47 protein-coding genes (1 of these 47 cut by a window edge) are annotated in these 45,484 nt (G+C 67.1%); 17 read left to right on the top strand and 30 right to left on the bottom strand.

Annotated features, from left to right (window positions below; all coding sequences use genetic code 11):
• Positions 1 to 87: 87 nt before the first annotated feature.
• The 3 genes from IEY07_RS20000 to IEY07_RS19990 form a co-directional block, all read right to left on the bottom strand.
• The gene (locus IEY07_RS20000) at positions 88 to 972 is read right to left on the bottom strand and encodes a phytanoyl-CoA dioxygenase family protein (protein ID WP_188897159.1); all 885 of its coding nucleotides are present in this window, start codon (positions 970 to 972) and stop codon (positions 88 to 90) included.
• A gap of 160 nt (positions 973 to 1,132) precedes the next feature.
• On the bottom strand, positions 1,133 to 1,528 hold the full coding sequence (locus tag IEY07_RS19995) for a SecDF P1 head subdomain-containing protein (RefSeq protein WP_188897158.1): 396 nt from the start codon (positions 1,526 to 1,528) through the stop codon (positions 1,133 to 1,135).
• Between the two features lie 303 nt (positions 1,529 to 1,831).
• A complete protein-coding gene (locus IEY07_RS19990) occupies positions 1,832 to 3,418 on the bottom strand; it encodes an ATP-dependent DNA ligase (RefSeq protein WP_229670391.1) in 1,587 nt (528 codons plus the stop codon).
• A gap of 225 nt (positions 3,419 to 3,643) precedes the next feature.
• Here IEY07_RS19990 and IEY07_RS19985 point away from each other — a divergent pair, with 225 nt between their 5' ends.
• The 6 genes from IEY07_RS19985 (at position 3,644) to IEY07_RS19960 (ending at position 10,679) form a co-directional block, all read left to right on the top strand.
• Positions 3,644 to 5,542 (top strand): ABC transporter substrate-binding protein, encoded by a 1,899-nt coding sequence (locus tag IEY07_RS19985; protein WP_229670390.1) that lies wholly within the window; start codon positions 3,644 to 3,646, stop codon positions 5,540 to 5,542.
• 49 nt (positions 5,543 to 5,591) lie between these two features.
• Positions 5,592 to 6,602, top strand: coding sequence for an ABC transporter permease (locus tag IEY07_RS19980; RefSeq protein ID WP_188897157.1), 1,011 nt, complete (start codon positions 5,592 to 5,594; stop codon positions 6,600 to 6,602).
• 9 nt (positions 6,603 to 6,611) lie between these two features.
• Entirely contained in the window at positions 6,612 to 7,544 is a 933-nt protein-coding gene (locus tag IEY07_RS19975) for an ABC transporter permease (protein ID WP_188897156.1), read from the top strand.
• Positions 7,541 to 8,677: an ABC transporter ATP-binding protein gene (locus IEY07_RS19970; protein ID WP_188897155.1), complete on the top strand. Its 1,137-nt coding sequence runs from the start codon at positions 7,541 to 7,543 to the stop codon at positions 8,675 to 8,677. Before IEY07_RS19975 ends, IEY07_RS19970 begins: the two co-directional genes overlap by 4 nt.
• Positions 8,674 to 9,456, top strand: coding sequence for an ABC transporter ATP-binding protein (locus IEY07_RS19965; protein WP_188897154.1), 783 nt, complete (start codon positions 8,674 to 8,676; stop codon positions 9,454 to 9,456). Before IEY07_RS19970 ends, IEY07_RS19965 begins: the two co-directional genes overlap by 4 nt.
• A gap of 122 nt (positions 9,457 to 9,578) precedes the next feature.
• On the top strand, positions 9,579 to 10,679 hold the full coding sequence (locus tag IEY07_RS19960; protein WP_229670389.1) for a sulfite oxidase: 1,101 nt from the start codon (positions 9,579 to 9,581) through the stop codon (positions 10,677 to 10,679).
• Here the strand turns inward: IEY07_RS19960 and pdxR are convergent, their stop codons facing one another.
• Positions 10,680 to 12,071, bottom strand: a complete 1,392-nt coding sequence (gene pdxR / locus IEY07_RS19955; protein ID WP_188897153.1) for a MocR-like pyridoxine biosynthesis transcription factor PdxR — start codon at positions 12,069 to 12,071, stop codon at positions 10,680 to 10,682.
• Between the two features lie 79 nt (positions 12,072 to 12,150).
• Between pdxR and IEY07_RS19950 the strand changes: the two genes are divergently transcribed.
• The gene (locus tag IEY07_RS19950; protein ID WP_188897152.1) at positions 12,151 to 13,194 is read left to right on the top strand and encodes an aldo/keto reductase; all 1,044 of its coding nucleotides are present in this window, start codon (positions 12,151 to 12,153) and stop codon (positions 13,192 to 13,194) included.
• 36 nt (positions 13,195 to 13,230) lie between these two features.
• Here IEY07_RS19950 and IEY07_RS19945 read toward each other — a convergent pair whose 3' ends face one another.
• Positions 13,231 to 14,472: a citrate/2-methylcitrate synthase gene (locus IEY07_RS19945; protein WP_229670388.1), complete on the bottom strand. Its 1,242-nt coding sequence runs from the start codon at positions 14,470 to 14,472 to the stop codon at positions 13,231 to 13,233.
• A gap of 136 nt (positions 14,473 to 14,608) precedes the next feature.
• Between IEY07_RS19945 and IEY07_RS19940 the strand changes: the two genes are divergently transcribed.
• The 3 genes from IEY07_RS19940 (at position 14,609) to IEY07_RS19930 (ending at position 18,353) form a co-directional block, all read left to right on the top strand.
• The gene (locus tag IEY07_RS19940) at positions 14,609 to 15,766 is read left to right on the top strand and encodes a citrate synthase/methylcitrate synthase (RefSeq protein WP_229670387.1); all 1,158 of its coding nucleotides are present in this window, start codon (positions 14,609 to 14,611) and stop codon (positions 15,764 to 15,766) included.
• A gap of 212 nt (positions 15,767 to 15,978) precedes the next feature.
• Positions 15,979 to 17,301 (top strand): hemolysin family protein, encoded by a 1,323-nt coding sequence (locus tag IEY07_RS19935; RefSeq protein ID WP_229670386.1) that lies wholly within the window; start codon positions 15,979 to 15,981, stop codon positions 17,299 to 17,301.
• Positions 17,298 to 18,353 (top strand): hemolysin family protein, encoded by a 1,056-nt coding sequence (locus IEY07_RS19930; protein WP_188897150.1) that lies wholly within the window; start codon positions 17,298 to 17,300, stop codon positions 18,351 to 18,353. Before IEY07_RS19935 ends, IEY07_RS19930 begins: the two co-directional genes overlap by 4 nt.
• Positions 18,354 to 18,412: 59 nt before the next feature.
• Here the strand turns inward: IEY07_RS19930 and rplQ are convergent, their stop codons facing one another.
• The 7 genes from rplQ to infA form a co-directional block, all read right to left on the bottom strand.
• Complete coding sequence (gene rplQ, locus IEY07_RS19925) at positions 18,413 to 18,997, bottom strand: 50S ribosomal protein L17 (protein ID WP_188897149.1); 585 nt, start codon at positions 18,995 to 18,997, stop codon at positions 18,413 to 18,415.
• 47 nt (positions 18,998 to 19,044) lie between these two features.
• A complete protein-coding gene (locus IEY07_RS19920; protein WP_188897148.1) occupies positions 19,045 to 20,082 on the bottom strand; it encodes a DNA-directed RNA polymerase subunit alpha in 1,038 nt (345 codons plus the stop codon).
• A gap of 96 nt (positions 20,083 to 20,178) precedes the next feature.
• Entirely contained in the window at positions 20,179 to 20,787 is a 609-nt protein-coding gene (gene rpsD, locus IEY07_RS19915; RefSeq protein WP_188897147.1) for a 30S ribosomal protein S4, read from the bottom strand.
• Positions 20,788 to 20,820: 33 nt separating this feature from the next.
• The gene (rpsK, locus tag IEY07_RS19910; protein WP_188897146.1) at positions 20,821 to 21,228 is read right to left on the bottom strand and encodes a 30S ribosomal protein S11; all 408 of its coding nucleotides are present in this window, start codon (positions 21,226 to 21,228) and stop codon (positions 20,821 to 20,823) included.
• 35 nt (positions 21,229 to 21,263) lie between these two features.
• Positions 21,264 to 21,638, bottom strand: coding sequence for a 30S ribosomal protein S13 (gene rpsM / locus IEY07_RS19905; RefSeq protein WP_188897145.1), 375 nt, complete (start codon positions 21,636 to 21,638; stop codon positions 21,264 to 21,266).
• A gap of 226 nt (positions 21,639 to 21,864) precedes the next feature.
• Entirely contained in the window at positions 21,865 to 21,981 is a 117-nt protein-coding gene (gene rpmJ, locus IEY07_RS19900; protein WP_188897144.1) for a 50S ribosomal protein L36, read from the bottom strand.
• 51 nt (positions 21,982 to 22,032) lie between these two features.
• Positions 22,033 to 22,254, bottom strand: a complete 222-nt coding sequence (infA, locus tag IEY07_RS19895) for a translation initiation factor IF-1 (RefSeq protein WP_154689757.1) — start codon at positions 22,252 to 22,254, stop codon at positions 22,033 to 22,035.
• A gap of 242 nt (positions 22,255 to 22,496) precedes the next feature.
• Here infA and IEY07_RS19890 point away from each other — a divergent pair, with 242 nt between their 5' ends.
• On the top strand, positions 22,497 to 23,084 hold the full coding sequence (locus tag IEY07_RS19890; RefSeq protein WP_188897143.1) for a cysteine hydrolase family protein: 588 nt from the start codon (positions 22,497 to 22,499) through the stop codon (positions 23,082 to 23,084).
• Between the two features lie 30 nt (positions 23,085 to 23,114).
• Positions 23,115 to 23,477 carry a hypothetical protein gene (locus IEY07_RS19885; protein ID WP_188897142.1) on the top strand — a complete coding sequence of 121 codons (363 nt, stop codon included), beginning with the start codon at positions 23,115 to 23,117 and terminating at the stop codon, positions 23,475 to 23,477.
• 9 nt (positions 23,478 to 23,486) lie between these two features.
• Here the strand turns inward: IEY07_RS19885 and IEY07_RS19880 are convergent, their stop codons facing one another.
• From IEY07_RS19880 to IEY07_RS19855, 6 genes are all read right to left on the bottom strand, one after another.
• On the bottom strand, positions 23,487 to 24,605 hold the full coding sequence (locus IEY07_RS19880) for a DNA glycosylase AlkZ-like family protein (protein WP_229670384.1): 1,119 nt from the start codon (positions 24,603 to 24,605) through the stop codon (positions 23,487 to 23,489).
• Between the two features lie 39 nt (positions 24,606 to 24,644).
• Positions 24,645 to 25,901, bottom strand: coding sequence for an exo-beta-N-acetylmuramidase NamZ family protein (locus tag IEY07_RS19875; protein WP_229670383.1), 1,257 nt, complete (start codon positions 25,899 to 25,901; stop codon positions 24,645 to 24,647).
• A gap of 15 nt (positions 25,902 to 25,916) precedes the next feature.
• Complete coding sequence (locus IEY07_RS19870; protein ID WP_188897141.1) at positions 25,917 to 26,813, bottom strand: GTP-binding protein LepA; 897 nt, start codon at positions 26,811 to 26,813, stop codon at positions 25,917 to 25,919.
• Positions 26,814 to 26,908: 95 nt separating this feature from the next.
• Positions 26,909 to 29,056, bottom strand: a complete 2,148-nt coding sequence (locus IEY07_RS19865) for an acetate--CoA ligase family protein (protein ID WP_188897140.1) — start codon at positions 29,054 to 29,056, stop codon at positions 26,909 to 26,911.
• On the bottom strand, positions 29,050 to 29,763 hold the full coding sequence (locus tag IEY07_RS19860; RefSeq protein WP_188897139.1) for a GNAT family N-acetyltransferase: 714 nt from the start codon (positions 29,761 to 29,763) through the stop codon (positions 29,050 to 29,052). The genes IEY07_RS19865 and IEY07_RS19860 overlap by 7 nt, the downstream gene beginning before the upstream one ends.
• Positions 29,764 to 29,857: 94 nt before the next feature.
• Positions 29,858 to 30,226: a DUF1707 SHOCT-like domain-containing protein gene (locus tag IEY07_RS19855; RefSeq protein WP_188897138.1), complete on the bottom strand. Its 369-nt coding sequence runs from the start codon at positions 30,224 to 30,226 to the stop codon at positions 29,858 to 29,860.
• Between the two features lie 51 nt (positions 30,227 to 30,277).
• On the opposite strand from IEY07_RS19855, the gene IEY07_RS19850 reads away from it, so the two are divergent.
• Positions 30,278 to 31,174, top strand: a complete 897-nt coding sequence (locus IEY07_RS19850; protein WP_188897137.1) for an ABC transporter substrate-binding protein — start codon at positions 30,278 to 30,280, stop codon at positions 31,172 to 31,174.
• Between the two features lie 6 nt (positions 31,175 to 31,180).
• On the opposite strand, the gene IEY07_RS19845 is transcribed toward IEY07_RS19850, so the two are convergent.
• Entirely contained in the window at positions 31,181 to 31,579 is a 399-nt protein-coding gene (locus IEY07_RS19845) for a DUF2255 family protein (protein WP_188897136.1), read from the bottom strand.
• Positions 31,580 to 31,693: 114 nt separating this feature from the next.
• On the opposite strand from IEY07_RS19845, the gene IEY07_RS19840 reads away from it, so the two are divergent.
• Together IEY07_RS19840 and IEY07_RS19835 are read left to right on the top strand one after the other, a co-directional pair.
• Positions 31,694 to 32,689, top strand: a complete 996-nt coding sequence (locus IEY07_RS19840; RefSeq protein ID WP_188897135.1) for an RNA polymerase subunit sigma-70 — start codon at positions 31,694 to 31,696, stop codon at positions 32,687 to 32,689.
• A 45-nt stretch (positions 32,690 to 32,734) separates the two neighbouring features.
• Positions 32,735 to 33,277, top strand: coding sequence for a dihydrofolate reductase family protein (locus tag IEY07_RS19835; protein ID WP_188897134.1), 543 nt, complete (start codon positions 32,735 to 32,737; stop codon positions 33,275 to 33,277).
• A 12-nt stretch (positions 33,278 to 33,289) separates the two neighbouring features.
• On the opposite strand, the gene IEY07_RS19830 is transcribed toward IEY07_RS19835, so the two are convergent.
• Positions 33,290 to 33,760, bottom strand: coding sequence for a hypothetical protein (locus IEY07_RS19830; protein ID WP_188897133.1), 471 nt, complete (start codon positions 33,758 to 33,760; stop codon positions 33,290 to 33,292).
• A gap of 123 nt (positions 33,761 to 33,883) precedes the next feature.
• Between IEY07_RS19830 and IEY07_RS19825 the strand changes: the two genes are divergently transcribed.
• On the top strand, positions 33,884 to 34,558 hold the full coding sequence (locus IEY07_RS19825; RefSeq protein ID WP_229670382.1) for a response regulator transcription factor: 675 nt from the start codon (positions 33,884 to 33,886) through the stop codon (positions 34,556 to 34,558).
• A complete protein-coding gene (locus tag IEY07_RS19820) occupies positions 34,555 to 35,940 on the top strand; it encodes a HAMP domain-containing sensor histidine kinase (protein ID WP_229670381.1) in 1,386 nt (461 codons plus the stop codon). The genes IEY07_RS19825 and IEY07_RS19820 overlap by 4 nt, the downstream gene beginning before the upstream one ends.
• 9 nt (positions 35,941 to 35,949) lie before the next feature.
• On the opposite strand, the gene IEY07_RS19815 is transcribed toward IEY07_RS19820, so the two are convergent.
• From IEY07_RS19815 to secY, 10 genes are all read right to left on the bottom strand, one after another.
• The gene (locus IEY07_RS19815) at positions 35,950 to 36,177 is read right to left on the bottom strand and encodes a type II toxin-antitoxin system VapC family toxin (protein WP_188897131.1); all 228 of its coding nucleotides are present in this window, start codon (positions 36,175 to 36,177) and stop codon (positions 35,950 to 35,952) included.
• 555 nt (positions 36,178 to 36,732) lie between these two features.
• Positions 36,733 to 38,838 carry a prolyl oligopeptidase family serine peptidase gene (locus tag IEY07_RS19810; protein ID WP_229670380.1) on the bottom strand — a complete coding sequence of 702 codons (2,106 nt, stop codon included), beginning with the start codon at positions 38,836 to 38,838 and terminating at the stop codon, positions 36,733 to 36,735.
• Between the two features lie 46 nt (positions 38,839 to 38,884).
• Entirely contained in the window at positions 38,885 to 39,730 is an 846-nt protein-coding gene (locus IEY07_RS19805) for a phosphotransferase family protein (protein WP_188897129.1), read from the bottom strand.
• 1 nt (position 39,731) lies between these two features.
• On the bottom strand, positions 39,732 to 40,526 hold the full coding sequence (locus IEY07_RS19800) for an ABC transporter permease (RefSeq protein ID WP_188897128.1): 795 nt from the start codon (positions 40,524 to 40,526) through the stop codon (positions 39,732 to 39,734).
• Positions 40,527 to 40,528: 2 nt separating this feature from the next.
• On the bottom strand, positions 40,529 to 41,371 hold the full coding sequence (locus IEY07_RS19795) for an ABC transporter permease (protein ID WP_188897127.1): 843 nt from the start codon (positions 41,369 to 41,371) through the stop codon (positions 40,529 to 40,531).
• The gene (locus tag IEY07_RS19790) at positions 41,368 to 42,405 is read right to left on the bottom strand and encodes an ABC transporter ATP-binding protein (protein WP_188897126.1); all 1,038 of its coding nucleotides are present in this window, start codon (positions 42,403 to 42,405) and stop codon (positions 41,368 to 41,370) included. The genes IEY07_RS19795 and IEY07_RS19790 overlap by 4 nt, the downstream gene beginning before the upstream one ends.
• Before the next feature lie 68 nt (positions 42,406 to 42,473).
• Positions 42,474 to 43,328: a type I methionyl aminopeptidase gene (gene map, locus IEY07_RS19785; protein ID WP_188897125.1), complete on the bottom strand. Its 855-nt coding sequence runs from the start codon at positions 43,326 to 43,328 to the stop codon at positions 42,474 to 42,476.
• 19 nt (positions 43,329 to 43,347) lie between these two features.
• Positions 43,348 to 44,178, bottom strand: a complete 831-nt coding sequence (locus tag IEY07_RS19780) for a class I SAM-dependent methyltransferase (protein WP_188897124.1) — start codon at positions 44,176 to 44,178, stop codon at positions 43,348 to 43,350.
• A 73-nt stretch (positions 44,179 to 44,251) separates the two neighbouring features.
• Positions 44,252 to 44,827 (bottom strand): adenylate kinase, encoded by a 576-nt coding sequence (locus IEY07_RS19775; protein ID WP_188897123.1) that lies wholly within the window; start codon positions 44,825 to 44,827, stop codon positions 44,252 to 44,254.
• A protein-coding gene (gene secY, locus IEY07_RS19770) for a preprotein translocase subunit SecY (RefSeq protein ID WP_188897122.1) crosses the window boundary here: on the bottom strand, positions 44,827 to 45,484 show its 3' portion. 656 nt of this gene lie beyond the right edge of the window; 658 of the gene's 1,314 nt are visible here — the last part of the coding sequence; its start codon lies off the right edge, out of view; it ends in the stop codon at positions 44,827 to 44,829. Before secY ends, IEY07_RS19775 begins: the two co-directional genes overlap by 1 nt.

Raw genomic sequence — 45,484 nt, 5'->3', positions numbered from 1 at the left:
CACCCACCACCAACTGCGAGCCGCACCCTGCACACACGGTGCGGCTCGCAGCATCTGGTGCGGCTACGACCGGAGTCTCGAACCGACTCAGGAGGCGGCGAGCCGAGCCTCCTCGGCAGCCTTCATGGCCTGCTGCCGACGGACCCGCTCGGGAATGAGCTGCTCCCTCGACGCGGTCGGACGGAATTCGTACCGGTCGACCCCCAGACCCCGCAGCACGGCCTGCTCGACGAGGGAATGGTCGTCCGGATCCTCGCGGTCGAAGCGCATCGGCTCCCGCAGATGGATCGGCGGATTGGTGATCAGCCTCGGCAGACGGAGCACATTCTGCGCTTTGGCATGAAGGATGTAGGGATGCAGCAGGAAGACGTCCCCGACGCGCCCGGTGGCCTCGTCGAACCGGCTGCACTCGGCAATCAGATCGGAGAAGCCGCTGGGAAGCAGGCCTTCGGGATGATCGGCGAGCCTGCGAGCGACCGGACCGACCGAGTCCGAGGCGACGAAGGTCGCGCCGCCCTGGTGCTGCACGTCGGACCACAACACCAGCGTCAGCAGCCCCTGCTCGGGCGAGTCCAGGAAGTGCCGGAAGAAGTCGCCGTCCTTGTGCCAACCTGGGGCTTGCGGTGACGCGTCGGACCACGGCCTCTCCGCGCCCTCCCAGAGGTTGACGATGAAGGCGTCGGACCAGTTGTACGGGCCGGCCACCCGATCCGCACCGCCGACCAGGTCGCAGGCGGCCTGCCAGGCCCTGGGGGCGAAGCTCGCGACGTCGATCGTCCGGTGCCCCGGCATATGGATCGAGGACTCGGCCCACGTCGTCTTGTCATTCGGGTCGTAACCGAGCCGGGTCCACACGGAGTCGGTGTATTCCGCGGCCGCCTCCGGAGAGAAGCAGTCGTGAACGACAACCCATCCGTTGTCCAGGAAGTGCTGGGCGTCTGCCTCGGTCAGCGCCTGAAATGCCGTTGCCATCGGGAATCCTTACAGTCGGTTCGGTGCGTGCCGGGTGGTCGCCAGACTTTGCCAGGCCGCAGCCCGCGACCCGCTCGGACCGTGCCGATCGGTGGGCCGACTGTGGCTGCACACTGACAGCTTGCCACTCGGCGGACGGAGAGCTGCACCGGTTGCCCCGTCAATGACCGGCCAACTGGTCTGCAACCTTCCGGGCCCGCGCTTCGTCAAATCCCGCCAGGATCAGCTGGATCGAGTCGCCCTTGACGGCGCTCATGACCGCGGGCGCGGCGATCAACTGTCCGTTGGACGGATCCCCGATCATGATCGCCAGATCGTTCCGCGGCGCCGAGAGGCCAGCCAGACGAGTGGTGAGTTCAGCGACGGTGCGGCCGTCCGCAGCATTGAAGGTCAGGTCGATGATCGGCGAGTCGTCCGACGGGAGTTGATAGCTCACCGCTTTCAGCCGGCGGACGGTCAGGCCACTCGGGCCGACGACGAGACAATCAGAGAAGCTCGAGTCCTCGATCGTGTTGGAGGTGCCCGCGTGGCAGACACCGGGCTGGATCGATTTCACGGGGCGGAGCTCCAGCGGAGTGGACAACCGTCTCGTCGCCACGACGCCCGAGGTCGGCCGAGGCGAGGAAGGAAGCGACGAGGGCGGCTCGGACGCGGGCGACGCCGAAGAGGTTGCCGGAGCTGTGGAAGCCGGCGGCCGGCCTCCGACCTGGTGGGCGACGCCGCAGCCGGCCAGTGCGATCGATGCCAGCAGCATTGCCGCCGCGGCGGAGAAGGAAGAGCCGCCACGTCGTTCCGCGGCCCGTCGGCGCGTTCCTTCCTTCACAGCTCCCGAGTCTGTCACCCGAAGGGGTCGAGGCGGTCAGGACCGGCTGACCGGCAACAGCTTCTTGACCGTCGACAGGGTGTCCGCCTCAGCGGCCGACTTGTCCTCGCGGTAACGCAGCACCCGGGCGAAGCGCAATGCCACTCCTCCGGGATAGCGCGTCGAGGTCTGCAGGCCGTCGACGGCGATCTCCGCGACGACCTCGGGACGCAGGTGGACGGTGCCCTGGGTCCGCCGCACCTCGAGCTCCAGGAAGCGTTTCGTCTGCCATTCGAGCATCTCGTCGGTCAGTCCCTTGAAGGTCTTCCCGAGCATGATCAAGTCGTCGGAGTCGTCGGCGCGCGCCGCGAGATGCAGGTTGGAGAGCCAACCCTGTCGGCGGCCGTGTCCCCACTCCGCTGCGATGATCACCAGGTCGAAGGTGTGCCGCGGTTTGACCTTGATCCAGCCGGAGTCCCTGCGGCCGGCGGCGTACGGCGCCTGCGGATTCTTGATCACGACGCCCTCGAACCCGCGCCGCACGACGTCCTCATAGAGATCAACCGCCGGGCCGACCTCCGTGGCCACCAGCCGAGGGACCAACAGCTCGTCCGGCAGCTCGCGTTCCATGATCGCCGAGCGCTCCTGGAGCGGGTGATCAAGCAGGTCCTGATCGTCGATCCGCAGCAGGTCGAAAAAGTACGGTCGCAGCGGCAATCGTTCGCGCCCCGAAAGATCAACCCGGTCGAGGTCCGATCGGGTGGCGGCGCTGGAGGCGATCTGCTGAAAGGTCTCCGGGCTGCCGTCCGGTCGCAATGCGAGCGCCTCGCCATCGAGTACGAGTTGATCTTGTGGCAGGGCCGCGACCATCGACGTCACCAAAGGCAGCCGATCGGTGATCTCGTCCAGGCTCCGGGTGAAGACCCGGACCCGATCGCCGGACTTGTGGACCTGGACCCGGATCCCGTCCAGCTTCGCGTCGACGACGGCCGGCAACCCGGTCTTGGCGAGTGCCTGCGCGACGTCGGGAGCGCTGGCCGCCAGCATCGGCTGGACAGCGATGCCGACCTGCAGGCTGACCCGCTCCAAGGCTGGCAACCCGCCCCGGATCAGCGCACCGGCGGCGGCCGCCGTCGATCCGAGCAGCATCGCTGCCCGCCGGACCGCTTCCTTCGGTACCTCGTACGCAGCGGCCAGTCCGTCCTGGACCGCCGACTCAAGCGCACCTTGTCGCAGCTCACCGAAGACCAGCCCGCTGAGCAGTTGCTGCTCGCCCTCGGTGGCCCGCCCGAAAAGTTCGGCCAGCGCCTGCTGTCGCAGGCCGGCCGACCCCGGACCCGACAGCGCCGCCATCAATTCCATTGAATAGTCAACTTCCTGGGCCGTCAGAACCGGCTCGGCCGCCGGCGCCGGCAACTCCTGCAGCGAACGCCACCCGATCCCCGTCCGCCGCTGCCGCAGCGACCCCGAGAGATAGCTGACGACGATGTCCACGTCGGCGGCAGGAGTCTCTTGCAACACCGTGGCGATGATGTCGCGTTTGACATTGCGGGAGCGGGTCGCGCCGAGATCGCGCCAGGCCCGGACCAGACGATCCAGCGACATCGGTGCCGGGCCCGGTCCGGCCGGCGTTTCTGCGGTCATGCGGAGATTGTCACTGCTGTCGGTGACAGTCGCCACAATTTGATAGCGTGCAGCGATCTTGGTAACAAATCGGCCTTGCAAGTTGACAACCGAACCGCTTAAGCAAAGATGGGGCGCACAGGAACCCATTCGGAGCGGGTCCCTGGGGTGGGGTTTGCGCACGTAACCATCAACATGTCATGGGGTTCGGCCGTTGACCGGCCGTGTTCAAGGAGGAACACAACGATGACGTTTCCGCAGCATCCGAGCACGCCCGATCCGGGCCTCGGAGCGATACCCGATGAGTCCGTTCGGCCGGTCTCGGCCTTCGGGACCGACAATTCGATCAGCACCTTCTCGACCAACCGGCGCAGGTTCCTGTCCTGGGGTGGCCTGGCTGCCGGCGCCGTCATGGTCGGTGGTGTCGCCAGCGCCTGTGGCACCGCACAGACAGGACGCAGCAGTGGCGGCGGCGGTGGGAGCAAGAAGAGCGGCGGCCAGTCGGGGCGCACCGGAGCGACCGCAGACACGGTCTTCATCGCGGGCCTGCAGTGGGATCCGCCCAAGTCGTTCAACCCGCTCGCGGCGTCGACCACCTGGCCGGCCGGGCAGAACCAGCAGCAGTTGATCTTCGAGACCCTGCTGCGCTTCAACCTGGTCAGCGGCGAGCTGGAGCCGGGCCTGGGCAAGGATCCGAAGGACGTCGACAAGCGCACCTACCAGGTCACGCTGCAGGACGGCACCAAGTGGCAGGACGGCCAGGACCTGACCACCGACGACGTGATCTTCACCTTCGAGCTGGCGAAGAAGGCGGCGGTCAGCTACTCCAACGTCTGGGACTATCTGCAGGAGATCAAGGCGGTCGACGACCGCACCCTGCAGTTCATCGCCAAGTCCAAGCCGTTGAACATGATCACGATCAAGAACACGATCGCCGGCACCTACATCCTGCCCAAGCACATCTACGAGCCGTGGGTCAACAACAAGACGGTGACCAGCCAGGCGAATCTGAAGAATCCGGTCGGCAGTGGTCCCTTCCAGGTCCAGCTCGCCGACCAGACCCAGGTCGTGCTCAAGCGCTACGACGACTACTGGGGCAACTCGGTCTTCGGCAAGCCGGCGATGACCAACATCACCCATCCGATCTTCAAGAGCAACAGCGACGGCGACCTCAAGCTGCAATCCGGCGACATCGACGTCAGCCAGCAGTTCACAGCCCAGATCTGGAAGATGTGGGAGGACAAGGGCGCCTCGGTCGGCACCTATCTCAAGGACAAGCCGTACTACATTCCGGGCAACATCCCGCTGCTGCAGATCAACGTCACCAAGAAGGGCCTGGACAACCCGAAGGTCCGGCTGGCGATGGCGTACGCGATCGACTACGCCACCATCGTCGCCACGGCCATGTCGTCCTACTCCGACGTGCCGCAGGCCAGCCTGATCCTGCCGACCGGCTTCGAGAAGACCTACTTCGACCAGGCCGCCGTCGAGTCCCAGGGCTGGAAGTACGACCAGGCCAAGGCCAAGTCGATCCTGGAGGACGAGCTCGGCGCGAAGAAGGGCAGCGACGGGGTCTACAAGCTGAAGGACGGCACCCGCCTCGGCCCGTGGAAGCTGATCACTCCGACCGGGTGGACCGACTGGAACAGTGCCTGCGAGATCGCGGCCAAGAGCCTCAAGGCCGTCGGCTTCGACGTCAGCACTCAGTTCCCCGAGGCCGGCAACGTCACCACCGACGTCCAGAACGGCAACTTCGACCTGGTCTGCTGGAGTGCCTCCGGTGTGAGCCCGGCCAGCCCGTGGAGCCGTTTCCACGACATCCTTGACGACCGGCTCGGCGCACCGATCGGCAAGACCGCCTTCGCCAACTACACCCGCTTCAAGGATTCCCGGATCCCGGCTCTGCTGGATGCGGCCTCCGAGGCGACCACCGACGACGAGCGGAAGACCGCCTACGGCAAGGTCGATGCGATCTACCGCGAGACCGTTCCAGTGATCCCGCTGATGTACCGGCCGCTGGAGTTCTTCGAGTTCAACACCGCGACCTGGACGAACTGGCCGACCGAGTCCAACCCGTACGGGCCGCCCGGTTTCGGCGGCGCGGGCATCGACTGGGTCTTCAAGGTCAAGAAGGCCGGCAGCTAGTCTCGCCCGGCTTGCTCTACCAGCTATCGAAGGGGATACAGGTCGGAGTATGGACTTCGCGAAGTACTTGGGTCGCAAGGCGATCTGGTACGTGATTGCGCTGTTCGTCGCCCTGCTGCTCAACTTCCTGCTCCCCCGCCTGATCCCGGGCAATCCGGTTGACACCATCGTCAGCCAGATGGCCCGGGGTGGCGGGGCGAGCGGTGAGCAGATGAAGGCGATCTATGCGCACTACATGCAGCAGTTCGGGTTGGACAAGCCGATGTGGGAGCAGTTCCTGGTCTACCTCGGCCACCTGGCCCACGGAAATCTCGGCACCTCGTTCTCGCAGTATCCGACCAGCGTCAACTCGCTGGTCGCCCAGGCCTTGCCCTGGAGTATCGCCATCCAGTTGCCCGCGATCTTGATCGGCTGGGTCGTGGGCAACCTGATCGGTGCGGTGGCGGCCTATCGCGGCGGCTGGTTCGACAAGGGCGCGTTCGTCGGCTCGCTGTTCGCGTCGTCGATGCCCTATTACTGTCTGGCGATCGTGTTGTTGTTCGTGGTCGGCGTGCACTTCGGCTTCCTGCCGATCGGTGGCGGCTATTCGTTGGGCCTGACACCGAACCTGTCGCCGTCGTTCTTCGGCGACGCGATCACCTACTGGTGGCTGCCGTTCTGGTCGCTGGTGATCATCTTCGTCGGCGGGCAGGCAGTCGGCATGCGGTCGATGGCGATCTACGAACTGGGCTCGGACTACGTCAACTACGGACGCGGTCTCGGCCTGGGCGACGGCCGGATCGTCCGCTACATCTTCCGCAACGCGATGCTGCCGCAGATCACCGGTCTGGCGCTGTCGATCGGCGGCATGATCGGCGGCGCGCTGGTGACCGAGTTGGTCTTCTCCTATCCGGGGATCGGCACGCTGCTGTTCAGTGCGATCAGCACCAACGACTACCCGCTGTTCTCGTCGATCACCTTGTTGATCACCCTGGCCGTGCTGGCCGCGAACTTCTGTGTGGAGATCGCGTACGGCATCATCGATCCGCGGATCCGCGCGGCCCATAGCGGCGAGCGTTAGGAGGCCACCATGAGATCCATCCATCTGACCCCGCGATTCTGGGTCGCGGCATCGCTGGTGATCTTCACCCTTCTGGTCGGTCTGCTCGGACCGCTGATCATCCATGTCGATCCGCATGCCACCATCGGCGGCCTCTACGACAAGCCCAGCGGCAGGTCGATCGGCATGTGGCTCGGCACCGACAACGCCGGCCAGAGCGTGATCTCCAACCTGGTCAACGGGGTCCGGACCAGTCTCTTCATCGGCCTGGTCGCTGGTGCGATCAGCACCGTGATCGGCCTGGTCTTCGGCCTGGTGGCCGGCTTTCAGGGCGGCATACTCGACGACATCCTGATGGGCGTCACCAATATCGGACTGGCGATCCCGTCCATCGTCGTGGTGATCCTGCTGGCCGACGCCCTCAACGGCAGTACATCCTTCACGCTGGCGATGGTCATCGGCATCACCGGCTGGCCCTGGACGGCACGCGCCGTACGCGCTCAGGCGACCAGTATCCGCAACCGGGAGCACATCGACGTGGCCCGGCTGTCCGGTGCCCGTTGGGTCAGCATCCTGCTGTGGGATGTGTTGCCCTACCTGCTCAGCTACGTCGTGATGGCGTTCGTGTTGCAGATGTCGGGCGCGATCCTGGCCGAGGCGGCGATCTCGATGCTCGGCCTCGGCGCATCCGGTTCGGTCAGTCTCGGCATCATGCTCTACTGGTCTCTGGCCTGGGGCTCGGTACGGACCGGCGCCTGGTGGGCGTTCCTGCCGCCGACGCTGATGTTGACCCTGATCGCCTTCTCGCTGCTGTTGCTGCAGTCCAGCCTGGACGAGGTATTCAACCCGCGACTTCGGCGTGGCCGGTCCCGGCGCCGGCTGGCGGCCGTGGCCGCCGGCACCCAGGCTGCGGTCCCCACCGCAGCCATCGTCGAACCTGTCCTCGAGGGAGACCGATCATGACGGATTCGCCTTCACGGGCCGCCAATGCCAGGACCCGAGCGACAGGGCTCCGGCTCCTCGACGCCCACAACCTCACCGCCGCCTACTACACGCCCGAAGGCAACCGGGTGGTCGCAGTCGACGATGTCTCGATCTCGATCAACGAGGGCGAGGTGCTGGGGATCGCCGGCGAGTCCGGCTGCGGCAAGTCCACCCTCGGCGCGATCCTGTCGCTGACCGCCCGCGAACCACTGGTGGTCGAGGGCGGCACACTCGAGGTCGACGGCAAACAGCAGCGACTCGGTCCGCGGGCCAAGGTGCAACGCACCTGGCGCGGTTCGGTCGTCTCACTGCTCCCGCAGGGCGCGATGAATTCGATCAGCCCGACGATGCGGGTCCGCGACCTCGTCTTCGATGTGATGCGGGCCCATGACCGCGGCGTCAAACGCTCCGAGGCGTTGGACCGCGCCCGCGACCGGTTCGAGGAGCTCGGGCTGCCCGCCCGGGCGCTGGACGCCTACCCGCACCAGCTGTCCGGCGGCATGAAACAGCGCGTGGTGACAGTGATCTCCACCCTGCTGAATCCGCGGCTGCTGATCGCCGACGAACCCACCTCGGCGCTGGACGTATCCAGCCAGAAGGCCCTCATCGACATGCTGCTGCAGATGCTGGACAACAAGATCATGTCCGGCGTCGTGTTCATCACCCACGACCTGCCAGTGCTGCGTACGGTCTCCAACCGGATCGCGGTCATGTACGCCGGCAAGATCGCCGAGATCGGCGACGCCGAACAGATCGCCTCCGAGCCACGGCACCCGTATTCGGCAGCCCTGCTGGGATCGGTACTGGTCCCCGAACCAGGCTTCCGGAACAAACGCGTCAAGGGCATCCCCGGCTCTCCGCCGAATCTGCTCAACCCGCCATCGGGTTGCCGATTCCATCCTCGGTGCGGGCTGGCGATGGACGTCTGCACGAAAGAGGAACCGCCGGAAGTCGGCGACGTGCTTCGCTTCTCCTCCTGCTTCTGGACCCAGCAGAATCCAGGCACTCCAGTGCCCCTGGACCGGGTGATCCCCTCCGAGGAGGCCACCATGGTCGAGACTGACCGCGAGCTGGCCGACCAGCTGGCCGGGGCCGAGGAAGGTGCCCGATGAGCGATCCCAAAGTCATCTTCCGCGGCACCGGTGTCACCCGCCGGTTCGGCCGCGGCAAGAATCTGGTCGAGGCCGTCAAGAATGTCGACTTCACCCTCACCGAGGGACAGATCACCACCGTCGTCGGCGAGAGCGGTTCCGGCAAGTCGACCCTGGCCCGGATGGTGCTGCGGCTGCTGCCGGTCAGCGAAGGCACCCTCGAATTCAACGGCACCGACGTCACCACCATCACCGGCAGTGCCCGCGCCGACTACTGGAAAGACGTCCAAGCGGTCTTCCAGGACCCGTTCAGCGCATTCAACCAGTTCTTCACCGTGCGCCGACTGCTCAGCCGGTCCTTCCGACTACTCGGCGAACGCGCCGCCGCCGAAGCCCGCATGGAGGAGGCACTCAACCACGTCGGCCTCTTCGGCGCCGACGTTCTGGATCGCTTCCCCCACCAGCTCTCCGGCGGACAGCGGCAGCGGGTGATGATCGCCCGAGCGCTGATGATGCAGCCCAAACTGCTGATCGCCGACGAGGCGACCTCGATGCTTGACGCGTCCTTGCGGGTCAACATCCTCAACGTGCTCACCGATCTGCGAGACACCCTCGGGATGACGATCCTCTTCATCACCCACGACATCGGCCAAGCCAACTACATCGCCGACCAGGTCCTCGTCATGGAACACGGCGAGATGGTCGAACAAGGACCGGCCGACAAAGTGATCTTCGATCCGCAGCACGAATACACCCGCCGGCTGCTCAGCGACGTGCCGCGGCTCAACCAGTCTGCCTAGTCGCGGGGTGCACCTTCCCGGCGATGCTAGCGTTACGGCGTCGAGGTGATCAGTCCATGGGACCTGTGACAGCGACGAGCCGAAGCAGATGATCGACAGATCGGCAGCGTAAGGTGCCGACCGTGCACGATGTCCCACCGGATCCGCACTCCGTGCGTAAACCGTTGCCCGATGACCTCGTCGTCCGGCAGGACAACGGCGCCGAGTCGCGGTGGGAGACCATGTGGCAGGGCGTTGAGCAGCAGTCCGACACCCCGACCGACCGGTTCTTCGTCCGCAACCACACGGCCACCCCGCTGATCGACAGCTCGACCTGGAGCCTCAAGCTGTACGGGACGGGCCTGCGGGGCACCCCGGATCGTACGGCTCCGGTCACGATCGACTACGACCAGCTGCGGTCGCTGCCGCGAACAACACAGCGAATCCTGCTGGAATGCACCGGCAACGGTCGCTCGCTCTTCGTCGACCAGCAGGGCGAGCCGGCACCGCCGGGCACGTCCTGGGGTCTCGGCGCGGTCGGCACGGCCACCTGGACCGGCGTCTCGTTGCGCACCCTGCTCGAACAGGCCGGCATCACCGACCAGGCGACCTGCCTGCTGCCGATCGGGCTGGACGGCGACTTCTCCGACGAGGGCGTCCACCATGGCCCGGTACGCCGCCCGCTACCGGTCAGCAAGGCGATGGACGACGTACTGGTCGCCTACGAGATGAACGGCGAGCCGCTGTTGCCCGATCACGGTTTCCCGGCCCGGCTCGTGGTGCCGGACTGGGTCGGCATCGCCTCGATCAAGTGGCTCGGGGAGATCGAGGTGTCGACCACCCCGTTGCACTCACCCTGGGACTCCACGTACTACGTCATGGACGGTGAGCCGCTGACCGAGCTGGTCCCCAAGAGCGTGCTGGAGTTGGCCCGGAACGCTCCGCTGCGAGCCGGCGAGCGGCATCAGCTGCGCGGTCGGGCCTGGTCCGGCGGTGACAAGATCATCTCGGTCGAGGTCAGCGTCGACGACGGCCGGAGCTGGCAGCAGGCCGAGTTGACCGACGACGGTCCGTGGATGCGCTGGCAGGTCGACTGGCGTCCCGATGCCGACCAGCGCGGGCCGCACACGATTCTCAGCCGGGCCACCGATGCGGCCGGGCGACGGCAACCGGACCGTACGCCCCTGAATCCGCGCGGTTATCTCTTCGGCGCCGTCGTCCGGCATCCGGTGATGGTCATCTGATCATGCTCCGCGGATGGCAGCGGCGAGCCGCCCGATCGCCTCGTTCTCCCTGTCCTCACGCAGATTTCCGTAACCGATCACGAGAGCGGACGGCAGGTCGGCCGCCAGTCGGTATCGGTCCAGCGGCGCGACACCGACGTCGTTGCCTGCGGCCCGGCGGACCACCGCGGCGACATCGACCCCCTGCGGCAGTTCCATGATCAGCTGTGTCCCGGCCGCCATCCCCGAGATCGTGCAATCGGGAAGCATCGCGGTGATCGCCGACACCAGATTCTCCCGCCGTCGGCGATAGCTGGTCCGCAGGGCGCGCAGGTGTCGCTCGTACCAGCCCTCGGCGATCATGATCGACAACGCCTCGAAGCCGAACACCGACGGCCCGGTCCCGGCGTCCAGCCCGTCGGCCAGGATTCGCATGATCAACCATTGCGGCAGGATGGCCCATCCGACGTTGATCATCGGCCCCAGTGATTGTGACACCGACCCGACCAGCACGACCCGGTCCGGGGCCATCCCCTGCAGGCTGCCGACCGGCCTGCGGTCATAGCGGAATTCGGCGTCGTAGTCGTCCTCGATGATCACGCCGTCCACCCGGTCCGCCCACTTGATCAACTCCAGCCGCCGGTCCGGCGACAGCGCCACCCCGAGGGGGAACTGGTGCGTCGGCGTGCAGAGCACGACCCGGACATCCGGATGATCATCGAGCTCCCGCACCCGCAGACCCTGGTCATCGACGCCGATCGGGACCATTTCGAGCCCAGCACGCTCGGCGGTGTCCCGCAACCCGGACCAGGAAGGATCCTCGACCCCGATCCGGCGGTGGCTGAGCGTGTGCAGCACCCGGGAGATCCAGCCGACCGACGCTCCGGCGCCGGTGGTGATCACGACCTGGGTCGGGTCCTCGCGGACCTGCCGGGCGCGCAGCAGGTAATCGGTCAGCACCGTCCGCGCCGACAGCGTCCCGACCGGGCTGCGGTCGGCCAGCATCGCCGTCGGTCGATCCATCACGGCCCGCCGGTACGCCTCCAGCCACCGAGTACGCGGAAACATCGACACGTCGCCGAATCCGGGAGTCAGGTCGTACCGCGGCCGCGGGCGGCTCGGTGGCGGCCCGAGCGGGCCCAGCGGCGCCACCCCGCCGAGGTCACGCACCGTGGTCGCCGACCCGGTCGTCGCCTGTAGGTAGCCTTCGGCGACCAACTGTCCGTACGCCTCGGTCACCACCCAGCGACTGCACCCGAGCTCGGCGGCCAGCAGCCGGCTCGGCGGCAGCGCTGCCCCCGGCGCCAGGGAGCCCGCACGCACCGCGTCCCGGAGCGCGGTCGCCAACCGTTGTGTGAGCGGACCGTCCGGCCCCAGCTCCAGGGTCAGCCCGGCGGCAGTCAGCTGTGTCATCCCTGCCCCCCATTGGTCTGGTATTTCGGCTACGGATTGGCACGGGTTTCCAGACCAATCAAATCCTACGGTTACCGTCATGGAGACACGCATTCTGCATAGCGGACAGACCGACCTCGAGGTGTCCGCGCTCTGCCTGGGCATCATGAATCTTGGCGTCCGCGAGGACGAGGAGACGTCGTTCGCGATCCTCGACCGCTTCTACGGGAGTGGTGGCCGCTTCGTGGACACCGCCAACAACTACGGCGACTGGACCCCTGAACTGGGCTCGGTCGGCGGCGACAGCGAACGGGTCCTCGGCCGCTGGCTCGCCAGCCGCAAGGTCGCCGACGAGGTCGTGATCGCGACCAAATGCGGTGCTGGGCCGCTGGCGCCGGACCGGCCGCTGAGCGGTGTCCCGCCGACCAACTACGAAGGTCTGGCTCCCGAGGTGGTCCGCCGTGAGCTGACCAAGAGCCTGGCCAATCTCGGCGTCGAGCGGATCGGCGTCTACTACGGGCACGTCGACGACCGGAACCGCGACATCACCGAGACGGCCGACCTCTTCTCCGCCCTGGTCGACGAAGGACTGATCCAGGTGCCCGGCATCTCCAACACCGCCACCTGGCGGCTGGCGATCGCCCGGGAGCACAGCCGCAGCCACGACCGGGCCGAATTCGGCGCCTGGCAACAACAACACTCGATCTACTGGCCGGCACCGGGCGCCGCGACGGACGGCGTAGTCTCCCCCGAGGCGGTCGACTACGCCGCCGACCAGCCGGGTCTGACGATCACGACCTACTCGCCGCAGCAAGCAGGTCAGCTGGTCAGGCCGTGGATGGACTTCCGGGATCCCTACGACCACCCGGGCAGTCACGCCCGGCTGCAGCTGGTGCACCGGATCGCCCATGATCATGGTGCGACCGCCAACCAGGTCGTGATGGCCTGGCACCTCAGTGGTCCGCGCAGCACCGTCGTCAACCGCGCCGGCAACAGTACGACGCCGCTGGCCGACCTGCCGGATCGTCCGGCGGCGATGCTGCCGATCTTCGGCGCGAGCTCGGTCGACCAGGTCGACGAGGCCGTCGCAACGCTGGATCTCGAGCTCAGCGAGGAAGAGCTGGCCGAGCTCGACGGCCGGTGACCACCTCCCCCGACCCAGCCCGGCCCCGGTTGGACGTCACGGCCCCACGTAGCGGCCGACCGGGCGAAGCCGAAGCGGCGTCTGCCGGTATTCGTCGATCGCGTGCGCGATCCAGCCACCGATGCGCGCGATGCTGAAGATCACCTCGCCGGCGTCCTCACCCATTCCGGCGGCGAGCGCCAGCGTCGCCAGGCCAAGATCGACATTGCGGAAGATCACACCCTTGTCGGCGACGATTCCGGACACCGCTGCAGCCGCATCCAGGGCCGGCTCGGCACCCTCCAGGCCGGCGAGCAGCTCGAAGATCAACTCGGCCCGGGGGTCGGCCGCGCGGTAGATCCGATGTCCGAAGCCGGGCACCCCGGCGCGTCCGCCGGCCAGCATCCGGGCGATCACCGTCCGGGCATCGTCGCCTGCCCGGACTGCCGACAGCATCCGGTACGCCGCCCGGCTGGCATTGCCGTGCAGCGCGGAATCCAGAGCTCCCAGCCCACTGAGCACGACCGCGTACGGATCGGCCCGCGCCGAGGCCGCGGTCCGCGCCGCCATCGTCGAGGCGGCAAGATCATGATCGACCAGCAGCACCAGTGCAGCTCGGACGCAGTCCGCGAGCTGGCGGGGCGCGTCCGGGTTCCCGGTCAGAGCTGCTGCCAACTGGTCGGCGAGGTCCGGTTGATCATCGCGATGGATGACCGACCCGCGATCGTCCAGACCGGCGGTCAGCGTCGCCAACAGGGCACCGACGCGGACCGCGACCGACTCCGGGGCCAGCACCTCGCGCAGCGGATCGGCCCCGGCGATGACCGGGACCATCACCTGCACCCGGTCGGACAACCGGGCCCCGGCCGGCAGCGCGGTCAGCACCGGGCGTACGGCTTCGATCGCGCCCGGCAGTGGCCGGAACCGGACCGGGTCAGCGAAGTCACCAGTCCAGAGCCAGTGGCAGACCGTCTCGAACCGGGTCGTCCGTGCCAGCTCGGTGACCGATCGGCCGCGGTAGTAGAGCTCGTCGTCCTCGATCAGAGTGACGTCGGTGTCGATCGTGATCTGCGGACCTGCCGCTGCCCGCCCGTCGCGGATCACCACCGTGGGGCGATCGGGCGCCGAGCGCCGCCTGGCAGCCGCGAACCGCTCCACCTCGACCGGATCGAACGTCGAACCACCGGATGTCCGCACCCGGCCGAGCAGGCCGCGCGAGACATAGGCGTACAGCGTCTCGGGCTTGACACCCAACCGGGCCGCAGCCTCAGCCGCTGTCCAGCGTGTGGATTCGGTCACAACCCGGGCCGCCTCCCGCGTGCGATGGGCTGACATTGATTCGATCAATATTGATCAACTCGAGAGTCAAGTATGACAGTGGAGATCACATCAGCAGAAGGCCGAGTGGGAGGTCGAAGTGTCAGCAGTAACGCCCGTGACCCGGGACCGCATGGACGACAGCCTCATCGACGTACCGCCCGGTCTGGCCGGCGTCGTCGCTGCCGAGACCGCTCTCGGGGACGTTCGCGGCTTGGAAGGCTTCTACCATTACCGCCAGTATTCTGCGGTCGAGCTGGCGACGAGGAAGCCGTTCGAGGACGTCTGGCACCTGATGATCAACGGCACCCTTCCCGACGCCGCCCAGAGCGAAGCATTCGCGGCGTCGGTCCGACCCGCCCGAGAGCTGCCGGAAGCGGTCGCGGCGGAGCTGCCGACGATCGCCCGGCTCTCACGTGGATCGGACGCGCTCGGCGGACTGCGAGCCGCCTTGGCGCTCGCCTCATCGGCGTACGGCTTCGTCCCGCTCTACGACCAGCAGCCCGACGAGCGCGTCACTGCGGCGCTGACCGTCGGGGCGATCACGCCGGTGCTGCTGACGGCCCTGCACCGGCTGCACCATGATCAAGAGCCGATCGCACCGCGAGCCGATCTTGATCATGCCGCCAACTACTACTGGATGCTGACCGCCCAGGAACCTGACGAGCAGCAGTGGCGGGCGATCAATGCGTACTTGATCTCCACCATCGATCACGGTTTCAACGCCTCGACCTTCACCGCCCGGGTGATCGCCTCGACCGGTGCCGATCTGGGCGCCTGCGTGCTGGGTGCCCTCGGATCTCTGTCCGGTCCGCTGCACGGCGGCGCGCCGAGCCGCGCCCTGGACACCCTGGACGCGATCGGCACACCGGAGCGGATCGACCCGTGGGTCCGCGAGGCGGTGAGCTCGGGTCGACGGATCATGGGATTCGGCCATCCGGTCTATCGGACAGAGGACCCGCGCTCGGCGATGCTGAAGGAACTCGCCCGGGGGTTCGGCGGCTCGATGGTCGACTTCGCGATCGCTACCGAGGAGGGCGTCCTACAGGTGCTCGACGAGCTCAAGCCGGGCCGGGCGCTGCGGACCAACGTCGAGTTCTATGCCGGTGTCGTGATGGAGCTCTGCGGGATCCCGCGGCAGATGTTCACCCCGACCTTCGCCACCGCCAGGGTGGTCGGCTGGACGGCTCACATCCTGGAGCAGGCGGCCGGGTCCAAGATCATCCGCCCGTCCTCCCGCTACGTCGGTCCGCCACCTCCCCAGCCCTTCGACTGACTCCGGCAACAACAACCCGGCAACAACAACCCGGCGACGACAACCGGCGACGACAACCGGCGACGACAACCGGCGACGACAACCGGCGACGACAACCGGCGCTTGGATCCTGGTGGTGGTTGGGTACCATTTCGGCTCACCATGAAGGAGCCTCCCAGTCCCCATCCCACGACGACCTCAGCGGCCGCTGATCCAGCGGTCGGACCGCGGTCGTGATCTTCGAATGGGCGATGGTCGGGATCGGGGTCCTGCTGACGCTGGGAACCGGCGTCTTCGTCGCTGCTGAATTCACCCTGGTCAATCTGGACCGTGCCGATCTCGAGGCCCGTCAGGAGCGCGGCGAGACCGGGCTGCAGACCACGATCAACGCCCTGCGGATCACGTCCACCCACCTGTCCGGTGCCCAGCTCGGGATCACTCTGACCACGCTGCTGACCGGCTTCACCTTCGAGCCCGCGGTCGCCACCCTCATCTCGCCGGCACTGGGACGCACCGCGCTGCCGGACGCCTCGGTACCGGCCATCGCCAGCGTGATCGGCATCCTGCTGGCCACCGTCGGCTCGATGATCTTCGGCGAGCTGGTGCCCAAGAACTTCGCGATCTCGGTGCCGATCCGGATCGCCCGGATGGTGGTGCCGTTGCAGGTCGGGTTCACCACCGTCTTCAAGCCGCTGGTGCTGCTGCTCAACAACACTGCCAACGCGGTGGTGCGGGCCTTCGGCATCGAACCGCAGGAGGAGTTGTCCGGTGCCAGGACCGCCGAGGAATTGTCCTCGCTGGTCCGACGGTCGGCCATCGAGGGGACGCTGGAGCGGGAGCACGCGGCACTGCTGAGCCGCTCATTGCGGTTCGCCGACCGGGTCGCCGAGGACGTGATGACTCCCCGGGTGCGGATGGCGGCCGTACGCCGGAACGAGACGGCCCGGCAGGTGATCGCTGCGGCCCGGCAGACCGGTCTCTCCCGATTCCCAGTCATCGGTGCCGACGTGGACGACATCGTCGGGCTGGTGCACGTCAAGAACGCGTACGCGATCGCGCCGAACGAGCGCGACCGGGTCCGGGTCGCGTCGCTGATGACCGCTCCACTGCAGGTGCCCGCCACGATCGGCGTCGATCTGCTGCTCGGCCAGTTGCGGCACGCACCGTTGCAGTCGGCGATCGTCGCCGACGAATACGGCGGGACCGCCGGCCTGGTCACCCTGGAGGACCTGATCGAGGAACTGATCGGCGACGTTGCCGACGAGCACGATCGGGAAGTCCCACGGGTGACATCCGACGGCGAGGATTTGATCATCGACGCGTCCTTGCGACCCGACGAGCTGGCCGGCCTGACGAAGGTCCGGGTGCCGGAGAGCTCGGACTACGAGACCGTCGCCGGCTACATCACCGGGCTGCTCGGCCGGATCGCCCATCCCGGCGACGAAGTCTCTGCGCCGGGCGGGGTCTTCCGCGTCGAGACGGTGGACGAGCGCCGCATCGACCGGGTCAGGTTCGTTCCGGTAGCCGACACGGGCGATCGGGGTGAACATCGATGAATTCCGACCTCGTCGGCCTGATCGCGCTGGTCGTCCTGCTGCTGATCAACGCCTATTTCGTCGGCGCCGAGTTCGCGGTGATCTCGGCCCGCCGGTCCCAGATCGAGCCACAGGCGGAGGCCGGTAGCAGCGCCGCCCGGACCACACTCTGGGCGATGGAACACGCAACGCTGATGCTGGCGACCACCCAGCTCGGCATCACGGTCTGCTCGCTGCTGATCCTGAACGTCTCCGAGCCGGCCATCCACCATCTGCTCGAGGTGCCGCTGCACGCGATCGGGCTGTCGGCTTCGGTGATCGAGGTGCTGGCCTTCGTGATCACGTTGGCACTGGTCACCTTCCTGCACGTCGTCTTCGGGGAGATGGTCCCCAAGAATCTGGCCTTCGCGATCCCGGACCGGGCTGCGCTGGTGCTGGCGCCGCCGCTGGTCTTCCTCGGACGTCTGGTCAAGCCGATCATCGTCGCACTGAACTGGGCGGCCAACACCGTGGTCCGGGTTTTCCGGGTCGAGCCGAAGGACGAGGCGACCAGCGCCTACACCCTCGACGAGGTGGTGACCATCGTCCGGCAGTCGGAGGAGGCAGGGACGCTGACCGACACCGGCGGCCGGGTGTCGGCGGCGCTGGAATTCACCACCAAGACCGTCGCCGACCTGGTGGTGCCTTTCGACCGGCTGGTCGCCTTGGCGCCGGCGTCGACACCTGCCGATGTCCAGCGGGCCGTAGCCGACCACGGCTTCTCCCGCTACCCGGTGATGGCGGCCGACAGCGGCCGCCCGAGCGGCTATGTGCATCTGAAGGACGTCCTCGACCTGGACAGCCGGGAGGCGCTGGGCAGGCCGTTGCCCGCCGACCGGATCCGGGAACTGATTAACGTCGAGCAGTCCACCGAGGCCGAGGACGCGCTGCGGGACATGCGGGCCCGCAACTCCCACCTCGCCCTGGCCATCGACGACGGGACACCGACCGGGGTGCTCTTCCTGGAGGACGTCCTGGAGGAGTTGGTCGGCCAGATCGAGGATTCGACCAACCGGAACGCCGCCCGGTCGTAGCACCGGGAACGCGAAAGGTCCCCGCCCGCCGAAGCGGGTGGGGACCTTTGCTGGTGAGATCAGTTCTCCGACTTGGCCTCGTCCTCGGCGGCCTCGGCATCCTCGACGGCTTCTGCCTCGGGAACCTCGTCCACAGCAGCCTCGTCGGCGACCTCGGACTCAGCAACCTCGGACTCAGCAACCTCGGACTCGGCAACCTCAGGCTCAGCAACCTCGGGCTCGGCAGCAGGAGCCGCGGTCCTGGCAGCCGGAGCCGCCTTCCCGTTGGCCTTCTTGGAGTCCTCGATCGACTCGGTGACGAGCTCGATCAGGGCCATCGGGGCCCGGTCGCCCTTGCGCAGGCCGACCTTGGTGATCCGCAGGTAGCCGCCCTCGCGTCCCTCGAAAGTGGGCGCGATCTCGGTGAAGAGCGAGTGCACCACGCTCTTGTCGCGGATGGTCGACATCACCAGACGGCGGGCGTGCAGATCTCCCCGCTTGGCCTTGGTGATCAACTTCTCCGCAACCGGACGCAGCCGCTTGGCCTTGGCCTCGGTGGTGGTGATCCGCCCGTGCTCGAAGAGCTGGGTGGCCAGGTTGGCCAGGATCAGCTTCTCGTGCGCCGCGCTGCCGCCCAGACGAGCGCCCTTGGTGGGTGTAGGCATTGGTGTCTCGTTCTCCGAATATTTCTAGTGGTGAGTGCTGATCTTGATCAGTACTGCTCGGTCTCGGCGTAGTCGACGTCGTCCTCGTCGCCGGCACCGGACTCATCGTCGTCGTACCGGCCGATCGCGGACAGCGGATCGAAGCCCGGAGCGCTGTCCTTGAGAGACAGGCCCATCTCGTGCAGCTTCAGCTTGACCTCGTCGATGGACTTGGAGCCGAAGTTGCGAATGTCCAGCAGATCCTGCTCAGAGCGGGAGACCAGCTCACCCACGGTGTGGATGCCCTCGCGCTTGAGGCAGTTGTACGACCGGACGGTCAGATTCAGGTCCTCGACCGGCAGCGCCAGATCGGCGGCCAGCTGCTCGTCGATCGGCGACGGGCCGATCTCGATGCCCTCGGCCTCGACATTCAGCTCGCGGGCCAGGCCGAAGAGCTCGACCAGCGTACGACCGGCCGAAGCCACCGCGTCGCGCGGCTTGATCGCCAGCTTGGTCTCGACGTCAAGGATCAGCTTGTCGAAGTCCGTACGCTGCTCGACACGGGTCGCCTCGACCTTGTAGGTGACCTTCAGTACGGGGCTGTAGATCGAATCGACCGGGATCCGGCCGATCTCGGCGTCGACGGTCTTGTTCTGTACCGAGGAGACGTAGCCACGGCCACGCTCGACGACCAGTTCCATCTCCAGCCGGCCGTTCTCGTTCAGCGTGGCGATGTGCAGCTCGGGGTTGTGCACCTCGACACCGGCGGGGGGCGCGATGTCAGCGGCAGTGACGGCACCCGGGCCGGCCTTGCGCAGGTACATGACGACCGGCGCGTCCTCCTCGGAGGAGACGACCAGCGCCTTGAGGTTGAGGATGATCTCGGTGACATCCTCGACGACGCCCTCGATGGTGGAGAACTCGTGCAGGTTGCCGTCGATCTTGATGCTGGTCACGGCCGCGCCCGGGATGGACGACAGCAGGGTGCGACGCAGCGAGTTGCCGAGGGTGTAGCCGAAGCCCGGCTCCAACGGCTCGATGGTGAACCGGGACCGGTAGTCGGAGACGACTTCCTCCGACAGCGTCGGACGCTGTGCGATGAGCATTGCTTCTTTCCTTTCCGCACCAACCGCTATTTGAAGGTGCGAACTAGGTGGATGACAGCCCGGGCCATCAGCCGCAGCGAACGGCCCGGGTCAGGATCACCGTCGGGAGTAGTACTCGACGATGAGCTGTTCCTGGACGTCCACGACGATCTGTTCGCGGACGGGCAGCTGGTGAATCAGGATCCGGCCGCGGTCGAGATCGACATCCATCCAACCCGGGACGACGCGCTCGCCATGGGTCTCCTTGGCGATCACGATCGGGGTCACGTTCTGCGACTTGTCCTTGAGATCGATGATGTCGTACTGGGTGACCTGGTACGACGGGATCGTCACCTTCTGGCCGTTGACGGTGAAGTGACCGTGACCGACCAGCTGGCGGGCCTGACGACGGGTCCGGGCCAGGCCGGCGCGGTAGACCACGTTGTCGAGCCGGGTCTCCAGCAGACGCAGCAGGTTGTCGCCGGTACGACCCTCACGACGGAAGGCTTCCTCGTAGTAGCGGTGCAGCTGCTTCTCCAGCACACCGTAGGCGTAACGGATCTTCTGCTTCTCGCGCAGCTGCAGGGAGTACTCCGACTCCTTGATGCGGCCGCGGCCGTGCATGCCCGGCGGGTAGGGGCGGCGTTCGAACGCCTTGTCATTGCCGACGAGGTCCGTGCCCAGCCGGCGCGACTTCTTGGTCAGAGGACCGGTGTAGCGAGCCATTTCAGATATTCCTTGTGAGCTAGGGACGGACGACTAGACGCGACGGCGCTTCGGCGGACGGCAGCCGTTGTGCGGGACCGGGGTGACATCGGCGATGGCGCCGACCTCGAGACCGACCGCACCGAGCGAGCGGATCGCGGTCTCACGACCCGAGCCCGGGCCCTTGACGAACACGTCGACCCGCTTCATGCCGTGCTCCATGGCGCGACGGCCGGCGGCCTCGGCTGCCATCTGGGCGGCGTACGGGGTGGACTTGCGGGAGCCCTTGAAGCCGACGGTGCCGGCAGAGGCCCACGCGATCACCGCACCGGTGGGATCGGTGATCGAGATGACGGTGTTGTTGAAGGTCGACTTGATGTGGGCGTGACCCGCGACGACGTTCTTCTTTTCCTTGCGGCGCACCTTCTTGGCGGCGCCGGCTCCACGACCTGCTGTAGCCATAAGTTCTCAGTTCTCCTGTGCGTTCACGGGCCGCGTCAGCGGGCCTTTTTCTTGCCGGCGACGGGCTTTCGCGCACCCTTACGGCTGCGAGCGTTGGTACGGGTCCGCTGACCGCGGACCGGCAGACCGCTGCGGTGGCGGCGGCCCTGGTAGGAGCCGATCTCGACCTTGCGACGGATGTCGGCGGCCACCTCACGACGGAGGTCGCCCTCGGTCTGGTAGTTGGCCTCGATCCAGTCACGCAGGATGATCAGCTGGTCGTCGGTGACTTCGTGAACGCGCAGGTCGCCACTCAGGCCGGTGTTGGCCAGGGTCTCGTCAGCGCGGGTACGGCCGATGCCGTAGATGTAGGTGAGAGCGACCTCGAGGCGCTTGTCGCGCGGCAGGTCGACACCGATCAGACGTGCCATAGCAGGCGTGTTCCTTTTCCCCTTCAACAGGGTGTTGTCGAGACGTACGTCGTGCTCCAACACTTGGGCGTACATCCCGCGGAGGTGTCTGCGTGATGCGTCCCGGCACCAGGTCCGGGCCCCGGCCTCCGACCAGGGGTGGGTGACTCAGTTATGAGCCGTAGCGATCACGTTGGATAAGTGTTCAATTGTATTCAGTTGTGCCGCGGGATCAGGTGATCCCAGCTCAGCCCTGGCGCTGCTTGTGCCGGGGGTTCGTGCTGCAGATCACCATCACGCGGCCATGCCGACGGATGACCTTGCAGTTATCGCAGATCGCTTTGACGCTCGGCTGGACCTTCATCGCAGTGTCTTTCTTGGCATTGGTGGGCGTGGTGGTGAGTGACGTACGGGCTTACTTGTGCCGGTAGACGATCCGACCGCGGGTCAGGTCGTACGGGGAAAGCTCAACGACAACCCGGTCAGCCGGAAGGATCCGGATGTAGTGCTGTCGCATCTTGCCGCTGATGGTGGCGAGCACCTTGTGACCATTGGCCAACTCCACGCGGAACATCGCGTTCGGCAGCGCCTCGACCACGGTGCCCTCCAACTCGAGGGCGCCTTCCTTCTTCGCCATAAACTCTCAATCTTGGTGTTTGAGAACAGGGAACAACCACCGACACAGGTGGCCGACCGTCAACTTTACGCCAATCGGCCTGCCCGCCCAAATCGGCTCCCTTAGCCGCCAGAACGGCGGTACGCCTCCATTTTACGCGGCGTGTCGAAGGGTCACTGGTCGTCAGTTGCTGGCCGGGATCCTGCGAAAGCTGACCGGGACGACTCTCGTCCGGCGACCGTCGTTCGGCCAGGATCGGCTCCATGAAGCGTGCGCTCCTCGTCATCGACGTCCAGGAATCCTTCCGGGCCCGCAAGAGTTGGAACCTGATCAACCACCCCGATATCGCCGACCGTTGCAACCGACTGGTCGCCGACGCCCGCCGGACCGGCGACCTGGTGATCTGGGTGCTGCACACCGAGCCCGGGACCGGCACGGTCTTCGATCCGGCGTCCGGACACGTACGCCTGCTGGCGCCGCTGGAACCGGCCGATGGCGAGCCGGTGCTGACCAAGACCTCGCACAACGCCTTCACCACGACCAACCTGCAACAACTGCTCACCACCCACGGAGTCGAGGAGATCGTGGTCAGCGGCATCCGGACCGAGCAGTGCTGCGAGACCACCGCCCGGGTCGCCTCCGACCTCGGCTACCGGGTCGTCTTCGTCGCCGACGCGACGGCCACCCAACCACTGGCTGCCCCGGGTCTTTCCCTGGACCGCGATTTCGACCAGGTCGTCGACGATCCGCGGACGCTGCCCGCGGACCAGGTCGTCGAGCGCACTGTCTACGCCCTGGCCGGCCGCTTCGCCACGATCGCGTCGCTGGACGAGCTGGTCGCCCTCTCCTGATGGCTTGGTCGCAGTCGTAGGTTTGCTGCCATGACCACGGGGCGGCGCATGATGGCCAGCCTCGCGATGACCGCGCTGATCGTGATTCCAGCGACCCTGGTCAGCGTGTTCCCGCTGATCTTCGTCTGGAGCGGATTCCAGGCACTCGGCGGCAAGCTCGGGCTGTGGGTGGGCGACCCCAACTCCAACGACGGAGAAGAGGTCTGGGCCTGGCCGCTCGGGCTGATCATGCTCGCCGTACTGCTGGCCGTGGTCGGGTGCGTGGTCCGCGGAGTCGGCACCCGCGTCCGATTGGCCCGCTGGTTCTGGCCGCTGGGACTGGCGATCCTCACCGCCGTGTGGGTAGCAACCGTCGCCGGTCGTCTGCCGCCCTTCTGGCAATGGCGGGGGTGACTCGCCCGGCTAACCTTCGAGGTCGAGTTCGAGCCAGCGGGCAAGATCGGCGAGCTCGTCCTGGACTGCCTCGGTGAGCCCGGCGGCGAACGGCTCGTCGGCGTGGATCTCCTCGATCCGCAGCACGCCGACCTCATGATCAGCAGCAGCGTCGACCTTGCCGACCAGCAGGTCGCCGGACAGCACCGGCAGCGCGTAGTAGCCCCATCGCCGCTTGGCCGCCGGCTTGTACATCTCCAGCTGGTAGTCGAATTCGAAGAGCTCCTGCATCCGCTTCCGGTCCATGATCAACCGGTCCAGCGGCGACAGGATCGCCACCCGGCCCTGCAGCGGTTCGTCGAGTCGTTGCAGCTGACCAGGATCGACCCTCCATCGGCCTCGTAGGCCGTCGATCTCCGCCTCTTCGCCGGTCTCGCCGACATCGATCGGCTCCCCCGGCTGCTTGGTCGCCTTTGCCCGCGCTATGCCCAGCGCTGCCAGCCGACGCTCGTTGCGCAGTTGCAGCGCGTCCTCCAGTGGCGGATAGTCCCGATCGGGATAGATCCTCGTCGCAAGATCGAAAAGCCGGTCCCGACCCTCGTGACCGGCGACGGCGACCTCGCCGCGGGCGACCATCAGCTCCAGCAGCATTCGGACGTTGCGGCCGTTGTTCCATCCGGACGATCGCCACGGCAGGACTGTCGTGTCCGGTATCTGCCGCGAGGTCAGCGGGCCGGAGTCGGCGAGCCGGTCGAGGATGTCGCGCCGACAGCCGTCGTTGGCGTCGACCCACTCCCAAGTGCTGCGCTGCCAGCCCTCGAGGGTGCCGCCGTCGGCCATCGCGTCCATTTCTGCGCGGTAGAGCGCGATGTCCTCGGCCGGCCGGAGCATGCCGTCCAGCTCGATCAGCTCGTGAGCAGCCACCAGGTCCGCGAGCTCGTCCCTGTCGTAGGCGGAGCCGATCCGGCTCCACAGCACCAGATCTGCATTGGGTGCCACCACCTTGGTCTGGTCGGCCTGCAGCAGCGTCAGCCGCCGGACCACCTCGAGCACGTCGGCCGGCCGCGGCCGGTCGAGGAGCTGGGCCCGCACGGCGATCCGGCGAGCCTCGGCGATCGTGAGTTGGATCGTGCGTTGATCGGCAGCCACAGCGGCAGCCTAGGCGTCACGCCTGACACCGACCGGAGTTCAGTGCCGCGAATAGAGCAGGTACGCGCGACGCCGGCGCTCGAAGTCGGCCAGTTCCTGCTGCCAGGCGCCGACGATCTCCTCGGCTGCCGCACCCGCCTCCAGTTGCTCTCGGAAGCGCGCCGACCCGGTGAGCAGATCGAAGCCGCGTCCCGGATAGCTGTCACCGGATCGCCAGCCGAATTCGGCGTACAGCGCCTTCAGCCCGACCAGCATCTCGGTCGCGACCAAGATCGGGTCGACGGCGTACGGATCGGGGATGTGCACCTGGACCCCGCCGCAGATCTGGTCGGCGTTCTTGGAGAAGGTCGGGGTGAAGAACGCCTCCCGGAACAGGACGCCCTCGATCTCCCGTCGGTTGAGCCACTCGGCCCAACGGCCGTCGACGTAGGGTGCGCCGATCAACTCGAAAGGCCGGGTTGTGCCCCGCCCCTCGGAGAGGTTGGTGCCCTCGAAGAGACAGGTGCCTGGATACAGCAGGGCAGTGTCCGGCGTCGGCATGTTGGGACTCGGCGGCACCCACGCCAGGCCGGTATCGGCGAAGATCATCTTCGGCGACCAGTTCTTGACCTTGATCACCGACAACCGGTCACCCAGCATGTCGCCGGCGGCGGCCGGCATCAGCTCGCCGTCGAAGTAGCGGGCCAGCTCACCGGCTGTCATCCCGTGAGCCTGGACGATCTTGTCCATGCCGACGCCGGACGTGAAGCTGTCGATGATCATCGGTCCGCGGCCGGCACCGCCGATCGGATTCGGCCGGTCGAGGACCACGAAGTTCAGTCCGGACCGGACCGCCGCGATCATGGCCGCATACATCGTCCAGACGTAGGTGTAGAACCGAGCACCGACATCCTGGATGTCGAAGACGACGGTGCCGATGCCCGCCTGGGCGAACATCGTCTGCAAGCGGTCCGGATCGGCACCATAGGCGTCGTAGACCTTGACGCCCGTGCGCTCGTCGGTGTGCCCGGCCTCGGAGTAGCCGGCTTGCGCCGTACCGCGGAAACCGTGTTCGGGGCCGAACACGGCCGCCACGTCCACCTTGCCTGAGGTGACCATCGCATCGACGATGTTGATCAAGGAACCAGCGAGGATCCCGGTCGGGTTGGTCATCACGCCGAGCCTCGAGCCGGCCAGCGGACCCCAGTCGGCTGCGGCGACCACGTCGGCGCCGGGTGTCACCGGGCGGTCACCACCCTGGCCGTCGCCGTGCCGCGGCGACGGCACCATCGACTCATCGGCGGTTGCGGGATGCACGACGGCCACCTCTCGTCAGCGGGCCGCGGCCACGGATCCGGACAGCCCGCGGGACTCGCGTTCGTGATAGAGGTCGACGCTCTCCCGCAGCGCCCGCAGGATGTACGGCGGGACATCCATGCCCTGCTTGTTGGCCCACAACAGCCGGGACTCGACCCGGCCGATCTCGCGGGCGTACTCCTCCAGACCGTGCTCCATGCCGAGGCTGATGATCACCGCGCCCATGTCCGCCTTGTAGGCGTCCATCGCATTGGTGCCGACCAGTCCGTACGACTTCTCCCGCAGCACCCGCGCCAGGAACAACTGCCACGGCTTCAACTCGTGCGCCTGGATCATCGCCGTCGCCGACATCTGGTAGAAGGCGAAGTGCCCGGGCTCCTGCTGCTTGATCGGGCTGATGATCGTCTCGGCGATCGCCCGCTCCCCCATCTCGGTCAGGCCAGTGTGGATCTGGTTGTAGGCCAGCACCGCCTGCCGTTCGGTGCTCGCACCGGTCAGGTAGTAGAGCAGCTTGGCGACCTGCTGGATCGGTTCGAAATGGGCCAGCGCACCGAGCATCTTGATCTTGGCGGAGACCTCGAGATGCGGCTGCGAAGCCGGCATATCAAGATCTTGTTGTAGCCGGTCGAGGATCAATCCGTGCTGGATCTCCTGCGGCTGCCAGACGTCTGCGTAGAACATCCGATTGGTCTCGTCCACGTCCGGGAGCAGCACCAGCAGCTCCAAGACGTTGCGGTCGACCTCCAGCTCGACCCGGGCCAGGTAGTCCAGAACGTAGCTGTACTTGGACTTCACCGCGTCGGCATCGAGGATGGTCCGATCGACCGTGTCGAGCGGGATCGGCGGGTAGAGGTCCCCCAGCCGCTTGACGTGGTCAGCGATCTTCTGACCGGTGATGATCTGCCGGGGCACAGGCACACCCTAACTGCGCGTTCCAATTTCCCACCACGACCGCAGGCCGCGGCCGAAGTATCTTAGGCAATCCTAACTTGATGGACGCTCCGCGTCTAACTCGGAGACAGTCCCGGTGCCAGACCCGGTCCTGGCGACCCGGCATCGGCCAGCCGCAACTTGATGTCCACACAGGCGATCGACGACGGCGTACCGGCAGGCAGAGCGATCACCGGATTGAGATCGAGTTCGGCCAGTTCCGGTACGTCGGTGGACAGCCGGCCGAGTGCCACCAGCAGCTCCTCGAGTCCATGGACATCGGCCGGTGCACTGCCGCGGTGGCCGGCCAGCAACGGCCAGATCCGCAACCGACGCAGCGCTCTCGACGCCTCGCCGCGATTGAACGGCGGCATCAGGAACACCCGGTCGGCCCAGACGTCGATCGCGACACCGCCGGCGGCGACCATCACCAGCGGACCGAATGACGGGTCGCGGACGACGCCGAAAGCGAGTTCGACGCCTCCGCCGGCGATCAGCGGCTGGACCAGCAGCGCGTCGTGACCGACCGGTCCGTCGCCGAGTTCGGTGAGCATCTCCGCGACCGCACCGCGAACCGACTCCGGTGTGGCCAGCCCGACCCGAACCAGGCCGCGATCGGTCTTGTGCACCACGGTCGGATCGGCCGCCTTGATCACCACCGGGTAACCCAACCGGTCCGCCGCGGCCAGTGCGTCGTCGACGCCGGAGACGACCGTGCCTGTGGTCAGCGGAACGCCGTAGGCCCCCAGCAGACCGCCCGCCGCATCGGGTGCCAGCCATCCGTCCTGTTCGGACTGCCGGGACCTGGCAAGCTCGGCGACCGCACGCGCCCGGACCCGTTCGGCCAGCTGCCGGTCCGCCGGCGGCTGCTCTGGACTGCCGCCGTCCCGCCACCTGCGGTAGTGCGCGGCGTGGGCCAGTGCAGCCAGGGCCGCGCCCGCCGAGCGCAACCGGACGTAGCCCGGCCGCCCTCCCCGTACGCGATCACCGGCTCCGTGGTCGGGCCTGCCGGCCGGATCGATCGGCTCGGTTCCAGGGCCGTAACCCACCAGGATCCGCGGCACCGCCGAGTCGGTCGCCTGTTCGGCGGCGGCATCGAACGCCGTCAGCACCGCACGCCCATCGGTGACCGCCGTACCGGCGAGGATCATCAGGACGGCGTCCACCTCGCCCGAGGATGCCACCTGTTCGACGGCTGCGACGAAGCCCTCGGCAGTCGCCCCGGCACCGAGATCGACCGGATTACCCAAGGACGATGCGGCCATCACGGCCTTACCGGTTCCGAGCCCTGCCGAGATCCGTTGACGCACGTCCTGGCTCAGCTCGGGAACCAGCAGGCCGTGACCAGCTGCCGCATCGGCGGCGAGCACGCCCAGGCCTCCGGCATTGCTGACGATGCCGACCCGGAGCCCGGCCGGCAGCGTCTGGTCCTGCAACAGGCAGGCGGTGTCGGCCAGTTCGTCGAGATCCCGGCAGTCGATCACCCCGGCTTGGGCGAACAGCGCCTGGACGCCGACGGACGGCGGAGCCGCGGCAGCAGTGTGCGACGCTCCGGCACGACGGCCACCGGCCGACCGTCCACCGATCACCGCCAGCAGCGGTTTGCGCTGGGTGAACCGGCGGGCCAGCCGGGCGAATTTCTGCGGGTTGCCGAACGACTCCAGATAGAGCGCGGCGGCGGTCACCCGATCGTCGTCCAGCCAGGCGCCGAGCAGGTCGTTGCCCGACACGTCGGCCTTGTTGCCCAGCGAGACGAACGACTGCAGGCCGAGCCCGGAGCGTACGGCCGTGTCGATCAGCGCGATCCCGACGCCGCCGGACTGGGAGGCGACGGCCAGGCCGCCGGCGGGCGGCAGTTGGTCGACGAAGGAGGCGTTCAGTCGCAGGTCCGGGTCCCCGATGATCACCCCGAGACAGTTCGGCCCGACGATCCGCATGCCGTGCCGGCGGGCGACGCGCACCATGGCGTGCTGCAGGGCGCTGCCGCCCTCGCCCAACTCGCCGAAGCCGGACGCCAGCACGACAGCGGCCCGTACGCCCGCCTCGGCCGCCTGGGTGACCACCGGGAGCACGCGTTCGGCAGGGACCGCGACGATGGCCAGGTCGACCGGCGCACCGATCGAAGCGAAGTCCGGGTCGGCCTGGATTCCGTCGATCACCGGTGCTTGCGGATGGACGATCCGTACCGACCCGGCGTAGCCGCCGTGCCGGATCGAGGTCAGCACGGCGCTGCCGACGCCAGTGCCGTCCCGGCGGACACCGACGACTGCGACGGTGCGGGCCGCAGCAGCGGCGCCAGCGATCTCGCCTCGGCGCGGGCTTCGCGGGCGTCGGCAGCGGCGACCGCCCTCACCGAGGCGACGGTGTCCAGTTCCAGGCTGATCACACCGCGCTCCAGGGTCCGGCGGTAGCCGAAGCCGGCGTCGGCGAAGACCTTGATCATCGGACCGTTCTCGGCCAGCATCTCGGCGACGAACCGCTCGATCCCACGGTTGCGCGCGGCGGCCGCCAGATGCTCCAACAGCAGCGTGCCGATTCCCAGTCCGTGCGCGGCCGGGTCGACCAGGAAGGCGACCTCGGCAGTGTCGGGCCCGACCAGCTCGGCCGCCGCGACCCCGATCAGGATGTCGTGCCGGACCACAACCAGGACGATCACCTGGTCGGCCCGGTCCAGCAGGCCTTCGGCGTAGCGCCGCGCGGTCGCCGGACTGGCGGTGAAGAATCGGAGCCGGAGATTGTCGGGATCGGTCCGCCGATGCAGATCCAGCAATGCGTCGCGATCGTCCGGCTGCAGCATCCGCACGGTCGCGACATCACCGTCGGCGAGCAGTACGTCGACCACCGGTCCGGACCGGATCGGGGCCTCCTGATCAGGCTGCGTCATCGCATCCTCGGTTGTCGGTTCGATCCCGGATCTGATCGTTGCTGTCACACCGTCACTCCCCTGCCATCATCCCAGCATCTCCGCCCGAGTCTTGCGAAGGGCCACGGCACCGCGCAGAGCCGAAAGTCCTGCCCGGACCGGGTCAGAACAGGACGGCGAGCAGGATGATCAGCAGGATGGCGATGATGACGACGACGCCGACGACGTACAGCGCCGCCCGGTTGGCCGGGCGGGCTGCGGACACTTCGCCCGGACGTCCGCCGGAAGCCTGCTGGACCATGGCCGGGTCGCTGTAGGTCTGCAACGCGGGAAGGTTCTGCACCACCGGCACCAGGTCACCGAGCCGCTGGGCTGCGTACAGCTGGTCGAGGTGGGCCGAATACGTCTCCTGGTCGAGTCTTCCTGCGGCGAAGGCGTCGTTGAGCCGGCGGGTCAGTTCCTCGCGTTCGCCGTCGCTGACCGGCGCATCGGGCGTGCTCCGGTACTTCGACGAGATCGGCAGCTCACTCATACTCCAAGGCTACCCAGGGCGAAGCCCATCGGCTGAGCTACCGTCGAGCACATGCGGATCGTTTCGCTGCTGCCGTCGGCCACCGAGATCACCTACGCGCTGGGCCTGGAGGACCAGTTGTACGGCGTCACCTTCGAGTGTGATGAGCCGCCGCGAGCCCGTCAGGAGAAGGAGATCATCGTCGGCGGCATGCAGACGACGGGGATGGAACCCGCGGCGATCGACATGATCGTCCGCGAGCGGCTGGCGGCCGGCGAAGATCTCTACACCCTGGACGCCGGCGCGCTGGGTCAGCTGCAGCCAGACCTGATTCTGACCCAGGATCTCTGTGCGGTGTGCGCGGTGCCGACCGACAAGGTGCGCGATGCCGCCGAACAGCTCGGCTGCACCGCCGATGTGATCACCTTGGATCCCTATTCACTGGATGAGGTGATCGACTCGATCGGCACGGTCGCTCGGGCCGCCGGCGTCGCGGACCGTGGCGAAAAGTTGATCAAGGAACTTCAAGACCGGCTGGACGCTGTGATCAACGACGTCCGTGACCGGCCGCGACCACGGGTCGCCGTCGTCGAGTGGATCGACCCGCCGTTCGGTGCCGGTCACTGGATGCCGGACATGATCATCGCGGCGGGTGGTGAGCCGGTCGCCTGCCGGCCGCGTGAACGCTCGGTGGCGATCAGCTGGGAGGGGATCGCCGCCGGCCGCCCGGAGATCATGATCATCTCGCCGTGCGGCTTCGATCTCGAGGGTGCCGTCGATCAGGCAAAGCTGATCGTCGACGACCCGATGATCATCGAACGCTTCCCCGACACCGCTGTATGGGCGATCGACGCGGACGGGATCATGGTGCGGCCCGGCCCGCGACTGATCGACGGCGTGGAAGCACTCGCCGCGCTGCTGCATCCGGAAACCGGCCGGACCTCGTCCGCGATCCGTCGGCTTCGGTAGGGTCCGTCACACCCGCTGCTCCGGCGCCAGCCTCAGCGTCGTCGCGGCAGCGTCGTCGGCGACCATGCGGTCAACCGTTCCGGCGCCGTAGCGTGCGTACTTCGCCCGGTAGGCCGCGTCGACACCGGCGCGCACTTGGAGCTCGCCCCCGCCGACGTCATCGACCACGACGTCAGCGACAACACCGCCTGCCTCGATCCTGGCCCGACGCGAGCCCAGCGCTCGCCCGAACCAGCCGGAATCCCGGCGGTACCAGGTGCGGACGTAGACGCGGCCGGCAGCGACCACCACCCAGATCGGCACCGTGGCTCGCAGCGACCCGTCCGTCCGCCGGACAGCGATCCGCAACTCCTCCGCCGCATCGATATCCGCCAGTTCCGACGCGGACCACTCTCTCGTCGTCATCCAGCCATCATTCCCCTCCGCGGGAGCAGCACCGTGGCTCGCCCCGTGGATCCGCGACGAATCGGAGCTTCGCTTCGCCCGGCTAGGCCGCCACACCATCACTAGGCTGGAGCAATGTCCAGCACGACGCCCCACGTCGAGGCCGAGGCGTACCGGGGTGAGCTTCTCGGCTACTGCTACCGCTACTTCGGCTGCTATGCAGAAGCCGCCGACGCGGTCCAGGAGACGATGGCGCGCGCCTGGCAGCACGCCGACGGCTTCGACGGGCGCTCGTCGCTGCGGACCTGGCTGTATCGCATCGCGACGAACGTGTGCCTGGACATGAAGAAGGCGCCGCAAAGGCGGTCGCTGCCCACAGACCTCAGCTCACCCGGTCAGGTTCCCGACGATCCGCGATCTCTGACGACACGTGCGGACACGACCTGGATCGGGCCGATCTCCGACGACTATCTGGCCGATCCCGCCAACACCGTGGAGCGGCGGGATTCCGTACGACTCGCCTTCATCGCCGTCCTGCAGCTGCTACCGCCACGCCAGCGGGCGCTGCTGATCCTGCGGGACGTCTTGGACTGGTCGGCGCAGGAATGCGCCGAACTGCTGGATATCTCGGTCGCCTCGGTCAATTCCGCGCTCGCCCGGGCACGCCGGACCATTGCTGCACGGGATCAGAACCCGGTGCCCGACCCCGACCAGGACCATGATCAACAGCTGTTGGCCGCCTATGTCGCCGCCTTCGCGGCCTATGACGTCGACCGGCTCGTCGGCCTGCTGACCGAGGACGCCAGCTTCAGCATGCCACCGTACGAGTTGTGGTTGCGTAGCAGTGCGGCGATCGAGCAGTGGTGGCGCGGCCCCGGACAGATCTGCCGCAACTCCCGGCTGATCACCACCGGAGCCAATCGGCAGCCCGCGGTGGCCGTTTACCACGATGTCGGCGACGGCCGGTGGGAGCCGTTCGCCCTGCATGTGCTCGACACCGGCAGAGGTCGCATCGTCGGGATCACCCATTTCATGGGTCCGACGGCATTCGCGGAGTTCGGGCTGCCGCCCGAGGTGATCGAGATCAACGACCCGGCACAGCGATCAGTTCGGGGCGTTGGCGTCGTCTGACTCGGTGAAGGGTCGCAACGGCCACCAGTCCGAAGGAGAATGATCATGTCCCGCAAGGTCACCGCACACCTCTTCCACTCCGTCAACGGTGTCGTCGAGAGCCCGAATCTCTGGCAGTTCGACGCGTTCGGACCGGAGGAGGGCGAACTGATGGGCAAGACGATCGGCCCGGTCACCGACATGGTGATCGGCCGCAAGCTGTGGCAGGAGTGGTCGGAGTACTGGCCCGGCAGGGACGATCCGTTCGCCGCCTGGATCAATCCGGTCCGCAAGCACGTGGTCACGACGACGCTCACCGGGGACCTCGGTTGGAACAGCACCGTCGTCGACAATGACCCGGCAGCGTATGTGAGCAAGCTCAAGGAGACCGACGGCGGAGACATCTCGGTCGGCGGCGGAATCGAGACGATCCGCACGCTGTTCCTGGCCGGGGTGATCGACGCCCTGACGTTGACCACCCACCCGGTGGTCGTCGGCGAGGGCAGGAGACTCTTCGACGAGAGCGTTCCCGTCACCAGACTCGGGCTGGTCGACGCCATCACGACCAGCGCCGGGAACGCGATCCTGACTTACAACTTGCGACCCTGACCCGCCGGGAGATCAGCCCTTGAACGTGATCTTGTTAGCGGTAGCGGTCTTACCGCTCTGGGTCGCGACGAGATTCACCCGATCGCCCTTCTTGATCGCAGACGCTGAGGTCTTCGCGGGCTTCTTGCCCTTCGCCCGCTCACGGACGACGGTCTTGGAGTTGATCACGTACGACGCGCTGTAGCCGTCCTTGCTGGCGATCTTGATGCTGGTCGAACTGACCGAGCTGACGCTGCCGCGCTGCAGGTCAGCGACCCGGTGCTTCTTGCCTGCCAGGGTGAACTGGCCGTGCTCGGTGCGCTGGAGCAGGGTACGGGCCTTGTGTTGCTTCTGCGGGTGCGCCGCCGTCGAGGACGGTGACGTCGGAGTCGGCGACGGTGACGGATCGGCGGAGGCGATCCCGACTCCAGCTGCGGTGCCGATGGCGAGGACGGCCGTTGTCAGTCCGGCGCCGGCAAGGATGCGTGTGCTCGTTCTGGTCATGAAGCCATCTGAACGCGCTGCCGGCGCCCGGACCAGCAAAACGACCCGAGCTTCAGGAATCCTTCAGCGCACCGGGCATCGTTAAGGCCGGAGCGCACGGCAGCGCTCGGCACAATGGAAACCGTGGCAGTCTCACGTGTTGTGGTCGTGGAGGACTCCGAGGCCATCCGGGCCTCGGTGTGCGCTGCCCTGACCGCGCAAGGACTCGAGGTCGTCGGACTGCCCGACGGGACAGAGCTGGAAGCCGTTCTGGCCGGGCCACGCATCGACGTGATCATCCTCGATCTGATGCTGCCGGGCCGGGACGGTCTGGAACTGCTCGAGGTCGTACGACGAGTGAGTACTGCGGCGGTCCTGATCGTCACTGCGCGGGACTCAACCGCCGACCGCGTCACCGGGCTGATGCAGGGTGCCGACGACTACCTCGTCAAACCCTTCGCGATGAGCGAACTGCTGGCTCGGATCCAGGCGATCCTGAGGCGTACGCGTCCGGACGCCGGGGCGATCGTTGTCGGCGACCTGGAGATCAGCGCCGACGGCAGCACCGTCCGTCGCGGCCAGTGTGTGATCGACCTCACCCAGACCGAACGGCAAGTCCTCGACTACCTGGCAGCGCACCGGGACCAGGTGGTCAGCAAACTCCAGATCCTGACCGGAGTGTGGGGCTACGACGGTTTCGACCCGAACGTGGTCGAGGTGCACGTATCGACCTTGCGCCGCAAGCTCGAGGCCGACGACCGACCACGGCTGCTGCACACAGTGCGCGGCCGCGGCTACCGCCTGTCGGGCACGTCGTGACAGCTTCCCCGAAGCCGATCGACAACGTCGCCGGACTCCGGACCGGCTCCGTACGCCGCCACGTCGCCCTCGGGGTGATCGCCGTTCTGGCCGCGGTCCTGATCCTCCTGTCGGTGGCGATCAACGGCGTCTACAGCGTCCAATCCGAACGAAACCTGAATGCGCTGCTGTCCGGGCGCGCCCAGTTGGCACGGCAGCTGGCCCGCTCCGGGGTCGGGCCGCAGCAGATCATCAACCGCGTCACCGCCAACGGCGTCCAGGCCGAACTCACGTTGCGCAGCGGCCGCAGTTTCGCATCGTCGACGACACCTGATCTCGCCGCACCGGATATCCGCAGCCAGAAGGTCACACTGCGCGGACCGGGCCGGATCAACAACGCCAGGCTGGTGCTGGCCGTCGACACCTCGCTGGTGCAGGGCGCGCGGCAGACGTTGCGCCGACTGTTGGTAGTCGCCGGGCTGGCGGCCCTGCTGGTCAGTGCCGTGCTGGTGTTGATCATGGTCCGGCTGGCGTTGCGTCCGCTCGACGCTGTGGCCGGACTGGCGCACAGCATCACGGCCGGCAACCGCGGCGCCCGACTCCGACCGACCCGACCCGACACCGAGATCGGTCAGACAGCCCAGGCACTGGACGCCATGTTGGACGAACTCGAGGGCGCCGAGTCCCGGGCCCGCAGCGCCGAGGCGCAGAGCCAGCAGTTCCTGGCCGATGCGGCGCACGAACTCCGTACGCCGATCGCCGGTGTCCAAGCGGCTGCCGAGACCCTGCTCCACCAGTCCGAGCGGCTCGGAACCGAGGAGCGGCAGCGGCTTGAGGCATTGCTCGCCGGTGAGGCCCGACGGGCCGGACTGGTCGTGTCCGATCTCCTCGAGGCCGTCCGGCTTGAGTCCAGGCCCGACCTGCGGCCGGTGCCGACGGATCTGCGCGAGTTGGCCACGACCGAGATCGAACGGATCAGCATGCGGGCGCCATCGGTGACGGTCACCCTCGACGGCCCCTCGGTCGTGGCGATCTGCGACCCGGACCGGATAGCCGCGGTGCTGCGGAATCTCCTCGACAACGCGCTCCGGGCAGCCGGTGACGACGGTCGGATCACGGTCCGGGTGGCCGCCCCGCCAGATCCGGGCGCGGATTCGGCGGTGATCGATGTCGTCGACTCCGGTCCGGGCGTTCCGGGCCAGGATCGGGAGCGGATCTTCGACCGGATGGTCCGGCTGGACGCCGACCGGTCAGCAGGATCCGGAGGCTCGGGGTTGGGACTGGCCATCGCACGCGGCTGGGCCCGGGCACACGGCGGCGACCTCGTGTGCCTCGAGCCGGCCAACGGTCGCGGTGCACTCTTCCGGCTCACGCTCCCGATGGTGGCCGTGCCGATCACGTGATGACATCGATCAGACGAGTCTCATCGGCAGTCCGAGCGGCGAACAGCTTGCGTGCAGGCGCGTATCAGCCGTCACCAGCTCGGTGCCCTGGTCCAATGCGGTCAGGACGTAGACCGCGTCGTAGGTCGTCACCTGCCATTGCAGCGCAGCCTCGAGTGTGTGCGGCCATACCGCCGTCGAATCAAGAAGGTGAATCCCCAGATCAATCAACCACTTGAGCGCGACCGACGCGTCCACGACGAGCCCTGGAGTCATCGTCCGTCTCGGTCCTCACGGACGAGTTCGGCGGCTGTACCGGCCAGAAGTCGGAACTTGCCACCCTTCTCAACTTCCACCGCAGAAACAGGACGCGAACGTCCGCTAACGCAGCCAAACTGGGGCCATGCTCAGAATCGGATCGATCGTCTGGAACGCCCCCGACAACACCCGAGCCGCCGCCTTCTGGACCAAGGCCTCGGCTACGACCAGGACAACAACCCGGACTTCCCCCGAACCCGGCAACGCCGAGCAACGGGCGCGGAGTCTCGGCGCGCCCGACCGTTCCCAGAAGCACTTCCCGCACCGTGAACTGATGCGCAAGCGCGAGGCCGCGGCGTACGGGAATTGGTCGGCAAGGGTCAGGCGCACGGGATCCTGGTCTATGCGAACGGCGAACCGGTCGGCTGGTGCCACTTCGGCCGGACCGACGAGTTGCCGGTGCCCAGCGCGATACGCATCGCAGCGGCGACGCCTATCACCCCGGCGACTACGTCGTGATGCGCCGACAGGTCTGACCGGGCAACGCCTTGCCGATCACTCCTGGTCGGGCAGTACCAATCCCGTGTAGTGCGCGGCGAAGGCCAGCATGTCAGCCAACTCCGCCGCAACCATGGCGATCGGCTTGCCCATCCCGTGACCGGTCTGGGTCTCGATCCGCGCCAGGACCGGAGCATCGCCCTGCTGCGCCTGCTGCAGGGTGGCAGCGAATTTCAGGCTGTGCGCCGGAACCACCCGATCATCATGATCACCGGTCATGATCAACGTCGCGGGATAGTTCGCCGGTTTGATGTTGTGCAGCGGCGAATAGGCCAGGCCGATCTCGAAGTCCTCCGGATCGTCGGGATTGCCGTAATCGGAAGTCCAAGCGGCGCCGGCGGTGAACTTGTGGAACCTCAGGATGTCCATCACGCCCACACCCGGCAGCGCAACCGCAGCAAGATCAGGACGCTGGGTCATGGTCGCCCCGACCAGCAGGCCGCCGTTACTGCGGCCATGGATGGCGAGTTGATCATGACTGGTGACGCCGGTCTCGATCAGGTGCTCGCCGATCGCGATGAAGTCGTCGAACACGTTCTGTTTGTTGGCCAGCCGGCCGCCCTCGTACCAGGAGCGGCCGTACTCGGTGCCGCCGCGCAGGTTGGCGATCGCGATCACTCCGCCGGCGGTCAGCCAACCCGGCCAGACCGGGCGGTAGTCGGCCTCGACCGGAATGGTGAAGCCGCCGTAGCCGTAGAGGAGCGTGGGACGCGGCCCTTCGACAGGCTCAGGGCTCTGCGGAGTGATCAGGAAGTACGGCACTTCGGTGCCGTCCTTGCTGGTCGCCCGGCGCCGCTCGACGCGTACCTCAGGCGGGATGAATCCGGCGCCGGAGGGAACAAGATCGTCCAGCACCTCGACCGCACCGCTGCCGGTCTGCACCCGGTAGGCGCGGGTCGGCGAGGTCACCGTCGACAGCCCGACGAACCATTCGTCGGAATCCGGATCGGCCCACCAACCGACCACCGATCCGCCGGTCACGTCGACGGCGCCGAGTTCGGTGCCGTCCAGGCCGTAGCGGGTGATCACCGGCTGTACGTCGACCAGCCGCAGCACCAGCAGCTCGTCGCCGGCCGCGGCGGTCCCGACCGCCGAGTCCTCGGTCTCGGCAATCAGCTCGGTGAGTTCAAGCTCGCCCGTCTTCTCGTACGCCGCCAGATCAAGCTCCACGATCCGACCACGGTCAGCTTCGAAGTCGGTGTAGAGAATGATCGTGTCGCCGTCGCTGCGGACGAAGTCGAATTCGGCGTACGCCTTGTCGATGATCTTGATCGGCTCGGACAGCGTGTTCCTGCCGTCTGCCTCGGTGATCCGATAGACCCAGAGCCGGTTGACCCGCTCGGTGCCCTCGACCAGATAGAGCACGACGTACTTCTTGTCCGACGACACCTCAGCACCGACGAAGCCCTGGTTGTATTCCGCCCGGACGTCGACGACGACCTCGTCGGACTCCTCCGGTTCGCCGACCCGGTGCAGCTTCAGGACGCCCGTCTTCACCTGGCCCGCCTGGGACCCGTCGGCACGACCCTCGTGCGGCACCGACGAGTAGAGGAAACTGCTGTTGTCGGGCAGCCACGTCGCACCGGAGAACTTCGTCTGGATCGCTGCGTCGCTGACATGCTCGCCGGTGCCGAGCTCGATCAGTTTGAAATCGACCCAGTCGCTGCCGCCCTCGCTGACGGTGTAGTTGAGGTAGTGGCCGTCCTTGCTCACAGTGAAACCGCGGATCGAGGTGGTGCCGTCGTCGGACAGGGTGTTGGGATCGAGCACGAGCCGGCCACCGGCGCGCAGCTCCTCGAGAGTGTCGGCGACGAACCATTGGTCCTGGTTGCGGGTCCCGTCGTTGCGGTTGACGAAGTACTTGCCGCCGCGCTTGCTGGGCACGCCGGCCCGCGGACGTCGGACGATCTTGTTCATCAGCTCGGTGAACCAGGCCCGCTCGGTGATCCCGGCGAAGGCCTCTTCGGTGTAAAGATTCTGCCGCCGCACCCAGTCCCGGGTCTCATCAGAATCCGGATCCTCCAGCCAGCGGTACGGATCAGCGATGGTCCGGCCGTGCAGGGTCTCGGCGAAGTCGCTGAAGCGGGACTCGGGATATGCCATGCGCACAGCCTGCCATTGCCCGGGGCCGGGCTGCGACCCGGTTCCGTCAGGTCAGGTACGGCGCGGGATCCCGGCCCTCCTCGAGCGCATCCGAGACGTTTTCCATCACAAGCGCGGCGGCGGCCACACCAAGATCGATCTCGTGACCGGTCCTGGCCGCGTACGCACTGGCGATCCGGGCGGCCAGTTCACGCGAATCGCCCAGCAGATAACGGAATTCGAAGCTCGGGTCGCCGGTGCAGACGCACGAGAAGTCCCACACGCCGGAGAGCCGGCCCAATGGCGCGTCCAGGACGAGATTGCCGAGGTGGAAGTCGTCATGCAGCAGCACCCGGCGGGCGGGTCGCGCGGCCAGTCGCTCCCCCAACTCCTGACGCACCCGGTTGTAGCGCGAACGCAGCCCGACCGGCAGTCGCTCAGCAGTCGTGTCGACGCCACCCCGGTCGATCGATGGCACGGCGAGTTCGGTGATCTCGTCCTCGCTCAGGGCGTCGTGCATCGCGGCCAGGAAACGGCCGAAGCTCCCGGCGCTCCGGTCCCGGGTCAGTGGATCGGCGGCCTCGAACCCTGTGACATCCAGTCCGGCGCCGTCCAGCCGCCGGTAGACGGCGAACCTTGTCCGCCGCCCGGTGCGGATGATCTTGGGGATCGGCACCGGAAGTCGATCATGGAGCAGCTCGAGCAGCCGCATCTCCCTGTCGAACGCGACCTCATCATCGCGCGGGAACCGGACGATCCAGCCGTCGGCGGTGTCCAGCACGACGTTCTCCCAGCCGACCTTGGACTCCGAGCTGTCGAGATCGATCTCCAGCTCGGCCTCCAGGCCATCGGCCCGGGCGAGCTTGATCAATTCGTCCCGGTGCTGGTCGGGACGCAGCGGCGCACCCGGCATCTCAGTTCCCCACCCCCTGATAGTGGTTCAGTCCGCGTCGCCAGACGATCGAGGCGGCGAGCGCGGATGCCCCGGCGGCGATCAGTGGGGTCGTCGCCCACCAGCCCGGTGAATCCCCCACCCCCAGCACCAGCCGGCTCGGGTAGTAGCTGATCAAACCGTACGGCAGGATGACGGTGATCACGATCCGGATCCCGGCGCCGTAGACGTCCAGCGGGAATTTCGCGAAGTCGCGCATCAACGCGACCAGAGTGGGGAAGGCGCTCTGCGCCGACGGCTCCCAGAAGGCGATCATGTTGGTCAGGAAGCTGATCGAAGCAGTCAGGACCGTGCCACACAGGATGGTCAGCACCAGGACCGGGACCGACCACCAGGTCCAGCCGACATCCGAACGTGCCAGGCCCAGGACCAACACGACCAGTCCGAGGCTGGTGTTGCCGATGCCGTGGATGGACGCCAGCGCGGTGAACTGCTGCAGCGCCGGCGGGATCGGACGCACCAGGACGCGGTCGAACGACCCGTCGTTGACATCGGCGCGCAATTTCCAGACGCCGTCGGCGAACATCTCCCGGATTCCGTCGGCGGCCATCACCAGACCCTGCAGGACGAGGATCTGCCACAGCGACCAGCCGCCGAGTGAGGTCACGTGGCCGAAGAAGGTCAGCAGGAAGACGATACTGACCAACTGCTGCAGGATCGCGCCGACCGCGGCGATCCAGAAGTCGGCCCTGTACTCCAATGCCGAACGCAACTGCACCAACTGCAGCCGGAAGAAGATCCTCAGCAACCTGACCATGATCAACCGCCCTGGATCTCGACGACCCGGAATGCTCGTTTCCAGGCCAGATTGGCGACGATCCAGAGCGCCACCAGCCAGATCGCTTGCAGGCCGATCAGCCCGACTGCGTCCCAGCCACCCGACTTGCCGAGGTAGAACTCCAGCGGCGTTGACACGATGCCGCGCAACGGCAGCACCTTGGCGATGAACTGTAGCCAGCCGGGCATCAGCGCAAGCGGCACGATCGTGCCGGAGAGGATCTGCATGATCGCCTGCTGGGACCACATCAACCCCATGCCGTTGAGCGTCCAGAAGGTCAGCAGTGACACCAGGAAGACGACCAGGACCTTGGTGAGGAAGCCGATGATCAACGCCAGCACGAAGAGCAGTGCCGATGCGACGGTGGCCGGCGCCTGGATGTGCAGGAACACCAGGCCGATCACCAGCGTGAAGATCATGCTGATGCCACCCTCGACGACCGTGAACCCCAGCGCCCGGGCCAGCTGGGTGGTGCAGTAGTTGAGCGGCCGGACCATCTCGAAGACCACGTCGCCGGTCCGGATAGCGGCCATCATCGCCGTCCCGGTCCGCCAGCCGACCAAGGCGTTGATGCCGTACGCGATCACCACGTAGGTACGCATCTGGTCCCAGCTCAGCCCGGCGATCGACGCCCGACCGGAGTAGGCCGCCCGCCACAGGTAGTAGAGGATGATCACCCAGATGAAGGTCAGTCCGACGTTGAAGAACGTCGTGATCCGGTAGGCGATCGCCTGCTGCAAGGTGGTCCGTGCCAGCGACAGGTACTTCGAGCCCGGTGTCGTACGGCCTCGCCAGGCCGGGGTATTGGAGCCGATCGCGGTCACCGGGTGATCTCCTGGTCCGCGGGGTGGAAGGTGAGGTTGCCTTCGTACAGCCGGCGCACGATCGATTCGGCCGAGGTCTCCTCCAGAGCAAGATCGACAACCGGCAGTGCCACGGCAAGTTCCTTGATCACTTCGCCGGAGCTGATCGAGCGGCTGTCGAAGGTGACCACCAGCCCGGTCGCGGTCTCATCGATCACCGGCTGCACCCGGGCCAGCGCCGCACCGGCCCGTGCCGCCGCGTCGGTGGCTCCGTCGGCGAGGGTCACCACCACCTTCTGCTCCCAGCCGAAGCGGCGGGTGACCTCGGCGAACGCGCCGTCGTAGACGATGTGGCCCTTGTCGATCATGATCATCCGGGGGCACAACTCCTCGATATCGCCGAGGTCATGGGAGGTCAACAGCACCGTCAACCCGCGCTGGGCCCGCATGCTGCCGACGAATTCCCGGAGTCGGGCCTTGACCGCGACGTCCAGGCCGATCGTCGGCTCGTCGAGGAACAGCACCCGCGGCGAATGCACCAGGGCTGCACCGAGATCGCAGCGCATCCGCTGGCCCAGCGAGAGCTGCCGGGCCGGCACGCCGAGCAGCGGACCAAGATCGAGTACGTCGACCAACTCGTCCATCGTGCGCCGGTACGCGGCGTCCGGGACCGAATAGATGTCGCCGAGCAGCCGGAAGGACTCGAGCACCGGGATGTCCCACCACAGCTGGGTCCGCTGCCCGAACACCACACTGATGTTGCGGGCGTTGGCCTGCCGGTCGACGTGCGGGCGGACACCGCACACCTGCACCCGGCCGGCCGACGGGACGAGGATCCCGGTCAGCAGCTTGATGGTGGTCGACTTGCCGGCACCGTTCGGGCCGACGTAGGCGACCGACTCACCCTCGTCGATGCTCAGGTCGACGCCCTCGACCGCGGTCACCGTCTCGTGCCGCGGACGCAGCAGGTGGCGGACGGCTCCGGCCAGGCCCGGGCCCTTCTTGGGACGTCGGAACTGCTTCACCAGACCTTCGGCGCTGACGATCGGGGACATGGTCTGTGACCTTAGCGGCGGTCCCGCGCATCAGCAGGTGATTTGCGCCGGCCGCCTCGTCGATGTGATCAATTCGCAAGCGGGCCGAAGGGCAGGCCACGGCGCCCCAGTTCGGCCTCACCGCCATCCTCGGCCGTCAATACCCAGATCCCGTGATCAGTGAGGGTGATCGTGTGTTCCCAGTGCGCAGCAGGACTGCCGTCGTCGGTGATCACGGTCCAGCCGTCGGCGGCAACGTGGTTGTCGGCCGATCCGAGCGTGATCATCGGCTCGATCGCCAGCGCCAGGCCGCGTCGGATCTTGGTTCCCCGGCCGGCGCGACCGACATTGGGCACGTCGGGATCCTGGTGCATCGCCGACCCGATCCCGTGACCGACGTACTCGGTGACGATCCCGTACGACCGCCCGTGCTCGACCTCCAGCGCGTCGATGCGATCTTCCACGGCTGCTGAGATGTCGCCGACCCGGCCACCGAGCCGGGCGACACCGATCCCCATCCACAGCGCGTCCCGGGTGCCCTCGCTCAGCTGTTCCCGCTCCGGCGCGAGCTCGCCGACTCCGACCGTGATCGCGGCGTCGCCGTGCCAACCGTCGACGATTGCGCCGCAGTCGACGGAGATCAGGTCTCCCGACTGCAACCGCCGGTCGCCCGGGATGCCGTGGATGATCTCGTCGTTGACCGACGTACAGATCACGCCCGGGAATCCGGGACGGTCGCGATCCGCGCCGTAGCCGAGGAAGGACGGTTGCGCGCCGGCGGAGCTGATCACCTCAGCGGCGACCTGATCCAGTTCGGCCGTGCTGACGCCCGGGCGGACCTGATCGCGCACGGCCGTCAGCGTACGAGCGACGACCAGACCGGCGCGACGCATCACCAGCAGTTGTTCGGTGGTCTTGATCTCGGGCTTCGGGCGGCCGAACATCATCCGACCCGGCCGAACGTCATCGGACCACCGCTGACAGCACGTGGGCGCCACCGGACTCGCCGTCCGACGGCAGACCGAGGAACCGGGTCCGGATCACATCGCGGTCCAGGTCGACGATCTGGTTGAATCCGAGCCTGCCCAGGAGGTCGTGCAGTTCGGCGGTGTCGAAGGTCGCGACCATCGGCTCACCGGCCCTGCCGACCCGGGCCGAGAAGCGCTCGCGCGCCAACCGGCCGCCCTCGGAGAGCTGATCGGCCGGATTGGTGTAGTCGAAGACCACCTCGGATCCGGATATGTCGGCAATCGTGCGCAGCGTCTGCCGGACGGCCTCGGGCGTCAGATACGGAACGACGCCCAGCCACAGGAAGAACGCAGGCCGACCGGTGTCGAATCCGGACTCGACCAGACGGGCCAGCAGGTCGTCGTCGGCCTCGAAGTCGACACCCACCCGGTGCAGGGTCGACGGTTCGACGATCCCGGCTGCTGCCAGCTGCTGCTGTTTCCAGGCGCCGGTGGCCGGGAAGTCGACCTCGTAGCAGGCCACGTCCGGGAAGGGGTTGCGATAGGCGAAAGTGTCCAGGCCGGCACCCAGGATCACCACCTGCCGGGTGCCGCGCTCGATCGCACCCGCCAGCCGGTCCTCACCGAACCGGTGGCGTACGGCGATCATGATCCGCAACGGCTTCCGGTCCACATATCGGCCGGAGGCGACCACCTCGTCGTAGTCGGTGCCGAGGATCCGCCAGGCCAGCGGATCGCGGAAGACCCTGCCGCCCTCCAACTGCTGGTGCATCGCCCGATGCATCGCGGCCCCGTACGCCGTCCTGCTCGGCTCACCCGCGCGCATCAGCAGCCCCTACAGCCACACCGGAAGTCGAGTTGTCGCGAGTTCCGCCGACCGGGGGCATCAGCGATACCGCTCAGGCAGTGGCGACCTGATCCAGCGCGGCGAAGATGCGCTGGGTGATCTCACTGACCTCGCCGACACCGTCGACCTCGACCAGCAGACCACGGTCGCGGTAGACGTCGAGCAGCGGCGAGGTCTCGTCGAGATACTTCTGCTGCCGGATCCGGATGGCTTCCTCGCTGTCGTCATCGCGGCCCTCGGACTCGGCCCGCTTGCGCAGCCGCTCCACCAGCTCGTCGATGTCGACCTTCAGCGAGAGCACCACATCGAGCGCGACGCCACCTTGCTCGAGGACCTCGTCGAGAGCCTCGACCTGACCCAGCGTGCGCGGGTAGCCGTCCAGCAGGAACCCCTTGGCGCAATCGTCCTCGGCCAGCCGGTCGGCGACGATCGCGTTGGTGATGTCGTCACCGACGTAGCCACCGTCGGCCATGATCCGCCTGACCTCCAGGCCAAGTGGCGTACCGGCGGAGACGTTGGACCGGAAGATGTCACCGGTGGAGATCGCCGGGATGTCGAAGTGTTCGGCGATCGACTTGGCCTGGGTGCCCTTGCCCGCCCCCGGCGGGCCCATGATCAGAAGACGCATCAGCGGAGGAATCCTTCATAGTTTCGTTGCTGCAGCTGGCTCTCGATCTGCTTGACGGTGTCCAGTCCGACGCCCACGATGATCAGCAGCGAGGTGCCGCCGAACGGGAAGTTCTGGGTGCTCTGGGTGTTCAGCAGTGCGATCGCGAGCATCGGCAGCAAGGCGATGATGCCCAGATACAGCGAGCCCGGCAGCGTCAGCCGGTTCAGCACGTACGACAGGTAGTTCTGCGTCGGCCGACCGGCACGGATACCGGGGATGAACCCGCCGTACTTCTTCATGTTGTCGGCGACTTCTTCAGGGTTGAAGGTGATCGACACGTAGAAGTAGGCGAAGAAGATGATGAGCAGGAAGTAGATCGCCATGTAGATCGGGTGATCACCCTTGAGCATGTTGGCGTTGATCCAGGAAGCACCCCAGCCGTTCGGCCGGAACTGTGCATAGAGCTGCGGGATGTAGAGCAGCGACGAAGCGAAGATGACCGGGATGACGCCGGCCTGGTTGACCTTCAGCGGGATGTAGGTGGTGGTGCCGCCCAGGACCCGCCGGCCGACCATCCGCTTGGCGTATTGCACCGGGATCCGGCGCTGGGCCTGTTCGATGAAGATGACGGCCAGCATGACCGCAAGACCGACGAGGATAACCAGGAAGAAGACC

The sequence above is a fragment of the Microlunatus endophyticus genome (assembly GCF_014646195.1).
Lineage (GTDB): Bacteria > Actinomycetota > Actinomycetes > Propionibacteriales > Propionibacteriaceae > Microlunatus > Microlunatus endophyticus.
The sequence above is the reverse complement of the archived record's forward strand: the minus strand, read 5'-3'. Positions and strand labels throughout refer to the sequence as shown.

What these genes read in the sequence shown, in the direction of transcription:
- IEY07_RS20000 (WP_188897159.1), bottom strand. Translation starts at nt 972, where the DNA reads ATGGCAACGGCATTTCAGGCGCTGACCGAGGCAGACGCCCAGCACTTC.
- IEY07_RS19990 (WP_229670391.1), bottom strand. Translation starts at nt 3,418, where the DNA reads ATGACCGCAGAAACGCCGGCCGGACCGGGCCCGGCACCGATGTCGCTG.
- IEY07_RS19985 (WP_229670390.1), top strand. Translation starts at nt 3,644, where the DNA reads ATGACGTTTCCGCAGCATCCGAGCACGCCCGATCCGGGCCTCGGAGCG.
- IEY07_RS19980 (WP_188897157.1), top strand. Translation starts at nt 5,592, where the DNA reads ATGGACTTCGCGAAGTACTTGGGTCGCAAGGCGATCTGGTACGTGATT.
- IEY07_RS19975 (WP_188897156.1), top strand. Translation starts at nt 6,612, where the DNA reads ATGAGATCCATCCATCTGACCCCGCGATTCTGGGTCGCGGCATCGCTG.
- IEY07_RS19970 (WP_188897155.1), top strand. Translation starts at nt 7,541, where the DNA reads ATGACGGATTCGCCTTCACGGGCCGCCAATGCCAGGACCCGAGCGACA.
- IEY07_RS19965 (WP_188897154.1), top strand. Translation starts at nt 8,674, where the DNA reads ATGAGCGATCCCAAAGTCATCTTCCGCGGCACCGGTGTCACCCGCCGG.
- pdxR (WP_188897153.1), bottom strand. Translation starts at nt 12,071, where the DNA reads ATGACACAGCTGACTGCCGCCGGGCTGACCCTGGAGCTGGGGCCGGAC.
- IEY07_RS19950 (WP_188897152.1), top strand. Translation starts at nt 12,151, where the DNA reads ATGGAGACACGCATTCTGCATAGCGGACAGACCGACCTCGAGGTGTCC.
- IEY07_RS19930 (WP_188897150.1), top strand. Translation starts at nt 17,298, where the DNA reads ATGAATTCCGACCTCGTCGGCCTGATCGCGCTGGTCGTCCTGCTGCTG.
- rplQ (WP_188897149.1), bottom strand. Translation starts at nt 18,997, where the DNA reads ATGCCTACACCCACCAAGGGCGCTCGTCTGGGCGGCAGCGCGGCGCAC.
- IEY07_RS19920 (WP_188897148.1), bottom strand. Translation starts at nt 20,082, where the DNA reads ATGCTCATCGCACAGCGTCCGACGCTGTCGGAGGAAGTCGTCTCCGAC.
- rpsD (WP_188897147.1), bottom strand. Translation starts at nt 20,787, where the DNA reads ATGGCTCGCTACACCGGTCCTCTGACCAAGAAGTCGCGCCGGCTGGGC.
- rpsK (WP_188897146.1), bottom strand. Translation starts at nt 21,228, where the DNA reads ATGGCTACAGCAGGTCGTGGAGCCGGCGCCGCCAAGAAGGTGCGCCGC.
- rpsM (WP_188897145.1), bottom strand. Translation starts at nt 21,638, where the DNA reads ATGGCACGTCTGATCGGTGTCGACCTGCCGCGCGACAAGCGCCTCGAG.
- rpmJ (WP_188897144.1), bottom strand. Translation starts at nt 21,981, where the DNA reads ATGAAGGTCCAGCCGAGCGTCAAAGCGATCTGCGATAACTGCAAGGTC.
- infA (WP_154689757.1), bottom strand. Translation starts at nt 22,254, where the DNA reads ATGGCGAAGAAGGAAGGCGCCCTCGAGTTGGAGGGCACCGTGGTCGAG.
- IEY07_RS19890 (WP_188897143.1), top strand. Translation starts at nt 22,497, where the DNA reads ATGAAGCGTGCGCTCCTCGTCATCGACGTCCAGGAATCCTTCCGGGCC.
- IEY07_RS19885 (WP_188897142.1), top strand. Translation starts at nt 23,115, where the DNA reads ATGACCACGGGGCGGCGCATGATGGCCAGCCTCGCGATGACCGCGCTG.
- IEY07_RS19855 (WP_188897138.1), bottom strand. Translation starts at nt 30,226, where the DNA reads ATGAGTGAGCTGCCGATCTCGTCGAAGTACCGGAGCACGCCCGATGCG.
- IEY07_RS19850 (WP_188897137.1), top strand. Translation starts at nt 30,278, where the DNA reads ATGCGGATCGTTTCGCTGCTGCCGTCGGCCACCGAGATCACCTACGCG.
- IEY07_RS19845 (WP_188897136.1), bottom strand. Translation starts at nt 31,579, where the DNA reads ATGACGACGAGAGAGTGGTCCGCGTCGGAACTGGCGGATATCGATGCG.
- IEY07_RS19840 (WP_188897135.1), top strand. Translation starts at nt 31,694, where the DNA reads ATGTCCAGCACGACGCCCCACGTCGAGGCCGAGGCGTACCGGGGTGAG.
- IEY07_RS19835 (WP_188897134.1), top strand. Translation starts at nt 32,735, where the DNA reads ATGTCCCGCAAGGTCACCGCACACCTCTTCCACTCCGTCAACGGTGTC.
- IEY07_RS19830 (WP_188897133.1), bottom strand. Translation starts at nt 33,760, where the DNA reads ATGACCAGAACGAGCACACGCATCCTTGCCGGCGCCGGACTGACAACG.
- IEY07_RS19810 (WP_229670380.1), bottom strand. Translation starts at nt 38,838, where the DNA reads ATGGCATATCCCGAGTCCCGCTTCAGCGACTTCGCCGAGACCCTGCAC.
- IEY07_RS19805 (WP_188897129.1), bottom strand. Translation starts at nt 39,730, where the DNA reads ATGCCGGGTGCGCCGCTGCGTCCCGACCAGCACCGGGACGAATTGATC.
- IEY07_RS19800 (WP_188897128.1), bottom strand. Translation starts at nt 40,526, where the DNA reads ATGGTCAGGTTGCTGAGGATCTTCTTCCGGCTGCAGTTGGTGCAGTTG.
- IEY07_RS19790 (WP_188897126.1), bottom strand. Translation starts at nt 42,405, where the DNA reads ATGTCCCCGATCGTCAGCGCCGAAGGTCTGGTGAAGCAGTTCCGACGT.
- map (WP_188897125.1), bottom strand. Translation starts at nt 43,328, where the DNA reads ATGTTCGGCCGCCCGAAGCCCGAGATCAAGACCACCGAACAACTGCTG.
- IEY07_RS19780 (WP_188897124.1), bottom strand. Translation starts at nt 44,178, where the DNA reads ATGCGCGCGGGTGAGCCGAGCAGGACGGCGTACGGGGCCGCGATGCAT.
- IEY07_RS19775 (WP_188897123.1), bottom strand. Translation starts at nt 44,827, where the DNA reads ATGCGTCTTCTGATCATGGGCCCGCCGGGGGCGGGCAAGGGCACCCAG.